Below are 44,739 nucleotides of genomic sequence, written 5' to 3' on the forward strand. Positions count from 1 at the left end.
AAATCGACGGTTTGCTGGGCAACCTGGCCAGCCGCACTGCCGAAGTGGCCGAACAGATGCATGCCAGCCTGGAAGTTTCGCAGCAGTCGGTGAGCCGTATCGGCCTGGCCCGCGACAGCTTCGGGCAGATCCGTGAGTCGGTGGACGTGATCCGCGACATGAACACGCAGATCGCCACGGCGGCCGAAGAACAGCACCAGGTGGCCGAGGACATCAACCGCCACATCAGCCAGATTCACGGCGATGCGCAACTGGTGGCCGAACTGGCCCAGGCGGCGCGTCAGGACTCCGAGAGCCTGGCCGGGCTGTCCAATGAACTGGACACGCTGGTGCGCAGGTTCCGCACCTGATGCATTGCCTGTGCCGGCCTCTTCGCAGCTAATGCCGCGAAGAGACCGGCACCGGCAACCGAGCACTAAAGTTTCAGCTCCCCCGGGGTCGCCCCAAACAACTGCTTGAACGCCGCAATGTAGGCCGATGTGGAGTCATACCCACACCCCAGCGCCGCCTCGGTCACATTCTCCCCCGCCTCCAGTAGCGCCAGCGAAGACAGCAACCGCATGCGCTGCCGCCAATTGCGAAAGCTCAACCCGGTCTCCCGCTGGAACAGCCGCATCAGCGTCTTCTCCGAACACCCCAGCTCGCGCGCCCATTGCTGCAAGGTCTGCGGCTGGTCCGGCGCGGCGATCAAGCCATTGCACAGCGCCAGCAAGCCAGGGTGGCGTGGCAAGGGCAGTGAAAAACCGACTTCCGGCAACGTGCGCAACTGGTCGAGCAGCACCGCCACCAAGCGCGCCTCGGCACTGTCACCCTCCGGGTAATCCGCCGGCAACAGGCAAAACTGCTTGATCAGTTCGCGTGCCAGTGGTGTCACCTCAAGCACCCGGCATTGCTCAGGCGCCCATGGGCAGGCATCGCGGCGCACATACAGGCTGCGCATCTCGGCTTGCATCGAAGTGACCACTTCATGCTCGGCATCGGCAGGGATCCACACCCCCCACTGTGGCGGGGCAAAGTAGCTGCCGTCACGCGTGTACACGCCGAGTACGCCGCTGATCGCGTAGGAAAACTGCACCCAGTCGTGCTGGTGGCGGGTGGTCCAGGAACCGGCACCAAGGCTTTCGGCACGGGCGTAGAGGGGCCTGGGCAGGTGGTCCAGCGCCGGAATAGCGCGGGGATGTCCGATAATCGGCATGGCGGTTTCTTGTAGTTCTGACCAGACAAGCCTAACAGCTGGCATCGTCTCGATGTTCAACCTGTGTCATCGCTCGACGATTACCGTCACCCCCTGCCCACCTGCCGCACAGATCGAAATCAGCCCACGCCCCTTCCCCGCCGTCGCCAGCAGCTTGGCCAGGTTGGCCAATATCCGCCCCCCGGTCGCCGCAAATGGATGCCCGGCCGCCAGCGAACTGCCCTTGACGTTGAGCTTGCTGCGGTCGATCGCCCCAAGCGGCGCCTCCAGCCCCAACCGCTCGCAGCAAAAATCGACATCCTCCCAGGCCTTCAGCGTGCACAGCACCTGGGCAGCAAAGGCTTCGTGGATTTCGTAGTAATCGAAGTCCTGCAGTGCCAGGCCATTGCGCGCCAGCAAGCGTGGCACCGCGTACACCGGCGCCATCAATAACCCTTCGCGGCCCGTGACGAAATCTACCGCTGCGGTTTCCCCATCGACCAAATAGGCGAGCACCGGCAACCCCTGCTGCTGCGCCCACGCCTCGCTGCCTAACAGCACCAGCGAAGCACCATCGGTCAACGGCGTGGAGTTACCCGCCGTCAGGGTGCCTTGCCCACTGCGGTCAAAGGCAGGTTTAAGCCTGGCCAACTGCTCAAGGCCAAGGTCCGGGCGCAGGTTGTTGTCCCGAGTCAGCGAGAGAAACGGCGTTAGCAGGTCGTCCTGCCAACCCTCGGCATAGGCCGCAGCCAGCTTCTGATGACTGAGCAGCGCCAGCTCGTCCTGCTCGGCGCGACCAATGCGCCAGGCTTGGGCCATGCGCTCGCAATGCTCGCCCATCGACAACCCCGTGCGCGGTTCGCCATTGCGCGGTAACTCGGGCTTCAGGTGATGAGGCCGCAGTTTCAAGAAGGGCTTGAGCCGCTCGCCCAGGCTCTTGCCACGGTTGGCCTGCAGCAGGATATGGCGCAGGCCTTCGTTGACGGCAATCGGTGCATCGGAGGTGGTATCCACACCGCCGGCAATACCGCAGTCGATCTGCCCCAGGGCAATCTTGTTGGCCACCAGCAGCGCCGCCTCCAGCCCGGTGCCGCAGGCTTGCTGGATGTCATAGGCTGGTGTCTGCGGGGACAGGCGCGCCCCCAGCACACATTCGCGGGTCAGGTTCATGTCGCGTGAGTGCTTCAGCACTGCGCCAGCCACCACCTCACCCAGGCGCTGCCCATGCAGGCGATAGCGCTCGACCAACCCTTCGAGCGCGACGGTGAGCATCGCCTGGTTGCTGGCCGTGGCGTAGGCGCCATTGGCGCGGGCGAAGGGGATTCGGTTGCCGCCCAGGATCGCGACCCGGCGAGATGAATGCATGCGCTAGCTCCTCCTGAAACAATTTGATCCGTACAGCCTAGGTGTTTTTACCGTATTCGAACGACCCTGCCACAAAGTTGGTCCACACTTTCAAGCTTGCCTTTCAGGAGACCACCCATGAGCGATCGCTACCTCGGTTTTGCCAACTCCAATCTCGGCCGTCGCCTCGTGGATGCCCTTGGCCTGCCACGCCCGGCGCCGCTGGAGCGCTGGCAAGCTGGCCGCCTGCGCCCGGTGGAAGGCGCCCTGGTATTGGGTGGCGGGCCTCTGGCGAGCCAGGTCGAAGCCATCGCCCCGTGCCTGACCGACGAGGTCTACAGCTTCAATGCCGACAACCTGCAGGCTGAAGCCTGGGTGGCCGGCCTGGGGCCGAAAATCAAGGCTGTGGTGTTCGATGCCAGTCATTTGTCCGACAGCGATGCACTGAAGCAGTTGCGCGAATTTTTCCAGCCGCTGTTGCGCAGCCTGGCACCGTGTGCCCATGTACTGGTGCTTGGCCGTGCACCAGAAGGCCTCGACAACCCGTTGGCCAGCGTTGCTCAACGCGCCCTCGAAGGCTTCAGCCGCTCGCTGGCCAAGGAGCTGCGCAACGGCGCGACCGCCCAATTGTTGTATGTCGCCCCCGATGCCGAGAACCAGCTGGAAGGCGCCCTGCGCTTCTTTCTCTCGCCCAAGAGTGCCTTCATCTCGGGCCAGGTATTGCGCATGGGGGCTTGTGCCAGTCAGGTCGAGGACTGGACCCGCCCATTGGGGGGCCGCCGCGCTCTGATCACCGGCGCCGCACGCGGTATCGGCGCTGCCATAGCTGAAACCCTGGCCCGCGATGGCGCCGAGGTGCTACTGCTCGATGTGCCCCAAGCCAGCCAAGACCTCGACGCCCTCGCGGCACGCCTAGGCGGCAAGGCACTGCCACTGGATATCTGCGCCAGCGACGCAGCAGCGCAACTGCTTGCGGCCCTGCCCGACGGCATCGACATCGTAGTGCACAACGCAGGTATCACCCGCGACAAGACGCTGGCCAACATGACGCCGGAATACTGGGACGCAGTGCTGGCCGTCAACCTCAAGGCCCCGCAGTTGCTGACCCAGGCGCTGTATGACAACGGCGCGCTGGGGGAAAACGCACGCATCACCCTGCTGGCATCGGTCAGCGGTATTGCCGGGAACCGTGGGCAGGCCAACTATGCCGCCAGCAAGGCAGGGCTGATTGGCCTGGCCCAGGCCTGGGCGCCGCGGCTCGCCGAGCGCGGTGGCAGCATCAACGCAGTGGCCCCCGGCTTTATCGAAACCCATATGACTGCAGCCATGCCCATGGGCCTGCGCGAGGCCGGGCGACGCTTGAGTTCACTGGGCCAGGGCGGGCGCCCGCAAGATGTCGCCGAAGCCATTGCCTGGCTCAGCCAGCCGGGCTCAGGGGCTGTCAACGGCCAGGTGCTGCGCGTTTGCGGCCAGGCATTGATGGGGGCTTGAGCATGAGCCGACAGTGGCACGACCTGCACAGCCCAACGGCCCGCGCCAGCCTTTATCTGCGTGCAGCCAGCAAGCGCACAATCAGCGGCGAGCAGTTGCCGGAGGATGGCCTGCGCTGTTTCATCCGGGTTCAGCCGGGCAATCTGAACGCCTATCGGAGGCTGTGCCACTTTCCCGATGATGGCCGCCTGCCGGCGGCTTATCCCCATGTCATGGCGTTTACCCTGCAATTGCAGTTGATGACCGCAAATGACTTCCCCTTCCCGCTACTCGGCCTGGTGCACCTGCACAACCGCATTGAGGTACTGCGCCCGCTTGGCGCTATCGAAGGGCTGCGCTTTGCGGTGTATGCGCACAACCTGCAGCCCCATGCCAAAGGTGGCACCTTCGACCTGGTCACCGAGGCTGAAGACGGCATCGGTCTGCTGTGGCGTGAAACCAGCCGTATGCTGGTGCGTGGGTTGAAGCTGGAAGGCGAAGTGGATGAGCCCGCTGACGCCGAACCTGGTTCTTTGCCCGAGGCCACCCGCTGGTACGCCGACAGTGATATCGGCCGGCGTTATGCCAAGGTTTGCGGGGATTACAACCCTATTCACCTCAGTGCACTCAGTGCGCGGTTGTTCGGCTTTCCCACGTCCATTGCCCATGGCATGTGGACCAAGGCCATGGCCTTGGCCGCATTACGCGGGCACCTGCCGCACAGTGGCTATGCCTTCGAGGTGGGTTTTCGCAAGCCGGTAAGGTTGCCTTCGGAGGTGGTGCTCAGTGCCAGTGAGGCGGGCCCTTCGGGGACGTTGCGGCTGGATGGCCATGGAGGGGTGCTGCATATGGTCGGGCGCTGGGCTCTGCTGTAGGCGCCGCTTGCTTTGCATCGGGCCTGGGCAGAAGCTATGCAGCATTAGGAGACCCCCGATGAACCTGCAAGAACTCACCCAACGCCTGCATCAGATCCGCGACAACAACGACTGGCGCGGCTTCCACAGCCCAAAGAACCTGGCCATGGCCGCCAGCGTCGAAATGGCCGAACTGGTGGAAATTTTCCAGTGGCTGAGCGAGGACGAATCGCGCCAGTTGCCTGCCGACAAACTGGCCCACGCCGGCCAGGAAGTCGGCGATGTGGTGCTCTACCTGTTGCTGCTCTGCAGCGAACTGGGCCTGGACATGGATCAGGTGGTGCGGGCCAAGCTGGCCGATAGCGAGAGGCGCTTCGCCCTATGAACGACCGTCACTTCGATGAGCTGGCCACGCGCTTTGCCGAGAAGATCTACGGCGGCGCCAAAGGTGCGATCCGCCTGGCCGTGCTGCAGGCTGACCTGGCCGAGGCGCTGCCCGACCGCCCGCTACGTATCCTCGACATTGGCGCCGGGTTGGGCCACATGGCCTTGTGGCTGGCCGAGCGCGGCCATCAGCTGACCTTGGCCGAGCCCGCAGCCCCCATGCTCGACGGCGCCCGTGCGCGCTTTGCCGAAGCGGGCCAACCGGCCACCTTCATTCATGCGCCCTGGCAAGAACTGCTTGGCCAACTGACCGAGCCCTACGACCTGGTGCTCTGCCACGCCGTGCTCGAATGGCTGGCCGAACCCGAGAGCATCCTGCCTGTGCTGCACCAGCTCACCGCCCCCGACGGCTGGTTATCGCTGGCCTTCTACAACCGCGATGCACTGGTCTATCGCAACCTGCTCAAGGGCCATTTCCGCAAGTTGCGCAGCAACCGTCTGGAAGGTGAAAAGCAGAGCCTGACCCCACAGAAACCGCTTGATCCACGCGAACTCAAGGCGCAACTTGAACCTATGTGGCAGGTTGAAAGCGAAAGCGGCGTGCGGGTGTTCCACGACTACATGCCCAAGGAGTTCCAGGGTAAGGCCGAGCTGCTCGACCTGCTGGAAATGGAGCTGGCCTACCGCCGCCACCCCGGTTTCGCTGGCCTTGGCCGTTACCTGCACTGGGTCTGCCGCCCTCGCTAACCCGCCCCGCCGGGAGGAATACATGCCGTACCGTCTGTTGTGCCTGGCCCTGCTGCCCATTGCCCTGGCTGGCTGCCAGGGCAGCAACCCGTATGTGGCCAGCAGCCGCCCGTTACCACCGGCCCCTGCACAGGCCGCTACCACCTTCGACGCCAGTGCCTACCCGGCGCCCGCCCGTGATTACGGGCACTACCGCAGCTGGAGCTGGCGCAACGGCCAGTTACCCAGCGGCTCGGCCAATGCTGACCCGGCGCAGTTGGCCGATGCCGTCAGCGGCGCACTCGATCAGCATGGCCTGCGCCCCGCCCGAGGGGCCTCCGGCGACTTGTTGGTCAGCGCCGACATGCGCCTGGAAAAACGCTTGCGCCAGGTGCGTGACTACGACACCTACGACCCCTACTACGGGCCGTACCCCTACGGTGGTGTCGGCTATGGTGGCTACCGCCATGGTTACGGGGGCTATGCCAGTGTGCCCATCGTGCGCACCTACGAGGTCGAAGTCATGGTGGTGCGTATCGACCTGTACGACGCCCGCAGCGGCCAGCCGGTATGGAGCGCCAGCGCCGAAAGCGGCAGCGACAAGGACTCGCCGCGCGAACGCGAAAGTGCCTTGCGCGATTCTGTGCACAAGGCGCTCAGCGGCTATCCTCCCAGTTAATCGCTAACGGAGAACCATCATGTTGCGCCGTCTCGTTCTACTGTCATTCGCGTTATTGCTCGCCGCCTGCTCCAGCAATAACGTCCAGCAGGATTTCGATGCCAGCCGCGATTTCGCCGCCTACCGCAGCTGGGCTTGGCAGGAGCCGGGGCTGCAGTACCGCCCGGACGACCCACGGATCAAGAGCGACCTCACCGAACAGCGCATTCGCCAAGCGGTCGCCGATCAGCTCGACCAGCGCGGCCTGCGCCCGGTGCAAGGCGGCGCTCGGCCTGATCTGAGCGTACGTACTTACCTGATCGTCGAGCAGCGCCAGCAGCAGATCACCACCAACTATGGCGGTGGCTGGGGTGGCTACTGGGGCGGCTACTGGGGGGGGCCGATGTACAACGAAACCCGCAGCGTCGACTACAAGGTCGCCACGATTCAGGTCGACATGTTCGATGGGCGTGACGGCAAGCTGGTGTGGCGCGGCAGTGCCGAGCAGATCATGAACAACTACCCGCCAAGTCCTGAAGAACGCAATACCGCCATTCACGACACCGTGGCCAAGGTGTTGGCCAACTATCCGCCAGGCAGCAAGAAATAGCGGCTTGATGCAGGTCTTTGCAGGAGCGGCCTTGCGCCCAGGTCGCGCCTGCAAAAGACCGCGCAGGCCTGTGTCAGCTACGACAAAATCCATTCCAGCCACGCCTTTTTACCCATCCCGCCCCACTCCCCCGCACGTTCCCGTCTATCTTCACTTAAGGAAACCTGACTGACCGGGTAGAAGTGTTCAACATTTGGGAAGGGCGACCTGCCAATGCAAAGCATTGTTCTCCTGCTGTGGCTTGCCTTGTGCTCCGAACAGGATGTGCGTCAACGCCAGATCTCCAACCTGCTGACCCTGGGCGTGGCTACCTGCGCCCTGATCTGGCTGTTCGCCACCGGCCACAGCTGGATCGGCGCCGACGCCAGCGATGCCGGCTGGGCGCTTGCCATCGTCATGCTGCTGACCCTGCCAGGCTATATGCTCGGCCGCTTCGGCGCCGACGACGTCAAGCTGATGGGCGCCCTGGCCCTGGCCACCAGCCCGCAATATGTGCTCGGCACCTTTATCGGCGCCGGCGTCAGTGTGCTGGTATGGCTGCTTACCCGCCGGCGCCTGTGGACCTTGCTCAACCCCAAGGTAAAGAAGCGTTTGCAGGCCCTGACCGAGGAAATGGGCGACAAACAGGCGTTCGTCCCCTATGTGCTGGCAGGGTTTCTTCTGACGGCCGTATGGATCCAATAAGGCTTCCAGTGGTCCGAAGACTTGTACACGCCTTGTACATATTCGCTTAGAGCGACTACTTTTAAGCTGCCAGAGCGTCTGGCACGGGAGCAGGGCGGTATACGAACAGGGAGTTGATCGTGTCCAGACCAGTGAGTGAAGTGAAGGTGTTGGTGGTTGATGACCAACCGGTCATTGTCGAACAACTGTGTGAATTCCTCGAAACCAAGGGCTATGTCTGCATACCAGCCCACTCAACTGACGAAGCTATCGAGCGATATGTGGCAGACCCGGCCATCGGTCTGCTCATCTGTGACCTGCACATGCCGGAGCGAGATGGCATTGAGCTGGTACGCGCCTTGAAGGGGCTCGACGGCAGCCCGCGCATGTTCGAAGCCATCATGTTGACTGGGCGTGCCGAGAAACAGGACGTGATCCGCGCGCTACGCGAAGGCTTTGCCGACTACTACCAGAAGCCGATGGACCTTGACGAGCTGCTGGCGGGCGTACGCCGGCAGGAAGAAGCCTTGCTGGAGCGCCAGCGAAACTTCCGTGATCTGGGTGGGTTGAACCAGCGCCTGCAAGAGCTGGCCGACTCAGTGGACGAACTGTATCAGGACCTGGAAAAAGCCCGTGGCCAAGGCACCCACCGGCGTGCCAGTGACGTGGAGGAAAGCGAAAGCGAACTGCCAGCGGCGTTCGAGAAGCTGTCGCCACGCCAATTGGAAGTGGCGCGCCTGGTCAGCAAAGGCAAGACCAATTACCAGATCGCCTGTGAGCTGGGCATTACCGAGAATACCGTGAAGCTTTACGTGTCACAGGTGTTGCGCCTGACCCACATGCACAACCGCACCCAGCTGGCACTGGCGCTTACCCCTAGCTCATCGCCGGTGCATCAGCGGTTTACCACCCATTGAGGGGGCAGCGTGTAAATTACCGGGGCTGCTTCGCGGCCCCTACAGTTGAACGTCAACGCTCAAGGTCAGCCGAGGCCCACGGTCCAGGCTATCGAGCGCCACATCCGCCAACGGCTTGGCCACTTCCAGCGCCACATTGAACACGCGCCCATCTCCTAACCGCACACCAAACGCCAGCGACGCCAGGTGGGCATCCTCCACCGGCCCTCGGTTATGCCAGGCCTGCGCCGTGTCCACTGCCGCATATGGCTGAACCAGCGCCAGCCCGCTCCCCTGCATGCTGTAGCTCAGCTCGTAAGCCACACCCCAGCCCTTGTCCCCGTCCGCCTGGTCACGCGGGTATCCACGGCCAAAACTCTGCCCGCCAAAACCCGCGCGCTCGCTGTCGGGCAACTTGTCATCACTCCAGTACAAGGCCCCGGACACCACGCCCTGCCAGTTATCCAGCAGTGCGTCGCTCTGCAAGCCGGAAAGCCGCAGCCGCAGAAAGTCCAGGTCGTAGTCGGCATCGCTTCGAGCCCCAAGGTAATCCAGGCCCTGATAGACCCCAGCACTGACGATACGCATACGCCTCTGCTCCATCTCGCGCCAATCGCCCTCGAACGACAGCGCACGCACGTAGGTGTCGTAGTCCCGAGACGATGGCTGCTCATCCGTGTGGTCTTCATCGCGCTCACGAACTGCGTACAAGTGCCCCTGAACCACCAGCCACTCATCCGGCCTGACGATCACCGGCTGACGAAGCCCTATCGCATAGCGCTCGCTGTCGTGCTCGCGGGTGATATCGCGACCATGTTCAAGGCGTATGCGCGTGCCGGGCTCGCTGCGGTAGCGCGAAGCCGACAGCAGCAGTTGACTGCCGGCGGCGTCCAGGTACTGGCTGTAGTCCAGACGCTGGTAATGGACCTGGTCGTCCCCTGGAGGCAGCAGCCAACTGGCCGTGAGTTGTTCACCATGGCGGGTCTGGGCATTGCTGGTTGCTGTGAACAACGCCTGTGCAGTGTCGCGGCTGGAGTCGGTCACCGTCACAGCGGCGCCGAATGGCTTGCGCCGCGCATGCAGGGTCAGCCGGGCGGCGCCATCAGCGGCCTGCGCCATTGTCAGCTCGGCCTCTACCGACACACCAGGCATGCGCGCGGCCAGGCCCAGAAAACGCTCCAGCGTTTCCCGCGTCAGCGGCCGCTCAGCCTCAAGGCGCGCCAGCAACTGTTGCAAATACTCGCTGGCCGGGCCGATATCGCCGTCCACGCGGTAATCACGGAGGTAACCTTCGACCAGCACCACGCTGACCCTACCCTCTGCCACATCCTGCGGTGGCAGATAGGCATACGACAACAAGTAGCCCTGCTGCCGATAACGCTGGGTCAGCCGCTCGGTATATTGCTGCAATTCACCCAACGTGGTCTGTCGCCCTATCAGCGCTTGGTAGTGCTCACGCAGGTCGCTCAGGGGGAACACCGTGCCGCCCTCGAAGCGTACTTTTTGCAGTATCAGCGGGGTATTGGCCGAAGCCCAGTCAGGCTTGTGGATAGCCGCCTCGGCCAGCCGTATGTTGGGGCTGACGAGGCGGTAGGCCGCAATCGGCAGGTTGGCGCTGGGCAAGCGCCGCTCGTATTCATGGCTGTCGAGAAAACCCGGCAACGGCTCGCCCTGGGCCGCAAGCGCCCAGGGCAGCAACAGCAGGGGCACGGCCAGAGGACGCATAGGGCGCTCCATGTTCCCTTGGGTTGTGGGGCACCCGCCGCTCACCCCCCTCACCTGCAAGCGTAGGTGCTGGCCCGGCTGCCGTCGAACACCTACTCGCTGACCTGGAACGCCACCCGCGCCGTCTCGCCACTTTCGTCCAGCGCGCTGAGTTCGGCCTGCCCGACCTGGGGCAAGCGCAGCAGCAAGCTGTCCTGCCCTTGGGTTTCACCCAGCGGCTGGCCGTTGAGGAACCACCAGCGCCGTCCACCACCACCCAACGCCGATACATGCAATTGCAGCGGCTCACTGCTGGTGGCTGGGCGACGCAGATTATCGCCGGGGCGCACGCCCACGATCGACAGCGGTGGCGCGCTGGCCGGTAGTTGCGGCGGGCAGGCCGGGTCGAGGGCGGGCAGACGCGCCGCGCGCCGTTCGAGGCGGGGCAGCCAGGGCTCCAACGGCGCCGGCCACAAGGCGATTTCACGGGGCTTGGCGCCCGGGCAACTGCCATCGACACGCAGGCCCTGGTCGTTGACCCACACGTTTTCGCGCAAACCCAGGCCCAGCGGTTGGTCAGCGGCCTGCAAGGTTGGCGGCGTAGTGCCATCCAGGGTCCAGGCGAAGCGCTGGCGTCGGCAGTTGGGGTCCTGCTTGCTCATCGGCTGGCCCAGCGGCCAGCAGATCGCCGCCACACCGACGTTTGCCGGTACACGCGCCACTGGCACGCTGATGCCACGCTGACTGTCACGGTTGCTCAGCAGGTCATGCACCTGCAGCATCAGCGGCGCCGCCGAAGCCAAGCCAAATTGCCCGGGAACCGGCGTGCCATCGGGGCGACCGATCCACACGCCGATCAGGTAGCGCGGCCCGACGCCGATCGACCAGGCATCGCGAAAGCCATAGCTGGTGCCGGTTTTCCAGGCCAGTTGCGGGCGCTGCACCAGTTCGGCATGCGGGTCGCGGTCGGGGCGAGCCTGGCCACTGAGGATGCGTCGGATGATCCACGCCGCGCCTGGCGACAACAGGCGTCGCTCTACCAGCGGGTCCTGCGGCTGCAAACGCACCTTCGCACTGTTACCGTCCCGTGCCAGCGCCGCGTAGCCACCCACCAAATCTTCCAGCCGGCTGCCGGCGCCCCCCAGTATCAACGACAGGTTGGGCTCGGCCAGCGGCGGCAATATCAGCGGCACGCCCGCCATGCGCAGCTGCGCGGCAAAGCGTTTCGGGCCATAGGCCTCCAGCAATTGCACGGCCGGCAGGTTGAGCGACAGGGCCAGCGCCGAGCTGGCCGACACCGGGCCGCTGAAGCCCATGGAGAAGTTGCCGGGGCGATAATCGCCATAACGTCGTGGCACATCCTGCAGCAGCGATTCGGAATGGATCAGGCCATCGTCCAGCGCCATGCCGTAGAGAAACGGCTTGAGGGTGGAACCGGGCGAACGCAGCGAGCGCACCATATCGACATGGCCAAAACGGCGCTCGTCCGCCAAATCTATCGAGCCCAGGTAAGCGCGCACCGCCATGGTCTGCGCATCGACCACCAGGACGGCGGCCGAGGTGCGCTCCGGTAGCCGGGCGCGCCAACCCAGCAGCAGGTCTTCGAGGCGCCGCTGAAGTGCGGCATCGAGCGTGGTGCGAATCAGTGGCGGGCTGTCGGCGCTGTTCAGGCGCCGGGCCAGCAAGGGTGCCAGGGCCGGCTCCTGGCGTGGCGCCAACACCAACGGTTCCTCGGCCGCCTCGCGGATTTGCCGCTCAGGCCACACTTGGTATTCGGCCAGGCGCTGCAACACCTTGTCGCGCGCGCGCTGAGCACGCTCGTGGTGGCGGTCTGGGCGCAGCCGGCTGGGTGCCTGGGGCAGCACCGCCAGCAGCGCCGCTTCAGCGGGTGTCAGGTGCAAGGGCGACTTGCCCAGGTACGCCCAGCTGGCAGCGGCCACGCCCTGCAAGGTGCCGCCGAACGGCGCGCGGTCCAGGTAGATCTGCAGAATTTCGCGCTTGGACAAGTGCCATTCCAGCTGCGCCGTACGCCACAACTGGCGCAGTTTGCCAGCCAGGGTGCGGTCGTGCGGGTCGAGCAGGCGCGCCACCTGCATCGACAACGTACTGCCGCCCGACACCACGCGCCCACCGCGCAGGTTCAACCAGGCAGCGCGGGCCAAGGCCAGTGGATTGATCCCAGGGTGGCTGTAGAACCAGCGGTCCTCGTAAGTCAGCAAGGCCTGCAGGTACAGCGGCGACACCTGTTCGGGGCTGACCGGGTAGCGCCACACGCCATCAGCATCGGCAAAGCGCCACAACGGCGTCCCGTCCTCGGCCAGCACCACCCGGGCCAGGTCGTCGCCCGGCATGGGCAGCGGCCAGATACGATCAGCCAGCCACAACAGGCCGCACAGCACCAGCACGCCGATCAGCGTGGCACGCAACATCCTGCCCGCATGGCGATGTGGCCGCGCTAAGCTTGGCATCGGGAACCGACCTGGCCAGGTAATGGCCAAAGGCTTGGGGACGGCAACCTCGCCGATTCGTTCATCAGGAAGCAACTATGCATGTAGAAGGTTTTTTCGAGTGGTTGGGCCAGGCACTGGGGTCGTTGATCCGCTTCATCGTCGACGCATTGAGCGGGCTGTTCAACCTGCTGGCCAATGCCGGTGGCAATTTCATCGACGGCCTGGCGCGCACCTTGGGCATGGACACCTCGCTACTCAGCATCCTGGCCCTGATCATCGGCCTTATGCTGCTGTACTCGGCAATCCGTGCGTTCATGCGCGCCTCGATCATCCTCGGGATCATCTGGCTGGTGCTGGGGTTGTGGGTGATGAGTTGGGTGATTCACTAGAAACTGCGCCATTCCTGTAGGAGCGGCCTTGCGTCGCGATCGGGCGCGCAGCGGCCGCAAAACCTGGCGACGCGGTACCACAGTTGCTCCGCGCGCTCAGGTTTTGGGGCCGCTTTGCGGCCCGATCGCGACACAAGGCCGCTCCTACAACAGACCGCGTAGCCTCAGCGGGCTTTTACGGTCATCTCCCCTTGCCCATCGCCCACAGCCTGCAGGTTCGGCCGGTACATCGACTCAACCTGCGGCGGCGGTACGCGGTAGGTGCCCGGGGTCACTGCCCGCGCCAGGTACAGCAGGTGGGTGGTGCCGTAGCTGTCGAGCTTGAGCGCGGCAACATAACGGTCATCACGGTACTCCTGGTGCACTACGCTGGCGTTCTGCATAGACTCGCGCCACTCCTTCACCGCGCTGCTGGCGTTGTCCAGGCTGGCGGCGCTTTGCGCCAGGTTCTGGTTTTCCAGCTCCAGGCCTGCTGGCAGCAAATCCACCACCAGCGCATCCGGTACACGGTCTTCAGCCTTGAGCGCCAGGTGCACCAGCACCAAGTCACCACTGCGCAGGTTGTGCAGGTCCAGCGGCTGGCCATTCATGCCCAAGTACTCTCGGCGAATCTGCAGGCCATTGCCGCCAGCAGCAGGCGCCTGGCGTGGGTAGCCCGACAAGGTCAACTGCTGGTACAGCGTCTCGCTGCCTTCGTTCTGCACACTCAGCGGCGATGCCAGTAGCGGGCCTTCCAGCTTCATGCCGGCCTCGGCATTGTTGAACTCGCGCACCTCGCCAGCACTGTCCAGGCGTGCCTGCCACTTGCCTTCCGGCTTGCCCAGCAGGCTACGGCCGGCAAGGAACAGTGCATTGCGCTCCTGGGTAGACAGCCAGCGGTTGGCCGCCAGCTCATCCGACAAGGCGAACAGGCGCTGATCGACCTGGCTGCTGGCCAGGTTGCTTTCCTGCAGCAGTGCCAGGATCAGCGCCTGGTCACGCAGGGCGCTGCCGTAATCGGCCATCCAGCCTTTGCCACGGCTGATGCCCAGGCCCGCCTGCAAGGCTTGCTCGGCACGCGGTTTGTCACCCATCTTGTCCAGTGCCACCGCCAATTGCACCAGCGGTAGGCCAGAACGGGCATCGGCGCGGCGCTCGAACAGGCCTCGCAGGGCACCCAATGGCGCCTGCTGGCTGCGCGACAGCACCAGCGCCGCGTAGGCTTGCACGGCAAAGCGAGTGTGGTCGGCATTTTCGCTGTAGTCGACTTCGATCAGGTTGCGTTCCTGCAGGTAGCGCAGCAGGCGCTCGCTGGCCTTCTTCAGCGCTTCGGCCGGCACGCCGTAACCTTGGTCACGGGCACGCAGCAGGAAGTCGGTGACGTAGGCGGTGAGCCAGTACTCTTCTTCGCTGTCCGAACTCCACAGGCCAAAGCTGCCGTTGTAGCGCTGCATGCCCAGCAGGTGCTCGATGCCCATTTCGATCTTGCGCTTGCGCACCTGCGCCGGCTCGCCCTTGATGCCCAGGCGTTTGAGGCTATCGGCATCAGCGTACAACGACGGGTACAGGCCGCTGGTGGTCTGTTCCAGGCAACCGTAGGGGTAGGCTTCCAACGCGCGAATCTGCTCGGCCAGGTTCAGCGGCGGCCGGCTCGACAAGGCCAGGCTGGCTTCCAGGCCGGCAGGCTCGAAAGCTGCCAGGTCCGCTTCAGGCAAGGTCCATGGCTGGTCTTTCAACGCCACGCGGTAGTGCTTGAGCATCGCCGGATAAGCTGGGCGCACGCCCAATGTCCACTCACGCTCGAACGCGGTGGCGGGCTCGTTTGGCAACTGCAGGCCAGTGACCCGCACATGCACTTTACCCTGCCCCAGGCCCCCTTGGGCCTGTACCGGGATCATCAGCGTCGAGCGCTGGCCTTCGGTCAGGTTAACGCTCTGCACGGCGTTGGCCGCCAGGCTCAGTTGCCCATCGGTGGTGATTTCAACGTTCAACTGTTGAGCACGGCCCGACAGGTTGGCCAGGTCCAGTGCCAGGCTGGTGCGGTCGCCACCGGCCAGGAAGCGCGGCGCCGACAGCTCGCCAATCAACGGTGCAGCGACCACGGTTTTGCCTTCTGCCATGCCGAAGTGTTCTTCGGTCCAGGCCTGGGCCATCAGCCGCAGTTCGCCGTTGAAGTCGGGGATATCGACCGTGGCCTGGCCCTCACCCTTGTCGTCCAGGGTCACCGGCAGGCTCTGCTGGGCGACGATGGTGACCGTGGTGTTAGGGCGCTTGCCACCCTTGGCCATTGCCGCGTCACCGCCAAACGCCAGGCTCGCCAAGCGGCCCTGGCCGGCTTCGATCAACTGGCCGTAGATGTCCAGTTGGTCGGCACCATAGGCCTTGCGCCCGAACAGGCTGGCAAACGGATCCGGGGTTTTGAAATCAGTGATGTTGAGGATGCCCACGTCCACCGCAGACAACAGCACATGCACCTGCTTGGGCACGCTGCCATCGGCATTGGCGGCTTTCACCTTTACGGTCAGCGGCTGTTTCGGGCGCATTTTTTCGGGTGCCTGCAGGCTCACCGCCAGCTTGCGTTCGGCGCGGTCCAACGGCAGGTGCAGCACACCCACGGCGCGTTTTGGTGTGGCGTTGGCCTTGCGCTCTCCAGGGCGAATCACCAGCGCGCTGATGTAAAGGTCGTGGCGCGCCCAGGCGTTGTCCAGTTGCACATCAAAGGTCTTGCCCTCGGCGGGCACGTCGATCTCCTGCCACCACAGCGGGCCATCGCTGGACTCGATCATCAGGTAGCCGCTGCCAGCAGCAGGTGGCGTGACGGTGACCTTGGCAGTAGCGCCATCGGCGTAGGACGGTTTATCCAGCGCCAGCTTGACCTGGTCCGGGCGCACCGCGCCGCCTTCGGCGTTGTCCTGGGCGCGATAACCGGCCCAGAAGCGCTCGCTGGACACCAGGCCGGTCTGCGGGTCTTCGACCTCCACGCGGTACGGGCCCCATTCAACCTGGAAGCTCAGTTTGGCCGTGGAGCCGGCCTTGACGCTAACGGTCTCCTCACGCTGGGTGAGGAACTTCTCGTTGTAGGCGTAGCTCCAGCCATCGCTCTGCGAGTAGTTCCAGTAGTAATCGCGACGCTCGCGAATCAGACGTACCTTGAGGTCGTTGGCCGCCAGCTTGTTGCCGTCGCGGTCGGCCACCAGGAATTCGAACTCCACCGGCCCGTCGCTATCGGTTTCCTCACCCTCGAACAGGCCACGCAGGCCCGGCAGGCGCTCGGCAGGCCAGATCGGTTGCTCCAGACGACGGGTGATCGGCCGGCCACCGGACTCCTGCAGGCTGGCCTGCACGGTCAGTTGCAGCGGTGAGCGGGCTTCGGCCCAACGGCTTTCGATATCGACCACGGCCTTGCCAGCCTGATCGAGCGTGACTTCGTCCAGCTCCAGGTCCTGGTTCAGCTCGGTTTCGGTGACCGAGCCGAACTGGTAGCCCGGCAGCGCAGGCACCGCTTCGCGAAGGGGACGCACATAGGCCTGGCCACTCAGGCGATTACCGGCAGCCGGGGCGCCATAGAGGTAACGGCCATTGACCTGGATGCGCGCATCCTCCTCCGGCGACAGCGGCGTGCTGCTGCCCTTCAGCTCCAGCGCCAGGCGTTCAGGCAGGAAGTCCTCGACGAGAAATTCATACACCTGCTTGCGCCCGCCGCCCAGGTCGAGCAGCAGTTGCCAACGGCCAGTCGGGGCCTCGGTGGCGAGCTGCAACTGGTATTGGTACAAGCCATTGCTGTCGGCCTCCCAGACGAACTTGCGGCTCACCTGCTCATCCGGGCGACGCACTTCCACACTCACCGGCTGGGCCTTGACCGGCTTGCCGTCCTGGTCGCGCAGAAGGCCGTTGAGCAGCACCGTTTCGCCTGGGCGATACAGGTCACGCGGGCCGAAGATGAAGAACTGCAACGGGTTGGCTTGCGGGCCGGTAATGTCGAACTCGGCCAGGTCCAGGGCGGCGGTGTTCAGGCGCAGCAGGGTGGTGTGCACACCTTGGGTAGCAATCAGGGTATCGGCCTTGGACGTGATCGGCAGTTGGGCGTGGCCCTTGCCATCGGTGCTGGCCTGGGCCAGCAACTTGCCCTTCTCGTCATGGATTTCGAGATTGACGCCGCTCATCGCCTTGCCGCCTTCCAGCGCCTGCGCGAACACGTCCAGGCGGTCGCGGTATCGGTGCGCCGACACGCCGATGTCGCTGAGGGTGAACAGGGTCGCCGGCTGCGAGTAGTCGTAAGTGCCCGAAGCACGCATCACTGCCAGGTACACGCCCGGGTCCTGCAGCGGCTTGATGCCGGCGATGGGCAGCAGCACGGTTTCGCGGGTGTTGCGGGCGGGGTTGAGGTCGAAGCGGCCGCTGTAGACCAGCTCGGCCATGTCCAGGGTTTCCTTGGACTGGTAGTAGTACAGGCTGCTGTTGCGCCCCCAGCTGGCCAGGAAAGACGAGAGCATTTCCGGCTTCACCCGGAAAAACTCGACATCGACCTTGTCGACGTTCAGGGCAATCACCGGCAGCCCCTCGGCCAGGCGCGTGGGCAGCAGCGAGCCGCGGCTGGCAAAGCCGATGGTCGGCTGCATGTCGCGGGTTTCCAGCTGGGTGATCGATTCACTGTCCAGTTGCTTGCCGTTGACCGCCAGCAGGCCCTTGTCGACGGTCAGCACCAGCTTGCGCTGCGGTTCCAGGTGACGCAGGCGCAGTTCCATCTGGTTGTCGGAGAGCTCCCAGGCGCCGTCGAGCTTGCCTTTGACGGTGTCGACCAGGTGCACCTTGGTGGCGAAGTCCTGCTTGGCATCCAGCGGCGCGGAGAAGCTGATCGACAGCGTCGCAGCGCCATCGAGCTGCACTTCGGATACATCCAGCACCGTGAGTTCGCGGCCCTCGTAGCGCTTGGCGAGCACGGCCGGGTCTTCGCGTTTGGGGGCGGGGGCTTCGGCGGGCGCGGTGGCCGCCGGTTTCTCGACCGGCGCCGGTTTGTCCGGCGCGGATGAGTCACAGGCACTGAGCAACGCCAGCGCGCAGGCCAGCAACAATCCTTTGTTGAACATGGAGTAGGAACTCTTGGGCAGCGTGTACGTGAGGGCAGCAACTATAGCGCAACGTCAGGTGCGGCACCCGGCGTTGCGCGCCCAGTAAGACCACGGTCGCGCGAAATGGTTGCCTGGTGGTTACACTGTGGCCTTCGTTAAAGGGGCGTACAGCGGCCCCAAGCCCCTTGGTAAGCAAATGTCCCAACTCTCCGCCGACTGGCGCCACCGCCCTACCCACCACAAGGTCTGGGCGCTGGCCGCACCGATGATCTTGTCCAACATCTCCGTACCGCTGGTGGCGCTGGTCGACAGCACCGTCATCGGCCACCTCCCCCACGCCCACCAGCTAGGCGCCGTGGCCGTGGGCGCCACTTTGTTCACCTTCATGGTTGGCCTGATGGGCTTCCTGCGCATGGGCTCCACTGGCTTCGCCGCACAGGCCGCTGGCCGTGGCGACGGCGCCGCGTTGCGCCAGGTGCTGGTACAAGGGCTGCTTTTGGCGGTCGGTTTCGCCCTGATGATCGGCCTGCTGGCTCTGCCGTTCAGCCAGCTGGCACTGCATGCGATGCAACCCAGTGCAGCCCTGCAGCAATCCACCGAAGACTTCTTCCATACCCGCCTGCTTGGCCTGCCTGCGGCGCTTGCCAGCTATGCGCTGGTTGGCTGGTTTCTGGGCACCCAGAACGCCCGGGCGCCACTGGCCATCCTGCTGACCACCAACCTGCTGAACATCGTCCTGAACCTGTGGTTCGTGCTGGGCCTGGATTGGGGCGTACTGGGGTCGGCACGGGCTTCGGTCATTGCCGAATGGAGCGCCGCGCTGCTCGGCCTGGCCCTGACCCGCCCGGCACTGCGTGCCTACCCGGGGCAGATCGCCTGGGCAGCGCTCAAACGCTGGCAGGCCTGGCGCCCGCTGCTGGCGGTCAACCGCGATATTTTCCTGCGCAGCCTGGCGCTGCAACTGGTGTTCCTGCTGATTACTGTGCAGGGGGCGCGCCTGGGTGAGGCCACGGTGGCGGCCAACGCCCTGCTGCTCAATGGCCTGCTGCTGACGGCCTACGCCCTCGACGGGCTGGCGCATGCGGTCGAGGCCCTGTGCGGCCATGCCATTGGTGCCCGCGACCGCGACACCTTGCGCCGTTCGTTGGTGGTGGCCTGTGGCTGGTCGCTGATCACCAGTTTGGGGTTTGCCGGGTTGTTCCTGTTGGGCGGGCACTTGTTCATCGACCTGCAGACCGACATCGAAAGCGTGCGCAATGCGGCCTATCCGTATTTGCCCTACCTGGCGGTACTGCCGTTGATTGCAGTGTGGAGTTACTTGCTGGATGGGTTGTTCATCGGTGCGACGCGGGCGCGGGAGATGCGCAATGCGATGGTGGTGTCGGTACTGATTGCACTGCCGGTGGCGGTGGCCATGAGCGGGTTCGGCAACCATGGGCTATGGTTGGCGTTTCTCGGGTTCATGGGGTTGCGGGCGGTGACGCTGGGGTGGGTGGGGTGGCGGTTGCAGCAGAAAGGTGAGTGGGTTCGGTAATGCCGGGATCGCGGAACGGCTCGGTATCGCGATCCCTGTAGGAGCGGCCTTGTGTCGCGAAATGAGGGCGAAGCCCTCACCTGCCGGCTCACAGCCACACACAATTCCAATGTGGGTACTCGCCCGCTCGTCGAACCAGACCCGCCCGAATCGGGTTGGCGATGATGTAGCGGGCAGCAGCCCTTACATCCTCATCCTTGCGCAATGCCCGGTCATAAAAGCCAGGCTGCCAGATGTGCTTTCGCTCGGCACCTATACGGTAAAGCGCACAACTGCTGCGTGACTTGAAAGCACACATGAGTTTGTCCAGGCTGGTAGGCCCAAGCTCGATCAACCAATGCAGATGGTCTGGCATCAGAACCCAAGCCAACGTACGGCAACTACCTTCATGATCACTCAGGCGCAATTGATTAATGGCCGCTCGTGCAAACCAGAGGTTCTGGAAGAGCGGGCGCCGTTGGCGGGTAACGGTAGTTAGCAGATAAAGCCTGCCTGACTCTGAAAAGCGCCCTTGGCGCAAGCGATGATTGCCGTGACGGTCCATGTCGAATTCCTTTGAACATTGCATTCGCAGGATAGGTGTCGCAATAAGGGATGGCGTAGGCGGATCATTACCGGGTATGACGCCGTGAGGGCTGCGCCCTCAGTTCGCGACGCAAGGCCGCTCCTACAGGGAAATCGCGTATGGTAATTACTGCGCGATCGCCTGTAGGAACGGCCTTGTGTCGCGATGGGCCGCAAAGCGGCCCCGGCGGTTACGACGACAAGTACGAAGACCGGGTCAACCCAAGACGCAAGGCATCCAGGAACTGGGTCCGCTCCCGCGCGGTGATCTTAGCGCTGGCCACCTTGTCGCGGTAATGCGTCATCAACTCCTCCGGCGACAGGTGCACGTAGCGCAGCATGTCCTCGATGGTGTCGTGGGTCTCGATACCGGCGTGGTACACGCTGCCGTCGGCATTCTGGTAGATGTTCACCGAGTCGGTGTCACCGAACAGGTTGTGCATATCGCCCAGGATTTCCTGGTAGGCACCGACCAGGAACACGCCCAGCAGGTAGTCCTCGCCCTCCTTCAGCGCATGCACCGGCATGCTGGTCTCGATGCTCTGCTCATCAACGTACTGGTTGATCTTGCCGTCGGAGTCGCAGGTCAGGTCCTGCAATACCGCACGTCGCATCGGCTCTTCGTCCAGGCGGTGCAGCGGGATGATCGGCAGTACCTGGCCGATGGCCCAGGTGTCCGGCAGGCTCTGGAACACCGAGAAGTTGCAGATGTACTTGTCGGCCAGCTTGTCGTTCAGCTCGTCCAGCACCTGACGGTGCGAGCGCTGGCGGGCCTTGAGCGAGTTGTGCAGGCGGCGGCAGACGGCAAAATAGCACTGTTCGGCCAGTGCCTTCTCGCCCAGGCTGATCTTGCCATCGGCATACTGCGCGGCCACGTCACCCATATAGTGGGTGGCGCGCCAGTAAGTCTCGGTGACCATCTCGATATCGGTCGGGCCAAGCAGGTCGACCAGCCACTGCACGGTCTCGGGCAGGGCTTCCTTGTTCTCGATGGTGGGCACGTCGTCGTTGTGTTTCTCGACGTCGGTCACCTGGATCACCAGCATGGCGTGGTGCGCTGTCAACGAGCGGCCACTCTCGGAGAAGATGTGCGGGTGCGGCAGGCCCTGCGCGTCGCAGAACTCCTTGAGCATGCCCACCACCACGCCGGCGTAGTCGTCCATGTCGTAGTTGATCGAGCTGGCATTGCGCGAGTGGGTGCCGTCGTAGTCCACGCCCAGGCCACCGCCAACGTCGATGTGGTCGACCGGCAGGCCCAGCGCACGCAGTTCGCCGTAGTAACGGATGGCTTCCTTGAAACCGTGCTGATAGTCAGCCAGGTTGGCGATCTGCGACCCCATGTGGAAGTGCAGCAGGCGAATGCCCTGGTCCAGGCCTGCATCGCGGAAGCGCTGTACTACAGAGAGCAGCTGGGCGGCAGACAAACCGAACTTGGACTTTTCGCCACCGGTATCGGCCCACTTGCTCGAAGCCAGCGACGACAGGCGCACGCGCAGGCCGACCTGCGGTTTCACCTTCAGCTCGGCGGCCTCTTCGATCACCAGCGCCACTTCCGACTCTTTCTCGATGACGATGAACACGTTGTGGCCGAGCTTCTGGCCCATCAACGCCAGGCGAATGAACTCACGGTCCTTGTAGCCGTTGCAGACGATGGTGCCGCCCTTCGGCGCCAGCGCCAGTACGGCCAGCAGCTCGGGTTTGGAGCCGGCTTCCAGGCCAATGGAAACGTTTTGCGTGGCGATGATGTTTTCCACCACCGCTTCCTGCTGGTTGACCTTGATCGGGTACAGCGCGGTGTACTGGCTCTGGTACTCCAGGCGCGCGATGTTGGCATCGAACGCACCAGTCAGCTGGCGTACGCGGTCCTGCAGAATGTCGGGGAAGCGCACCAGCAAGGGCAGCGACAGGCCGCTCTGGCGCAGTTCGTCAACCTGTTCGTACAGGTCGATCGGCGCGCTGTTGGGGCCGTTGGGGCGCACTTCGACGCGCCCGGCTTCATTGATGGCGAAATAACCAGCGCCCCAATGGCGGATGCCATAAACACTGCGGCTGTCGGCCACGGTCCATTGGCTACCATCGTCTTTGCGTGTGCGTCGTACGGACATTCAAGTCCCCTATAGATAAGTCGAAGACACTGCCCCGCAGGCAGCGGAGCGAGTGTAAAAGCTGAAAATGACGATTCATCCGTGTTCAGGCATAGACCCTGGCCACGGGAACGAGTTTAGAAAGCGCTGGGCAAAAAATCGCGCGATGGCCTCAGCCGCCGGACTTTTTCGCCTTGAAACCCTGTTTGGTCAGCTCGCCGATCAACAGCTCGACATGGTCGCCCTGGATCTCGATAACCCCGTCCTTCAGAGCGCCGCCGGTACCGCAGCGGCGCTTGAGCGTGGTCGCCAGCTCTTTGAGCTGGTCGGGCGGCAGCGGCACGCCGGTGACGGTGGTCACGGTCTTGCCGCCACGGCCTTTGCTCTCACGGCGCACACGGGCAATGCCGTCGCCTTCGGGGATAATTTGCTGCTTGCAGATGCAGGCATCCACTGGCTGGCCACAGTCAGGGCAGTGCCGACCAGCGTCGGTGGAATACACGAGACCGCCAAGGGCGGAAAAGGAAGAAGCTTTCTTGGCCACTTTTGTTCCTCTGTGCTGAGGACAAAAACTGGTCGTGCCTTGGGGTTGAGGCCGACCGCGAAGCCCCACTCTGGCAGGGGCGGCGCTACTGCCGCAAGACTTGCGACAGCCCGAAAAGGGCGCGCAGTGTAACGATAAATGCAGCCGTTGCTAAGTACAGGATTGCGGCATTTTGCGAATGTTTTGCGACCCTTCGCGTATTGGGGCTGCTTTGCAGCCCGATCGCGACACAAGGCCGCTCCTACAGGAGACCGCGCAAGGCCGGGGGACGCGACCTCTTGTAGGAGCGGCCTTGTGTCGCGATCGGGCCGCAAAGCGGCCCCTGCTTTATTTCAAGCTAAGCTTGTAGCGCTGCAACGCCGCCAACGAGTCCGGGCAATATGGCTTGCTGAGGCTTTCCTGCTCAGCCTGCTCCAGGCCAATGAACCGCGCCTCGATCACCTCTTCCGGCTGCAGTCGCAATGGCGCATCGGACACCGCCGAATACACCGCACACCACAGACGGTTGTCCGGCTGGTCAAAGTAGAACCGCTCGTGGAAACGCAGCTGCGCACCTTCAATCCCCAGCTCTTCGGCCAGCTCACGTGCGGCCGACTCGGCATACGCCTCCCCGGCCGCGACCATGCCGCCTGCCGCCACATCCCAATACCCTGGGTACAGCGCCTTGCTCAGGGTGCGACGATGCACACACAGCTCACCGGCACTGTTGAACAGCAGGATGAACGTGCAACGCCCGATCAACCCGCGCTCACGCAACTCGGCACGGGGCAACGCGCCCAGCACCTGGTCGGCTTCGTCCACCCAGGTGACCAGTTCGCGGTCGGAAGCCGCACGGTGGGCGGCCTCGGTTGGGCTGATAGCCATCATCAACCCTGCGACAGCAACTGACGCAGGTCGATAACCGCGGCGTTGGCCCGGGAAATGTAGTTGGCCATGACCAGCGAGTGGTTGGCCCACATGCCGAAGCCACTGCCGTTCAGCACCATTGGGCTCCACAGCGGCTCTTGCGAGGCTTCCAGCTCGCGGATGATCTGGCGCACGCTGACCGTGGCGTTCTTCTTGGCCAGCACATCGGCAAAGTCCACCTCGATAGCACGCAGCAGGTGCGACAGTGCCCACGCCTGGCCACGGGCTTCATAGAACACGTTGTCAATCTGCAGCCACGGGGTTTCCACCAACTCCTCGTCCACCTGCGGCGCCTGGCCGGCGACGACTGACTCGGTCTTCAGCGTGCTGTTGAGCTTGACCCGGCCAACGCTGGCCGACAGCCGCTGCGACAGCGAGCCCAGGCGAGTGGCCACGTCACCCAGCCAGTTGTTCAGGTTGTCGGCACGGGTGTAGAAGATCGCGCCCTTGTCGCCAGCAGCCAGGCGAGTCTGGTAGCGGGACAGCGACTTGATGCCCTCTTCGAACTCCGACTCGCTCGATGGCAAGATCCAGCTCTTGTTGTCGAAGTTGAATCGCGGCTCGGCCTTGGCCAGGTCGGCGTCTTCGGTGGACTGCGACTGCGACCGGGCGAAGTCCTTGCGCAGCGCGCGCGACAGGTCGCGTACCTGGACCAGCACGCCATATTCCCAACTCGGCATGTTGTCCATCCACAGCCCTGGCGGGAAGCGGTCGTTGGAAATGTAGCCGCCCGGCTTGTTCAGCAAGGTGCCGGCAACGGTCTTGAGGGTTTCGAGGGTGGTGTAGCCCACCACCATTTGCTGGCCATTGCGCTCGGCAGCGGCCTGGGCATTCTGCTGCACCGGGAACAGCGCGGGCTCCTGGCTCCAGTACCAGCCAAGGCCGATACACACCAGCAGGTACAACCCGATCAGGGTCCCCAGGGCGCGGCTCCACAGGCCGCCAAGGTAGCTACGGGCGGCAGCGCCGCGGCCATCGACACGCTCACGGGGCTCGGCTTTGGCCTCGCGGTTTTTCCAGTCCAGCATGGCTTTGTCCTTAATCAGTCACGACGGTTCAGGGGCTTGGACCACAGGCCTGCGCCAGGGTGCCACGGCAAGCCCGCGTGGCAGCACTATAAAGCAGACACCACCGTACGCATAAGCGACCATTCAGTCAGTAACTGAATATTCGTTCTGGCCGCTTTGTTGATGCAGGGCAGTCACGCGCTTGAAAAGAGCTGCTAGCATAGAGCCATCATTGCCCCTGCACATCCCAACCTATAAGTAGCCAGGACATGAGCAAAGCAGTCGAGCCGAGCCCGCAATGCCCCGTGCAACAGCTGACGCGTAACGGCCTGCGCAAGGACGACCCGCTCGACCCACTGCTGCTGCCGCCCCCACGCAAACCGGTGTACATCCTGCTGCAGGATCATGAGCGTGCCCAGCGCTTGGCCCAGCAACTGGAGTTCTTCGGCCTGGTGGTGCAAGCACTGCCCAATGCTACGGCGTTTCTCGCCTCGATCTGCGAGTACCCGCCTTCGGCCATCATCATGGATGTCGACTTCACCGGTACGGGCCAAGGCCTGCAGCTGGCCGCCCAGGTGCAGCAAGGGTTGGCGCGACATATTCCGCTGCTGTTCTTCAGCCACCACGAAGCCGACACCCCAACCCGCCTTGCCGCCGTACGCGCCGGTGGCCAGGACTTTCTCACCGGCAGCCTGGAGGCTTCCAGCCTGCTGGAAAAGGTCGAACTGCTGACCAATGCCACCCCGCACGACCCGCTGCGCGTGCTGATCATCGACGACTCGCGCACCCAGGCCCTGTACACCGAGCGGGTGCTGGCCGGCGCCGGCATGGTCACCCGCAGCCTGACCGACCCGATCCGTACCATGGCCGAGCTTGCCGACTTCCAGCCCGACCTGATCATCCTCGACCTGTACATGCCAGCCTGCACCGGCCCGGAACTGGCCAAGGTGATTCGCCACAGTGACCGTTATGTGAGCGTGCCGATCATCTACCTGTCAGCCGAGGACGACCTGGACAAGCAGCTGGATGCCATGAGCGAAGGCGGTGATGACTTTTTGACCAAACCCTTTCGCTCACGTCACCTGATCACCACCGTGCGCAACCGCGCCGCCCGCGCCCGGCACTTGAAGGCGCGCATGGTGCGCGACAGCCTGACCGGGCTGTACAACCACACCCACATCCTGCAACTGCTGGAAGACTGCAGCTTCCGCGCCCGCCGCGAACAGCAGCCGTTGAGCTTTGCCATGCTCGATATCGACCACTTCAAAAAGATCAACGACCGCCACGGCCACCCCATGGGCGATCGGGTGATCAAGAGCCTGGCGTTGTTCCTCAAGCAGCGCTTGCGCAAGACCGACTTCATTGGCCGCTATGGTGGCGAAGAGTTCGCCATCGTCATGCCCAATACCGCGCTGGACGCGGCACACAGGGTACTGGACGAAATTCGCCGGCGCTTTGCCGAGATTCTCTACCCGGCGCAGCCACGGGATTTGCAGTGCACCTTCAGTGCCGGAGTCGTACAGCTGGACGAGGGGCTGGATGCACTGACCATGGCCAGTGCGGCGGACGAAGCGCTGTACCGGGCCAAGCACGCGGGGCGCAATTGCGTAGTGCGTGTAGAGCCCTAAGTCACTTAAAACCGTACCGGCACTGTGCCACTTTTTTCTGGCGCCAAGCCCTTGCCGTCATCACCACGTCACAAAATCGCAATAACTTCAGCCGCCACTCCCCCTCACCAGGAAGCTCGCGGCTATGCGCCTGAAGTGGCTGACCAATTTCAACACCCTGTTGCTGGTGACCGTGTGCCTCGCCTTGGGCGCAACCCTGTGGTGGTCGCAGCGGGCCCTGGAGCGCCCCTACCAGATGATGGAGCGCTACCTGGGCCTGTCCCAACAGTTCCAGAACCAGGCGGCACGCAACATCCAGGCGTACCTGGGCAGCGGCGATGCCCTGCGCCATGCCGCCGCCATGGAAGCCAACCAGCAGCTGCAGGCCGCCCTGGCCGACTGGCCCGTTGAGCTGGCCGAGCAATTGCGCCCTAGCCTGGACAGCCTGCAGGCCTTCACTGCCAATGAACTGCTGGCCGCTGGCAAGCTGGCCGGCGACCCACAAGCCTTGCTGCTGCAAGCCGAGCGGGAGCTGGGGGCGAACCTTGAACAAATGGCCGGCTACGCCCGCGACAGCGGCAATGCCGAGGCCAACCGTTACCTGCTGCCACTGCTCGACGCCACCGTGCACCTGGGCCGGCTGTCACTGGCCCGCGACAAGCTGGTCAGCAGCGGCCGCCCGGAGCTGGCCGACGAAGTCGAGCGCGAGCTGCAACTGATCCGCGTCCAGGCCCAGGTGGTCGACGGTCTGCCCCTGCTCGGCGTAACCCGTGCGGCCGAATCCGGCGCCGACGACTTCGCCGCGATGATGGGCCTGGCGTCCCAGGCCAGCGCCCAGCAGGAAGACATTGCCGTAGGCCTGAAGCGCGAACTGCAAAGCCTGCTCAGCCGCTACCCGGCCGAGCTGCAACGCACCCGCGAACAAATCGAGCGCCGCGTCGCCCTGGCGGCCAGCACCCGCCAGCGCCTGGAGGCGGTGCAGCAGGCCATCGCCGCGCTGGAGCCCGAGGTACGCGGCCAGCATGCAAAAATCGCTGCCGAAGTGCGCATCATCCAGGGCCTGATGATCGGCCTGATCCTGCTGATTGCCCTGCTGATCGACACACTGCAGAGGCGCTTGGCCCGCACCCTTACAGGCCTGGCGCCCGCCCTGTCGCGTTGGGCAGAGGGTGACTTTGCCCAGGCTATCACCCTGGGCAAGACCAACCGCGAACTGCACGATATCCAGGAATCGCTCAACCGCCTGCGCCAGTACCTGGTCGAGCTGGTCGGCACCATCCGCCACAACGCCGAACAAGTGGCCGGCAGCAGCCACGCCCTGGCCGGCATGAGCGCCGCGCTGCACGATGGCGCCGAGCGCCAAGCCGGCGATACCGGGCAGATCCGCGATGCCCTCGGTGAACTGGAGGCGACCATTCAGCAAGTGGCGGGGGATGCGAGCGCCGCCGCCGATGCCAGCCGCGATGCCGGGCGCGCCGTGGAGCAAGGCCAGGCCGTAATTGGCCAGAGCCTGTCGGGCTTGCGTGACCTGGTCGATGAAGTGCAAGGCAACGCCCGCATGATCGAGCAGTTGGCGGAAGAGTCGGCAACCATCGGCGGCGTACTGACGGTAATCCGCTCGATTGCCGAGCAGACCAACCTGCTGGCACTGAACGCCGCGATCGAAGCGGCCCGCGCCGGTGAGATGGGCCGTGGCTTTGCCGTGGTGGCCGATGAGGTGCGCTCGTTGGCACAGCGCACCACAGGCGCTACCGGCGAGATTCAGGCCCTGATCGACCGCTTGCAGCAGGCGGCCAGAGGCTCGGTGGCCGGCATGCGCGCGCAGCTTGAGCATGCCGAGGCCACGGCCAATCAGGCCCAGGCGGCAGACGGAGCACTGGATGAGATTGTCTGTGCCATTCGTACCATCTCGGACACGGCAGTGCGGATTGCCGATGTCACGGCGCAGCAGAGCGGCGCGGTGAGCGAAATTCGTGACCACAGCGAGCGGATTCATGAGCTGGGTGAGGACAACTTGCAGCGTATTGGTGAGGGGCGTGAGCAAGGCGAGCATTTGCTGAGCCTGGGCGGCGAGCTGAACCGGGCGGTGCGGGCGTTCAGGGTCTGATCGGGCAACGCGGGATCTGTGGGGGCGGTGCATGCCCTGAGTAAATCGCCGGCCATGTGTCGCCCCCACCGCCTGCATGACCCCAACCCACACCAACTCCGCTATCATGCCCAGCACGTTCCACCTCGCGAGTCCGCCATGCGCCGCCTGTTTTTCCTGCTGTTCCTGCTGCTGGCCAGCCCTGCCTTCGCCACGGGCCTGCTCGACAACCGCCCCAGCGCCACACTCGGCGCCGCTTCGCTGGCCAACAACGCCGACTTCCTGCCGGTGCACGAAGCCTTCAAGCTCAACCTGGTCCAGGCCGACGCGCAAACCATCAAGCTGCGTTTCGTAGCCACGGATGGCTATTACCTCTACCGCCACCGTTTCCAGTTCCGCACGGAACCGGCCGATATCGCCCTTGGCACGCCGAACATCCCCAAGGGCGAAGCCAAGCACGATGAGTTTTTCGGCGACGTCGAGGTGTACCACGGTGTGCTCGACATCGAGCTGCCACGCAACGACCCGCGCGCCTTCACCTTGCTGGTGGGCTACCAGGGCTGCGCCGACAAAGGCCTGTGCTACCCACCGGAAACCGCACGCCTGACCATCGATGGCGAAGGCCTTGGCAACACGCCGACCACCACCACCCCTGCCTGGAACTGGAAGTCGCTGCTGCTGTTCTTCCTCGCCGGGGTCGGCCTGACCTTCACGCCCTGCGTCCTGCCGATGCTGCCGATCCTGTCTGGCGTGGTGCTGCGCGGCCAGGTTGGCGGGCTACGCGGGCTGTCGCTGTCGCTGGCCTACGTGCTGCCTATGGCTGCCAGCTTTGCGGCACTCGGCGCCCTGATGGGCCTGTTCGGTGCGGGCCTGAACCTGCAGGCACGCCTGCAGTCGGCCTGGGTGCTGGTGCCTTTCGCGCTGTTCTTCGTGGTATTCGCCCTGGCCATGTTCGGCCTGTTCGAACTGAAGCTGCCCCAGGCCCTGAGCAACCGCCTGAACAACGTCGCCAACCATACCCGCGGCGGCTCTCTGCTAGGCGCGGCAATACTTGGTGTGCTCTCCAGCCTGCTGGTTTCGCCGTGCGTCTCGGCGCCCCTGGCCGGTGCCCTGCTGTATATCAGCGCCAGCGGCGATGCCCTGGGCGGCGCGCTCAAGCTGTTCGCCCTGGGTTTGGGCATGGGCGCACCGTTGCTACTGGTGGCCACCGGTGGCGCAGCCTGGCTGCCGAAAAGCGGCCCTTGGATGAACACGGTGAAAAACGCCATCGGCGTGCTGCTGCTGGGGCTGGCCATCGGCTTGCTCAGCCGTGTACTGCCAGGCCCTGTGACCTTGCTGCTGGTCGGCTTCCTCGCTGCTGGCGTGGCCCTGTTCCTCGGAGCCCTGGAGCTCGTCGTCAAAACCGCGCCCCAGCGCCTGGCGCAACTGCTCGGCCTGGCCTTGCTGGTGTACGCGCTGGCCTGTTGGTACGGCGCCCTCAGTGGCCAGGGCGACCCACTGCGACCGCTGCCAGTTGCAACACTGGGCGCCAGCGGCGCCAGCCCGACGGCAAAGGCCGATGCCTGGCAGACCATCACCACGCCTGACGCATTGGACGCGGCCTTGGCGCAAGCCAAGGCGGCCGGGCAGCCAGTGCTGCTGGACTGGTACGCCGACTGGTGCATCAGTTGCAAGGTGATCGAGCATGAGGTGCTCAATGCGCCCCAGGTGCAGACACAGTTGACCGGCTTCAAACTGCTGCGTTTCGACATCACCGAAAGCAATGCCGAGCAACGCAAACTGCTCGACCGCTACCAGCTGTTCGGCCCGCCTGCCCTGCTGTTCTTTGCAGCGAACGGCAGCGAAATTACCGCTGATCGGGTGATAGGCGAAATAAACGCCGCTGAATTTGCACAAATTCTGGCACGCGTACGCGGCAAAGCCGGTCTATAACTTCCCGCGAGGCGGGGAAAATCCTGAAATCAGTGACCAGATTTAATTATTTGGTCACATACTTCGCGCGAATCTCGGACATCGTGCTGGCTATTGCCGGGAACTGGACACTTGCGGTCGCTTTACGGCACACTCGCCGCGCTGTGTCGAATTGCCCTACAAATCCAAGGAATCCGCAGATGGCAACGCTACTGGTGCTCCACGGCCCCAACCTCAACCTGCTCGGTACTCGCGAGCCAGGCCATTACGGCGCCGTGACCCTGGCCCAGATCAACCAGGACCTGGAGCAACGTGCCCGCGCCGCAGGCCACCATCTGCAGTACCTGCAGAGCAATGCCGAATACGAATTGATCGACCGCATTCACGCCGCACGCAACGAGGGTGTGGACTTCATCCTGATCAATCCGGCTGCTTTCACCCACACAAGCGTCGCATTACGTGACGCATTGCTTGCGGTGAGCATCCCATTCATCGAAGTGCACCTGTCCAACGTGCACAAACGCGAACCGTTCCGTCACCACTCCTACTTTTCCGATGTTGCCGTAGGGGTGATCTGCGGTCTGGGCGCCAGCGGTTATCGCCTGGCCCTGGAGTCCGCGCTGGAACAACTGGCTGCCAACGCACAGCCCAAATGATGAAAACCCTGGCCTAAGTGGGCCGGGGTTCGAGAGAAACGTTCCGATACGTTTTTTTGTATTTCGCCCCCTGACCGAACCTTTGGGAGTTGATGATTAATGGATATCCGTAAAGTCAAGAAACTGATCGAGCTGCTGGAAGAGTCTGGCATCGACGAACTGGAGATCAAGGAAGGCGAAGAGTCGGTCCGTATCAGCCGTCACAGCAAAACCCCAGCTGCCCAGCAGTTCTACGCACCAGCACCGATGGCTGCCGCCCCGGTTGCTGCGCCAGTTGCCGCCGCCGCCCCTGTCGCCGAAGCCGCTGCTGCTGCCCCAGCCCTGAAAGGCACCGTGATCCGTTCGCCAATGGTCGGCACCTTCTACCGCAAGCCTTCGCCGACCTCGCCTAACTTCGCTGAAGTTGGCCAGACGGTGAAAAAGGGCGACACCCTGTGCATCGTTGAAGCCATGAAGATGATGAACCACATCGAAGCCGATGTTGGCGGTGTCATCGACGCCATCCTGGTAGAAGACGGCCAGCCGGTTGAGTTCGACCAGCCGCTGTTCACCGTCGTTTGAATCGCGGAGAGCCAACGATGTCTGGGAAGCTCGAAAAAGTCCTGATCGCCAACCGTGGGGAAATTGCCCTGCGGATCCTGCGTGCCTGCAAAGAGCTGGGCATCAAAACCGTCGCTGTGCACTCCACCGCCGACCGTGAGCTGATGCACCTGGGCCTGGCAGACGAGTCGGTCTGCATCGGTCCTGCATCGTCCAAGGATTCCTACCTGCATATCCCGGCAATCATCGCTGCCGCCGAAGTCACCGGCGCCACCGCGATTCACCCGGGCTACGGCTTCCTGGCAGAAAACGCCGACTTCGCCGAACAGGTAGAAAAATCCGGCTTCGCCTTCATCGGCCCGAAAGCCGACACCATTCGCCTGATGGGTGACAAGGTTTCGGCCAAGGACGCGATGATCAAGTCGGGCGTGCCGACCGTACCAGGCTCCGATGGCCCGCTGCCGGAAGACGAAGAAGTCGCCCTGGCGATTGCCCGTGACGTCGGCTACCCGGTGATCATCAAAGCCGCCGGTGGTGGTGGTGGTCGCGGCATGCGCGTGGTGCACAAGGAAGAGGACCTGATTTCCTCGGCCAAGCTCACCCGTACCGAAGCCGGTGCTGCCTTCGGCAACCCGATGGTCTACCTGGAGAAGTTCCTGACCAACCCACGTCACGTGGAAGTGCAGGTGCTGTCCGACGGCCAGGGCAACGCCATCCACCTGGGCGACCGCGACTGCTCGTTGCAGCGCCGTCACCAGAAGGTACTGGAAGAAGCACCAGCCCCGGGCATCGACGAAAAGGCCCGTCAGGAAGTGTTCAAGCGCTGCGTCGATGCGTGCATCGAGATCGGCTACCGTGGTGCCGGTACTTTCGAGTTCCTGTACGAAAACGGCCGCTTCTACTTCATCGAGATGAACACCCGCGTGCAGGTTGAGCACCCGGTGTCGGAGATGGTTACCGGTATCGACATCGTCAAGGAGATGCTGAGCATCGCCGCTGGCAACAAGCTGTCGTTCCGCCAGGAAGACGTGGTGATCCGTGGCCACTCGCTGGAGTGCCGGATCAACGCAGAAGACCCGAAGAAGTTCATCCCAAGCCCAGGCAAGGTGAAGCACTTCCACGCACCAGGCGGCAATGGCGTACGTGTCGATTCGCACCTGTACAGCGGTTATTCGGTTCCGCCGAACTACGACTCGCTGATCGGCAAGCTGATCACCTACGGCAAGGACCGCGACGAAGCCATGGCGCGCATGCGCAATGCCCTGGACGAGATCGTCGTCGACGGCATCAAGACCAACATCCCGCTGCACCGCGACCTGGTGCGTGATGAAGGTTTCTGCAAAGGCGGCGTCAACATTCACTACCTCGAACACAAGCTGGCCAACGAGCATTGATCGAGTAGTGTGATGTACCAGAACCCCGGACCTGTTCCGGGGTTTTTTATGCCTGCAACAATCTGGGGCCGCTATGCGGCCCCAATGGCCCTACCCCTTCATCCGCGGCATCTCGATACGATGCTCATGCACCCGTCGATACAGGGTCGCCCGCGAGATCCCCAAAGCCCGCGCCGCATCCGCTGGCTTCCAGCGATGACGGATCAATGCATCCAGCAGCAACTGCCGGGCCGGGCACGATACGCCGCTTTCAGCCGAAACAACCGCGTCACCGCGAACCTCATGCGGCAGGTCCTGCAAGTGCAACTGCCCGCCCTCGCTCACCGCACAGGCATAGCGCAACACCTGCCGCAGCTGGCGCAAATTGCCCGGCCAGCGATAAACCAGCAACGCCTGCAGCGCAGCATCGGCCAGTACCACCTCCACTCCACAGGCCAGGGCTTCTTCGGCCAGCAGCTGGTGAATCAACCCCAAGCGGTCCTCGCGCTCACGCAGCGGCGGCAGCTCGAACCGGGCATTGGCCAGGCGGAAATACAGATCCTCACGAAAACGCCCGTCCGCCACCATGGTTGCCAGGTCGCGGTGAGTGGCACAGATCACCTGAATGTCCACCCGCTCGCGCCGTGCAGCACCCAGCGGCGCCACTTCGCCCTCGGCCAGCACCCGCAACAAGCGGGTTTGCAGGTGCAACGGCATATCGCCGATTTCGTCCAGGAACAGCGTACCGCCATCGGCCTGCTGCAACAGCCCCTGCATGCCTTTGCTGGAAGCCCCGGTAAAGGCTCCTGCGACATAGCCGAACAACTCGCTCTCGATCAGGCTTTCCGGGATGGCCGCGCAGTTCAGTGTGACGAACGGGCCGTCGCGGCGCAGGCTTTGCTGGTGCAACTGGCGGGCAAAGACCTCTTTGCCAGCACCGGTTTCGCCTAGCACCAGCACCGCCAGGTTGCAGTCCTTGACCCGCGTGGCCAACCGCAGGTGCTGCTCGATCCGCGCGTCCTGGGCCTGATGCAACGGCTGCGCGCGCTCGCGTCGTTGCGGCGCGCTGACCCGGCCATACAAACCACCCAAGCCGGGCAGGCGCTGGGCTGAAGTCGCGCTCACCCGGCGCAACTGGTCTAGGTCGAACAGTTCGCCAATATGCTCGGGCAAACGCCCCAAGCGCTCCACCAAGCGTTGCCGCGCCAGGCTGTTGATGGCCTGCAAGCGGCCATCGGCATCCCAGGCCAGCAGGTAATCGGGCTGGCTTTCCACATAACCTGGCGTGCCATGGGCACGCATCACCCAATGGCCCTGGGCACTGTGCATGAAGAAGGCGTTTTCGATCTCGCGGGCCGTCTGCTCGACCAGTTGCCGGATCAGGTGCTGGCTGCGCCGATCGTCTGGCGACTGCAAGGCTGATACATCCACCACACCCAAAAGCTCGCCCAACGGGTCGAATACCGGTGCGGCAGTGCAGGTAAGGCCGATGAAGGCAGCGCGAAAGTGATCGCGCTTGTGCACCGTGACCGGGGCCTTGCTGGTCAGCACCGCCGCCACGCCGCAGGTGCCCTCCTCGCCCTCTGACCAGCAGGTGCCCAAGTACAGCCCGGCTTTGCGGCAGTCGTTGCGGATGGCCGACTCGACCCGATAATCGATGGTGCGCCCCTGGGCGTCGGTCAGCAGCACGCAGTAGTCGGCGCCGCGCACCCGCTCATGCAGGCGTGCCACGGCATCGCTGGCGATACGCAGGAACAGCTCGGCGCGTTCGCGGCATTCGTTGAGCAGGCTTTGGGAAAGGATACGCGGCCCCTGCTGGGACCCAGGGTCGAGGCGGTACAGCTCCATGGAGCGGCGCCATGAGTCGAGGATCAGCGCAGGAACCGGCGCCTGTGGCAGGCGATCGGCATTCTTCAGCACCCTGCTGACGCAGTCGACGTGGGCTCGGGAGTTCGCGGCAAGCATTCAGGCCCTCCGGTTCTCGTTGCTGTTTTTATCGTTGTCCGGCCATTAAGCGCCTCTGTGCATGCCCCGACAAGCACTGTGTGATTACTGCCGAGCTTGAGACGCAGCGTCTCAGCGTCTCGGCATGGCCAGCCCCGCGCTGGCACCCGGCGTCTCGTCGGCGCCGCCGTGCAGGCCTGCCATAACTCGACCAAAGCCCTCTAGCGCGGCCACTTCAGCCAAGGCGAAGAAAGCTGGCACCGCGCTTGCTCAAGCCCTTGCAAACAAAAATACGAGGTGCGCCATGCCGCTACCCGCCCCGATTGTCGGGATCATTGCCAACCCTGCCTCTGGCCGCGACCTACGCCGCCTGACCGCCAATGCCGGGCTCTATTCGAGCACCGACAAAGCCTCGGCGATTCAACGCCTGCTCGCAGCCTTCGGCGCCACCGGCATCGGCCAGGTGCTGCTGCCCAGCGACATGACCGGCATCGCCGCCGCTGTACTCAAGGCCAGCCAGGGCCCAGGGGCCCACGATCAGCACTGGCCGGCCATCGAGATCCTCGACCTGCCACTGACCCAGACCGTGGCCGATACCCACCTGGCTACCCGGCGCATGGTCGAGCGTGGCGTGTCGATGATCGCTGTGCTGGGTGGCGACGGCACCCACAAGGCGGTCGCCGCCCAAGCCGGTGACGTACCGCTGCTGACCCTGTCCACCGGTACCAACAACGCCTTCCCCGAACTGCGCGAAGCCACCAGCGCGGGCCTGGCCGGCGGCCTGCTCGCCAGTGGCCGGGTGCCGGCCAGCATCGGCTTGCGCCGCAACAAGCGCCTGCTGGTGAACGTGCCAGAGCAACAGCTGGCGGAATGGGCCTTGGTCGAAGTGGCCGTGTCACCGCAACGCTTCATCGGTGCCCGCGCGCTCAGCCGCAGCGAGGACCTCTGCGAGGTCTTCGCCTGCTTCGCCGAGCCCCATGCCATCGGCCTGTCGGCCTTGTGCGGCCTGTGGTGCCCAGTATCGCGCCAGGACCCGCACGGCGCCTGGGTACGCCTGAACCCCGCTGCCGAGCAAGCGCTGCTCGTCCCCCTGGCCCCCGGCCTGCTGCAAGCCTGCGGCATTACCGCCAGCGGCCCACTGACGCCCGGCGTCGCCCATCGCCTGAGCCTGGCCAGCGGCACCCTGGCCCTGGATGGCGAACGTGAAATCGAATTTGCCGAACACGACACGCCCACCATCACCCTCGACCACCAAGGCCCGCTCAGCGTGGACGTCGAGGCCGTACTGGCGCATGCCGCTCGCCATCACCTGCTGGCCGTCCCGCGCGGCCACCGGCTGCACCCTGCAAACCCGTGTTGAGACAACCCTGGAGAACAACAAGATGTCCAATCAACTCAGTACCGAACAACTGCTGCATGCCTATGAAGTGATGCGCACCATCCGCGCCTTCGAAGAACGCCTGCACGTGGAATTCGCCACGGGCGAGATCCCCGGCTTCGTCCACCTGTATGCCGGCGAAGAAGCCTCCGCCGCCGGGGTCATGGCCCACCTGCGCGACAGCGACTGCATCGCCTCGACCCACCGCGGCCATGGCCACTGTATCGCCAAGGGCGTGGACGTGTACGGCATGATGGCCGAGATCTACGGCAAGAAAACCGGGGTATGCGGCGGCAAGGGCGGCTCGATGCACATTGCCGACCTGGAAAAGGGAATGCTCGGTGCCAACGGCATCGTCGGTGCTGGCGCTCCGCTGGTGGCCGGGGCCGCGCTGGCGGCCAAACTCAAGGGCCGTGACGACGTGTCGGTGGCGTTCTTCGGCGATGGCGCCTCCAACGAGGGAGCCGTGTTCGAAGCCATGAACATGGCGTCGATCATGAACTTGCCGTGCATCTTCGTGGCCGAAAACAACGGCTACGCCGAGGCCACCGCCTCCAACTGGTCGGTCGCCTGCGACCACATCGCCGACCGCGCTGCTGGCTTTGGCATGCCAGGCGTCACCATCGACGGCTTCGACTTCTTTGCCGTGTACGAGGCCGCAGGCGCGGCCATCGAGCGCGCACGTTCCGGGCAAGGCCCGTCGCTGATCGAGGTCAAGCTCAGCCGCTACTACGGCCACTTCGAGGGCGATGCGCAAACCTACCGCGCCCCCGATGAAGTGAAAAACCTGCGCGAATCCCGCGACTGCCTGATGCAGTTCCGTAACAAGACCACCCGCGCCGGCCTGCTCACTGCCGAGCAACTGGACGCCATCGACGCGCGCATCGAGGACCTGATCGAAGACGCCGTGCGCCGCGCCAAATCCGATCCCAAGCCACAGCCCGCCGACCTGCTCACCGACGTCTACGTCGCCTACCCCTGAGCCGCGGATTACAAGAACAACAGGAGAACCACCATGGCAAGAAAGATCAGCTACCAGCAGGCCATCAACGAAGCCCTGGCCCAGGAAATGCGCCGTGACAATACCGTGTTCATCATCGGCGAAGACGTCGCCGGTGGTGCCGGTGCACCCGGCGAGGATGACGCCTGGGGTGGCGTGCTGGGGGTGACCAAAGGCCTGTACCACCAATTCCCCGGCCGCGTGCTCGACGCGCCGCTGTCGGAAATCGGCTATGTCGGCGCCGCGGTCGGTGCCGCCACCCAGGGCCTGCGCCCGGTGTGCGAACTGATGTTCGTCGACTTCGCCGGCTGCTGCCTGGACCAGATCCTCAACCAGGCCGCCAAGTTCCGCTACATGTTCGGCGGCAAGGCGGTCACCCCGCTGGTGATGCGCACGATGTACGGCGCCGGCCTGCGCGCGGCAGCCCAGCATTCGCAGATGCTCACCTCGCTATGGACGCACATCCCCGGCCTGAAGGTGGTGTGTCCGTCCTCGCCCTACGATGCCAAGGGCCTGTTGATCCAGGCGATCCGTGACAACGACCCGGTAATTTTCTGCGAACACAAGCTGCTGTACAGCATGCAAGGCGAAGTGCCAGAAGAGGTGTACACCGTGCCGTTCGGCGAAGCCAACTTCCTGCGCGATGGCGACGACGTGACCCTGGTGACCTATGGACGCATGGTCCACGTGGCACTTGAAGCGGCCAACAATCTGGCCCGCCAGGGCATCGACTGCGAGGTGCTGGACTTGCGCACCACCAGCCCGCTGGACGAAGACAGCATTCTGGAAAGCGTGGAGAAGACCGGCCGGCTGGTGGTGATCGATGAAGCCAACCCGCGCTGTTCGATGGCCACCGACATCAGCGCGCTGGTGGCGCAGAAGGCCTTCGGCGCACTCAAGGGCCCGATCGAAATGGTCACCGCGCCGCACACCCCGGTGCCGTTCTCCGACGCACTGGAAGACCTGTACATCCCTGACGCGGCGAAGATCGAAACTGCCGTGCGCAAGGTGATCGAAGCTGCAAGGAGTGCCGCATGAGCCAGATCCATACCCTGACCATGCCCAAGTGGGGCTTGTCGATGACCGAGGGCCGGGTGGACGCCTGGCTCAAGCAGGAAGGTGACGAAATCAACAAGGGCGACGAGGTGCTGGACGTCGAGACCGACAAGATCAGCAGCAGCGTCGAAGCCCCGTTCAGTGGTGTACTGCGCCGCCAGGTGGCCAGGCCGGATGAAACCCTGCCGGTCGGCGCGCTACTGGCAGTGGTGGTGGAAGGCGAAGCCGAAGAAGCAGAAATCGATGCGCTGGTGCAACGCTTCCAGGCCGAGTTCGTCGCCGAAGGGGGCGCCGATCAGGCACAAGGGCCGGCCCCGCAGAAGGCGGAAGTCGGTGGCCGCCTGCTGCGCTGGTTCGAGCTGGGCGAAGGCGGCACGCCGCTGGTGCTGGTGCACGGTTTTGGCGGCGACCTCAACAACTGGCTGTTCAACCACCCGGCGCTGGCCGCCGAACGCCGCGTAATCGCCCTGGACCTGCCGGGGCACGGCGAGTCGGCCAAGGCCCTGCAACGGGGTGACCTGGACGAGCTGAGCGAAACCGTGCTGGCCTTGCTCGACCACCTGGACATCGCCAAGGCCCACCTGGCGGGCCATTCCATGGGCGGTGCGGTAAGCCTCAACGTGGCGCGCCTGGCGCCGCAGCGGGTGGCCAGCCTGAGCCTGGTGGCCAGTGCCGGGCTGGGTGACGCAATCAACGGGCAGTACCTGCAAGGTTTTGTCAGCGCCGCCAACCGCAATGCGCTTAAACCACAAATGGTGCAGCTGTTTGCCGACCCGGCGCTGGTCACCCGGCAAATGCTTGAGGACATGCTCAAGTTCAAGCGCCTGGAAGGTGTTGATGATGCCTTGCGCCAGCTGGCATCGGCCCTCGCCGACGGCGACCGGCAGCGCCACGACCTGCGCGGGGTGTTGGGACAGCACCCGGCACTGGTGGTGTGGGGCGGCAAGGACGCGATCATCCCGGCCAGCCATGCCGAAGGCCTGGAGGCAGAAGTACTGGTGCTGCCGGAGGCTGGGCATATGGTGCAGATGGAAGCGGCTGAACAGGTCAACCAGCAACTGCTCGCGTTCCTGCGCAAGCACTAAGCCCTTTCCGTGAGCCTGGAGAACAACAATGAACGACCTGAGCCACACCCATATGCGCGCCGCCGTCTGGCATGGCCGCAACGATATTCGCGTCGAACAGGTACCCCTGCCAGCCGACCCTGCGCCGGGCTGGGTACAGATCAAGGTGGACTGGTGCGGCATCTGCGGCTCCGACCTGCACGAATACGTCGCCGGCCCGGTATTCATCCCGGTGGAGGCCCCGCACCCACTGACTGGCATTCAGGGCCAGTGCATCCTCGGCCACGAATTTTGCGGCCAGATCGCCAAGCTGGGTGAAGGCGTGGAAGGCTTTGCGGTCGGCGACCCGGTGGCCGCAGACGCCTGCCAGCATTGCGGCAACTGCTACTACTGCACCCACGGCCTGTACAACATCTGCGAGCGCCTGGCCTTCACCGGCCTGATGAACAACGGCGCCTTCGCCGAGTTGGTCAACGTGCCTGCCAACCTGCTCTACCGGCTGCCGCAGGGCTTCCCTGCTGAAGCCGGGGCACTGATCGAGCCGCTGGCAGTGGGCATGCATGCAGTGAAAAAGGCGGGCAGCCTGCTCGGCCAAACCGTGGTGGTGGTGGGTGCTGGTACCATTGGCCTGTGTACCATCATGTGCGCCAAGGCTGCGGGAGCAGCGCAGGTCATTGCCCTTGAGATGTCCTCGGCGCGCAAGGCCAAAGCCAAGGAAGTCGGTGCCAGCGTGGTGCTGGACCCCAGCCAGTGCGATGCCCTGGCGCAAATCCGCGCACTCACTGCCGGGTTGGGGGCGGATGTGAGCTTTGAGTGCATCGGCAACAAGCACACGGCCAAGTTGGCCATCGACACCATCCGCAAGGCGGGCAAGTGTGTGCTGGTGGGCATTTTCGAAGAGCCTAGCGAGTTCAACTTTTTCGAGCTGGTGTCCACCGAGAAGCAGGTGCTGGGGGCGTTGGCGTACAACGGTGAATTTGCCGATGTGATTGCCTTTATCGCTGATGGACGACTGGATATTCGCCCCTTGGTGACCGGGCGGATCGGGCTGGAGCAGATTGTCGAGCTGGGCTTCGAGGAACTGGTGAACAACAAGGAAGAGAACGTGAAGATCATCGTTTCACCGGGCGTGCGCTGAAGCCATTGGTTGGGGCAAACACTTGCATATGGCACCAATCCCTGTGAGAGCGGGTTTACCCGCGAAGAATGCGACGCGGTGCATGGCACCGGCTTCGCCGGTGTTCGCGGCCAAAGCCGCTCCCACAGGTACCGCGTGAGCTTTAGGGGCCGTACAAGCCTTGCGCTCCCTGTCTCAGGATCCCATTCTGCGTCATACTCGGCAGACCTATTGCCCGGTCCTCGCCATGCGTCCACTGCTCCCCATTACCCTGGTCCTGCTGCTCGCCGCCTGTGGCGATGGCGAATCGCTGCTTCCGCCAGACGCGCGCCTGCCTGACGGCGGGCGTTACCGGGGGCAGGTGGTCGATGGCCTGCTGCAGGGTGAGGGCCGGATCGACTACCCCAACGGCAGCTGGTACGCCGGCAGCTTCAAGGATGGCCAGTGGCACGGCCAGGGCGAATGGCATGGCCAGAACGGCGAGGTGTACCGTGGCCAGTTCGCCGAGGGGCTGTTCCAGGGCCTGGGCGATTTGACCACCCCGGGCAGCCACTATGGCGGCACGTTCAAGCATGGCCGTCGCGACGGCGAAGGCACCCTCAAGCAGGCCGACCAGACCTACCGCGGCCAGTTCAAGGACGACCTCTACGACGGCGCGGGCGAGCTGGAACTGGCCGATGGCAGCCGCTACCAGGGGCTGTTCGCCAAAGGCAAGCCCAACGGTGCCGGCGTGCGCAGCGACGCCAGCGGCAACCAGTTCAGCGGCCACTTCATCAACGGCCAGTTACAAGGCAGCGGCACCTTCGACAGCGTTGACGGCGAGCAGTACATCGGTGAGTTCAAGGACAACCGCCTGGAGGGCCGTGGCCGCTACGAAAATGCCGATGGCGATGTATGGATCGGTGAATTCAAGGATGGCTCGCTGGTGGGTGAAGGCGAACTGCTGGGCAGCGATGGCAGCCACTACAAAGGCGAGTTCGCCGATTGGCGCCTATCGGGCCAAGGCAGCCTGCAACTGGCCGACGGCAGCCAGTACATCGGCGGCTTCCTCAATGATGCCTACCATGGCCATGGCCGATTGATCCTGCCCAGCGGCAAGGTTGAAAGCGGCGTGTGGGCAAATGGCGTGCGCGTGCGTGACCAGAAAGGCAAGCTGCTGCCCGACCCACTGGACCTGGCACTGCTCAACCAGGGCCGGCTGCTGGAAGAAGCGCTGGCCAGGGTGCCGCGCTCGGCGCCCCCGATCCAGCTGTACAGCCTGGTGGTGGCCGGCGATGGCCAGCAGAGCGTGTTCCTGCGTGAAGCCGATTATGTCAGCAACATGCTCAAGGTGCGCTTTGGTGCCCGTGGCCAGGTGACCCTGGTCAACCACCGCGACCATATGGCCACCCGCCCCATGGCCACCCGCGAGAACCTCACCCGTGCCGCCAGCACGCTGGCCGAACGCAGCGGCCCCGAAGACCTGGTGTTCATCTACCTCACCAGCCATGGCAGCCAGGACCACCAGTTGGTGCTCGACCAGCCGCGCCTGCAGCTGGCCGACCTGTCCGCCGACGAGCTGGCCACCGCCCTGGCGCCGTTGAAGGACCGCGACAAGGTAATCGTCATATCCGCCTGCTATTCAGGGGGCTATATCGCCCCTCTCAAAGATGAGCGCACGCTGATCATGACCGCCGCCCGGGCCGACCGCGTCTCCTTCGGCTGCTCGGAAGAGGCCGACTTCACCTACTTTGGCGATGCCTTGTTCGCCGAAGCGCTGAACCAGACCGACGACCTGAAACAGGCGTTTGAACTGGCGCGCGCCAGCGTTGCCGAACGAGAACAAAGGGAAGGCTTCGAGGCCTCTGAACCGCAGCTATGGGCGCCGCCAGCCGTGCTTGAACACTGGCAGCACCTGCGCCGCCAACAGGCCGAAGAAGCTTTGCGTAACGCCGCACAAGCCGCCGTGGGGGAACAGGCAAAAACGCCCCGCAGCCACTAAGCTTGTGTGTAACAAGGGAGAGACATCATGTATTTGACGCCTCAGCATGTCCTGCTTGCCGGTGCCACGGGCCTGACGGGTGAACACCTGCTGGACCGCCTGCTCAACGAGCCCACCATTACCCGCGTATTGGCGCCCACCCGCCGGCCACTGGCCGAGCACCCACACCTGGAAAACCCGGTGGGCGACCCGGCGGTGTTCCTCCCGCAGCTGGCCGGGCGCGTCGATATTGCCTATTGCTGCCTGGGCACCACGTTGAAACAGGCCGGCTCCGAGTCGGCCTTCCGCGCGGTGGACCTGGACATGGTGGTGGCGTTCAGCAAACGCGCAAGGGAAATGGGCGCACGGCATCTGCTGGTGGTCAGTGCAGTAGGCGCCGACCCCAAGTCGTCAATTTTCTATAACCGGGTCAAGGGCGAGATGGAAGAAGCGCTCAAGGCTCAGGACTGGCCACAGCTGACCATCGTGCGGCCCTCCTTCCTGCTGGGCGAGCGGATAGAGCCACGGCTCACTGAGCAGCTGGTTGCGCCACTTTCCAGGTTGATTCCTGGCAAGTACCGGGGGATCGAGGCGTGTACCCTGGCGCGGGCGTTGTGGCGACTGGCGCTTGAGGAAGAAGACGGGATACGGATTGTGGAGTCCGATGAATTGCGCAAGCTGGGCAAAAAATAGGGGGTTACCTGCCAGGGCCTCTTCGCGGGCAACCCAGCGAAAGGGCCCTTAAAGGCCGCCTGTGGCCTGGAAGCCTACACCTGCCGCTGTCAGTAAGGATAACGGCAACAACAGGGTATCGAGCAGCATGCTCCCCGGCAGGTCCAACCCCGGATAGGCCGGCGCATCAGCCCCATAATGATCACGCGGGCAGCACCCGCCGTTGATCACATACAAATCCAGCCGGGTGCCGGCATATACCACCGGTGCCCCAGGCTTGGCGGCATCCAGCGTGCGCACCGTGGCACAACCACTCAACAGCCCCAGCGCCAGCAAACTGGCCAGCGCTCGCTTCAATCATCCACCCCAAAATGATGCTCGCCCCAACGCGGCAGCATGTCCTGGGGGATGTTCAGCAGGTTGAGAATGCGCGCCACGACAAAGTCGACCAGGTCGTCGATGGTCTGTGGCTGGTGATAGAAGCCCGGCGCCGCCGGCAGGATCACCGCGCCCATTTGCGACAGCTTGAGCATGTTTTCCAGGTGGATGGTGGAGAACGGTGCTTCGCGTGGTACCAGGATCAGCTGGCGACGCTCCTTGAGGGTAACGTCGGCAGCCCGCTCGATCAGGTTGTTGCACGCACCGGTGGCAATCGCCGACAACGTGCCGGTAGAACACGGCACCACCACCATCGCTGCTGGGGCGCCAGAGCCCGAGGCCACGGGCGACATCCAGTCCTCCTTGCCGTACACACGGATCTGCCCATCGGCGGCGCCGGTGTACTCCGTCAGAAAGGCCTGCATTGCCTGGGGCTTGGCCGGCAGCAACACATCCGTCTCGGTGGCCATTACCAACTGCGCGGCCTTTGAGATGAGGAAATGTACCTCGCGGTCCTCACGCACCAGGCAATCGAGCAAGCGCAGGCCATATTGGGCGCCAGAGGCGCCCGTCATGGCCAGGGTGATGCGTTGCGGCCCGTTCACTTCAGCGCCTCGGCCAACTTGCCGTGCAGGCCACCGAAACCGCCGTTGCTCATGATCACCACATGGGTGCCTGGGCGAGCCTGGCCTTTGACCCGTTCGATGATCGCTTCGAGGCTGTCGGCCACCACGCTCGGCACCTTGCATTGGGCGGCGGTGGCGGCCAGGTCCCAGCCGAGGTTGGCCGGTGCATACCAGATCACCTGGTCCGCATCGTTGACGCTTTCTGGCAGGCCGTCACGGTGAGCACCAAGCTTCATTGAGTTGGAGCGTGGCTCGATCACCGCGATCACCGGTGCCTCGCCAACACGCTTGCGCAGGCCGTCGAGGGTGGTGGCAATGGCGGTCGGGTGGTGGGCGAAGTCATCGTAGATGGTCACGCCCTG

The 44,739-nt window shown here is 64.1% G+C and carries 38 protein-coding genes and 2 pseudogenes; 24 read left to right on the plus strand and 16 right to left on the minus strand.

What is annotated here, in order from left to right; translation table 11 throughout:
* Positions 1–350: pseudogene (locus tag APH42_RS30500) on the plus strand (chemotaxis protein); the annotation flags it as partial.
* On the opposite strand, the pseudogene APH42_RS30840 reads toward APH42_RS30500, so the two are convergent.
* From APH42_RS30840 to APH42_RS16510, 3 genes and pseudogenes are all read right to left on the minus strand, one after another.
* Positions 331–378: pseudogene (locus tag APH42_RS30840) on the minus strand (hypothetical protein); the annotation flags it as partial. The pseudogenes APH42_RS30500 and APH42_RS30840 overlap by 20 nt on opposite strands.
* Before the next feature lie 37 nt (positions 379–415).
* Positions 416–1,195 carry a helix-turn-helix transcriptional regulator gene (locus APH42_RS16505; RefSeq protein ID WP_060493796.1) on the minus strand — a complete coding sequence of 260 codons (780 nt, stop codon included), beginning with the start codon at positions 1,193–1,195 and terminating at the stop codon, positions 416–418.
* 66 nt (positions 1,196–1,261) lie between these two features.
* On the minus strand, positions 1,262–2,539 hold the full coding sequence (locus APH42_RS16510) for an acetyl-CoA C-acetyltransferase (RefSeq protein ID WP_060493797.1): 1,278 nt from the start codon (positions 2,537–2,539) through the stop codon (positions 1,262–1,264).
* A gap of 117 nt (positions 2,540–2,656) precedes the next feature.
* On the opposite strand from APH42_RS16510, the gene APH42_RS16515 reads away from it, so the two are divergent.
* The 8 genes from APH42_RS16515 (at position 2,657) to APH42_RS16550 (ending at position 8,800) form a co-directional block, all read left to right on the plus strand.
* Positions 2,657–4,009: a 3-oxoacyl-ACP reductase gene (locus tag APH42_RS16515; protein WP_012270347.1), complete on the plus strand. Its 1,353-nt coding sequence runs from the start codon at positions 2,657–2,659 to the stop codon at positions 4,007–4,009.
* A gap of 2 nt (positions 4,010–4,011) precedes the next feature.
* Positions 4,012–4,863, plus strand: coding sequence for a MaoC/PaaZ C-terminal domain-containing protein (locus APH42_RS16520; RefSeq protein ID WP_060493798.1), 852 nt, complete (start codon positions 4,012–4,014; stop codon positions 4,861–4,863).
* Between the two features lie 58 nt (positions 4,864–4,921).
* Positions 4,922–5,227 carry a MazG-like family protein gene (locus APH42_RS16525; protein WP_012270345.1) on the plus strand — a complete coding sequence of 102 codons (306 nt, stop codon included), beginning with the start codon at positions 4,922–4,924 and terminating at the stop codon, positions 5,225–5,227.
* On the plus strand, positions 5,224–5,973 hold the full coding sequence (locus APH42_RS16530) for a methyltransferase domain-containing protein (RefSeq protein WP_012270344.1): 750 nt from the start codon (positions 5,224–5,226) through the stop codon (positions 5,971–5,973). Before APH42_RS16525 ends, APH42_RS16530 begins: the two co-directional genes overlap by 4 nt.
* A gap of 22 nt (positions 5,974–5,995) precedes the next feature.
* On the plus strand, positions 5,996–6,631 hold the full coding sequence (locus APH42_RS16535) for a DUF4136 domain-containing protein (RefSeq protein ID WP_012270343.1): 636 nt from the start codon (positions 5,996–5,998) through the stop codon (positions 6,629–6,631).
* Positions 6,632–6,650: 19 nt separating this feature from the next.
* The gene (locus APH42_RS16540) at positions 6,651–7,220 is read left to right on the plus strand and encodes a DUF4136 domain-containing protein (protein ID WP_012270342.1); all 570 of its coding nucleotides are present in this window, start codon (positions 6,651–6,653) and stop codon (positions 7,218–7,220) included.
* A 213-nt stretch (positions 7,221–7,433) separates the two neighbouring features.
* Positions 7,434–7,904: a prepilin peptidase gene (locus APH42_RS16545; protein WP_012270341.1), complete on the plus strand. Its 471-nt coding sequence runs from the start codon at positions 7,434–7,436 to the stop codon at positions 7,902–7,904.
* A 119-nt stretch (positions 7,905–8,023) separates the two neighbouring features.
* Positions 8,024–8,800, plus strand: coding sequence for a response regulator transcription factor (locus APH42_RS16550; RefSeq protein ID WP_012270340.1), 777 nt, complete (start codon positions 8,024–8,026; stop codon positions 8,798–8,800).
* A 39-nt stretch (positions 8,801–8,839) separates the two neighbouring features.
* Here the strand turns inward: APH42_RS16550 and APH42_RS16555 are convergent, their stop codons facing one another.
* Positions 8,840–10,504, minus strand: coding sequence for a ShlB/FhaC/HecB family hemolysin secretion/activation protein (locus tag APH42_RS16555; RefSeq protein ID WP_060493799.1), 1,665 nt, complete (start codon positions 10,502–10,504; stop codon positions 8,840–8,842).
* A 92-nt stretch (positions 10,505–10,596) separates the two neighbouring features.
* Entirely contained in the window at positions 10,597–12,951 is a 2,355-nt protein-coding gene (gene pbpC, locus APH42_RS16560; RefSeq protein ID WP_060493800.1) for a peptidoglycan glycosyltransferase PbpC, read from the minus strand.
* A gap of 77 nt (positions 12,952–13,028) precedes the next feature.
* On the opposite strand from pbpC, the gene APH42_RS16565 reads away from it, so the two are divergent.
* Entirely contained in the window at positions 13,029–13,322 is a 294-nt protein-coding gene (locus tag APH42_RS16565; protein ID WP_012270337.1) for a hypothetical protein, read from the plus strand.
* 164 nt (positions 13,323–13,486) lie between these two features.
* Here APH42_RS16565 and APH42_RS16570 read toward each other — a convergent pair whose 3' ends face one another.
* A complete protein-coding gene (locus tag APH42_RS16570; RefSeq protein ID WP_060493801.1) occupies positions 13,487–18,388 on the minus strand; it encodes an alpha-2-macroglobulin in 4,902 nt (1,633 codons plus the stop codon).
* A 178-nt stretch (positions 18,389–18,566) separates the two neighbouring features.
* Here APH42_RS16570 and APH42_RS16575 point away from each other — a divergent pair, with 178 nt between their 5' ends.
* Positions 18,567–19,904, plus strand: coding sequence for an MATE family efflux transporter (locus APH42_RS16575; RefSeq protein ID WP_060493802.1), 1,338 nt, complete (start codon positions 18,567–18,569; stop codon positions 19,902–19,904).
* Positions 19,905–19,992: 88 nt separating this feature from the next.
* On the opposite strand, the gene APH42_RS16580 is transcribed toward APH42_RS16575, so the two are convergent.
* The 5 genes from APH42_RS16580 to APH42_RS16600 all read right to left on the minus strand — a co-directional run bounded on the left by APH42_RS16580 (position 19,993) and on the right by APH42_RS16600 (position 25,030).
* Positions 19,993–20,448, minus strand: a complete 456-nt coding sequence (locus tag APH42_RS16580) for a transposase (protein WP_060493803.1) — start codon at positions 20,446–20,448, stop codon at positions 19,993–19,995.
* Between the two features lie 211 nt (positions 20,449–20,659).
* On the minus strand, positions 20,660–22,573 hold the full coding sequence (speA, locus tag APH42_RS16585; protein ID WP_012270333.1) for an arginine decarboxylase: 1,914 nt from the start codon (positions 22,571–22,573) through the stop codon (positions 20,660–20,662).
* 151 nt (positions 22,574–22,724) lie between these two features.
* Entirely contained in the window at positions 22,725–23,096 is a 372-nt protein-coding gene (locus tag APH42_RS16590; protein ID WP_012270332.1) for a translation initiation factor Sui1, read from the minus strand.
* A 327-nt stretch (positions 23,097–23,423) separates the two neighbouring features.
* On the minus strand, positions 23,424–23,960 hold the full coding sequence (locus APH42_RS16595) for an NUDIX hydrolase (RefSeq protein WP_012270331.1): 537 nt from the start codon (positions 23,958–23,960) through the stop codon (positions 23,424–23,426).
* Positions 23,961–23,962: 2 nt separating this feature from the next.
* A complete protein-coding gene (locus tag APH42_RS16600) occupies positions 23,963–25,030 on the minus strand; it encodes a DUF2333 family protein (RefSeq protein ID WP_012270330.1) in 1,068 nt (355 codons plus the stop codon).
* A gap of 248 nt (positions 25,031–25,278) precedes the next feature.
* Between APH42_RS16600 and APH42_RS16605 the strand changes: the two genes are divergently transcribed.
* From APH42_RS16605 to accC, 6 genes are all read left to right on the plus strand, one after another.
* Positions 25,279–26,637 carry a diguanylate cyclase gene (locus tag APH42_RS16605; RefSeq protein WP_012270329.1) on the plus strand — a complete coding sequence of 453 codons (1,359 nt, stop codon included), beginning with the start codon at positions 25,279–25,281 and terminating at the stop codon, positions 26,635–26,637.
* A 532-nt stretch (positions 26,638–27,169) separates the two neighbouring features.
* A complete protein-coding gene (locus APH42_RS16610; RefSeq protein WP_374701057.1) occupies positions 27,170–28,723 on the plus strand; it encodes a methyl-accepting chemotaxis protein in 1,554 nt (517 codons plus the stop codon).
* 138 nt (positions 28,724–28,861) lie between these two features.
* Positions 28,862–30,634, plus strand: coding sequence for a protein-disulfide reductase DsbD (locus APH42_RS16615; protein WP_012270327.1), 1,773 nt, complete (start codon positions 28,862–28,864; stop codon positions 30,632–30,634).
* 179 nt (positions 30,635–30,813) lie between these two features.
* A complete protein-coding gene (gene aroQ, locus APH42_RS16620) occupies positions 30,814–31,269 on the plus strand; it encodes a type II 3-dehydroquinate dehydratase (RefSeq protein ID WP_003255330.1) in 456 nt (151 codons plus the stop codon).
* Between the two features lie 99 nt (positions 31,270–31,368).
* The gene (gene accB, locus APH42_RS16625) at positions 31,369–31,830 is read left to right on the plus strand and encodes an acetyl-CoA carboxylase biotin carboxyl carrier protein (RefSeq protein WP_012270326.1); all 462 of its coding nucleotides are present in this window, start codon (positions 31,369–31,371) and stop codon (positions 31,828–31,830) included.
* A 17-nt stretch (positions 31,831–31,847) separates the two neighbouring features.
* On the plus strand, positions 31,848–33,203 hold the full coding sequence (gene accC, locus APH42_RS16630; RefSeq protein WP_012270325.1) for an acetyl-CoA carboxylase biotin carboxylase subunit: 1,356 nt from the start codon (positions 31,848–31,850) through the stop codon (positions 33,201–33,203).
* 90 nt (positions 33,204–33,293) lie between these two features.
* Here the strand turns inward: accC and APH42_RS16635 are convergent, their stop codons facing one another.
* Both APH42_RS16635 and APH42_RS30295 read right to left on the minus strand, forming a co-directional pair.
* Positions 33,294–35,147 (minus strand): sigma-54-dependent Fis family transcriptional regulator, encoded by a 1,854-nt coding sequence (locus APH42_RS16635; RefSeq protein ID WP_060493805.1) that lies wholly within the window; start codon positions 35,145–35,147, stop codon positions 33,294–33,296.
* A 111-nt stretch (positions 35,148–35,258) separates the two neighbouring features.
* Positions 35,259–35,387, minus strand: a complete 129-nt coding sequence (locus tag APH42_RS30295) for a DUF2264 domain-containing protein (protein WP_218187659.1) — start codon at positions 35,385–35,387, stop codon at positions 35,259–35,261.
* 43 nt (positions 35,388–35,430) lie between these two features.
* Between APH42_RS30295 and APH42_RS16640 the strand changes: the two genes are divergently transcribed.
* The 7 genes from APH42_RS16640 (at position 35,431) to APH42_RS16670 (ending at position 43,394) form a co-directional block, all read left to right on the plus strand.
* Entirely contained in the window at positions 35,431–36,486 is a 1,056-nt protein-coding gene (locus tag APH42_RS16640) for an ATP-NAD kinase family protein (RefSeq protein ID WP_060493806.1), read from the plus strand.
* A gap of 22 nt (positions 36,487–36,508) precedes the next feature.
* Entirely contained in the window at positions 36,509–37,486 is a 978-nt protein-coding gene (locus APH42_RS16645) for a thiamine pyrophosphate-dependent dehydrogenase E1 component subunit alpha (RefSeq protein ID WP_012270322.1), read from the plus strand.
* Between the two features lie 33 nt (positions 37,487–37,519).
* On the plus strand, positions 37,520–38,542 hold the full coding sequence (locus APH42_RS16650; RefSeq protein WP_012270321.1) for an alpha-ketoacid dehydrogenase subunit beta: 1,023 nt from the start codon (positions 37,520–37,522) through the stop codon (positions 38,540–38,542).
* Positions 38,539–39,645 carry an acetoin dehydrogenase dihydrolipoyllysine-residue acetyltransferase subunit gene (locus APH42_RS16655; RefSeq protein ID WP_012270320.1) on the plus strand — a complete coding sequence of 369 codons (1,107 nt, stop codon included), beginning with the start codon at positions 38,539–38,541 and terminating at the stop codon, positions 39,643–39,645. Before APH42_RS16650 ends, APH42_RS16655 begins: the two co-directional genes overlap by 4 nt.
* A gap of 52 nt (positions 39,646–39,697) precedes the next feature.
* The gene (locus tag APH42_RS16660) at positions 39,698–40,762 is read left to right on the plus strand and encodes a 2,3-butanediol dehydrogenase (protein ID WP_256217834.1); all 1,065 of its coding nucleotides are present in this window, start codon (positions 39,698–39,700) and stop codon (positions 40,760–40,762) included.
* Between the two features lie 226 nt (positions 40,763–40,988).
* Positions 40,989–42,722, plus strand: coding sequence for a C13 family peptidase (locus tag APH42_RS16665; RefSeq protein ID WP_060493808.1), 1,734 nt, complete (start codon positions 40,989–40,991; stop codon positions 42,720–42,722).
* A gap of 27 nt (positions 42,723–42,749) precedes the next feature.
* Positions 42,750–43,394 (plus strand): oxidoreductase, encoded by a 645-nt coding sequence (locus APH42_RS16670; RefSeq protein WP_012270317.1) that lies wholly within the window; start codon positions 42,750–42,752, stop codon positions 43,392–43,394.
* A gap of 48 nt (positions 43,395–43,442) precedes the next feature.
* On the opposite strand, the gene APH42_RS16675 is transcribed toward APH42_RS16670, so the two are convergent.
* The 3 genes from APH42_RS16675 to APH42_RS16685 all read right to left on the minus strand — a co-directional run.
* Positions 43,443–43,730, minus strand: a complete 288-nt coding sequence (locus tag APH42_RS16675; protein WP_012270316.1) for a YceK/YidQ family lipoprotein — start codon at positions 43,728–43,730, stop codon at positions 43,443–43,445.
* Positions 43,727–44,356, minus strand: a complete 630-nt coding sequence (gene ubiX, locus APH42_RS16680; RefSeq protein ID WP_012270315.1) for a flavin prenyltransferase UbiX — start codon at positions 44,354–44,356, stop codon at positions 43,727–43,729. Before ubiX ends, APH42_RS16675 begins: the two co-directional genes overlap by 4 nt.
* On the minus strand, positions 44,353–44,739 hold a 387-nt coding region (locus tag APH42_RS16685; protein ID WP_305728946.1), incomplete at its 5' end, for a glutamate ligase domain-containing protein. The genes ubiX and APH42_RS16685, both read right to left, overlap by 4 nt.

Source organism: Pseudomonas sp. NBRC 111140 (assembly GCF_001320885.1).
Lineage (GTDB): Bacteria > Pseudomonadota > Gammaproteobacteria > Pseudomonadales > Pseudomonadaceae > Aquipseudomonas > Aquipseudomonas putida_P.

What these genes read in the sequence shown, in the direction of transcription:
- APH42_RS16545 (WP_012270341.1), top strand. Translation starts at nt 7,434, where the DNA reads ATGCAAAGCATTGTTCTCCTGCTGTGGCTTGCCTTGTGCTCCGAACAG.
- APH42_RS16515 (WP_012270347.1), top strand. Translation starts at nt 2,657, where the DNA reads ATGAGCGATCGCTACCTCGGTTTTGCCAACTCCAATCTCGGCCGTCGC.
- APH42_RS16595 (WP_012270331.1), bottom strand. Translation starts at nt 23,960, where the DNA reads ATGGCTATCAGCCCAACCGAGGCCGCCCACCGTGCGGCTTCCGACCGC.
- APH42_RS16670 (WP_012270317.1), top strand. Translation starts at nt 42,750, where the DNA reads ATGTATTTGACGCCTCAGCATGTCCTGCTTGCCGGTGCCACGGGCCTG.
- speA (WP_012270333.1), bottom strand. Translation starts at nt 22,573, where the DNA reads ATGTCCGTACGACGCACACGCAAAGACGATGGTAGCCAATGGACCGTG.
- APH42_RS16615 (WP_012270327.1), top strand. Translation starts at nt 28,862, where the DNA reads ATGCGCCGCCTGTTTTTCCTGCTGTTCCTGCTGCTGGCCAGCCCTGCC.
- APH42_RS16570 (WP_060493801.1), bottom strand. Translation starts at nt 18,388, where the DNA reads ATGTTCAACAAAGGATTGTTGCTGGCCTGCGCGCTGGCGTTGCTCAGT.
- APH42_RS16655 (WP_012270320.1), top strand. Translation starts at nt 38,539, where the DNA reads ATGAGCCAGATCCATACCCTGACCATGCCCAAGTGGGGCTTGTCGATG.
- APH42_RS16645 (WP_012270322.1), top strand. Translation starts at nt 36,509, where the DNA reads ATGTCCAATCAACTCAGTACCGAACAACTGCTGCATGCCTATGAAGTG.
- APH42_RS16525 (WP_012270345.1), top strand. Translation starts at nt 4,922, where the DNA reads ATGAACCTGCAAGAACTCACCCAACGCCTGCATCAGATCCGCGACAAC.
- APH42_RS16640 (WP_060493806.1), top strand. Translation starts at nt 35,431, where the DNA reads ATGCCGCTACCCGCCCCGATTGTCGGGATCATTGCCAACCCTGCCTCT.
- accB (WP_012270326.1), top strand. Translation starts at nt 31,369, where the DNA reads ATGGATATCCGTAAAGTCAAGAAACTGATCGAGCTGCTGGAAGAGTCT.
- APH42_RS16635 (WP_060493805.1), bottom strand. Translation starts at nt 35,147, where the DNA reads ATGCTTGCCGCGAACTCCCGAGCCCACGTCGACTGCGTCAGCAGGGTG.
- APH42_RS16650 (WP_012270321.1), top strand. Translation starts at nt 37,520, where the DNA reads ATGGCAAGAAAGATCAGCTACCAGCAGGCCATCAACGAAGCCCTGGCC.
- APH42_RS16510 (WP_060493797.1), bottom strand. Translation starts at nt 2,539, where the DNA reads ATGCATTCATCTCGCCGGGTCGCGATCCTGGGCGGCAACCGAATCCCC.
- aroQ (WP_003255330.1), top strand. Translation starts at nt 30,814, where the DNA reads ATGGCAACGCTACTGGTGCTCCACGGCCCCAACCTCAACCTGCTCGGT.
- accC (WP_012270325.1), top strand. Translation starts at nt 31,848, where the DNA reads ATGTCTGGGAAGCTCGAAAAAGTCCTGATCGCCAACCGTGGGGAAATT.
- APH42_RS16530 (WP_012270344.1), top strand. Translation starts at nt 5,224, where the DNA reads ATGAACGACCGTCACTTCGATGAGCTGGCCACGCGCTTTGCCGAGAAG.
- APH42_RS16540 (WP_012270342.1), top strand. Translation starts at nt 6,651, where the DNA reads ATGTTGCGCCGTCTCGTTCTACTGTCATTCGCGTTATTGCTCGCCGCC.
- APH42_RS16665 (WP_060493808.1), top strand. Translation starts at nt 40,989, where the DNA reads ATGCGTCCACTGCTCCCCATTACCCTGGTCCTGCTGCTCGCCGCCTGT.
- APH42_RS16535 (WP_012270343.1), top strand. Translation starts at nt 5,996, where the DNA reads ATGCCGTACCGTCTGTTGTGCCTGGCCCTGCTGCCCATTGCCCTGGCT.
- APH42_RS16660 (WP_256217834.1), top strand. Translation starts at nt 39,698, where the DNA reads ATGCGCGCCGCCGTCTGGCATGGCCGCAACGATATTCGCGTCGAACAG.
- APH42_RS16600 (WP_012270330.1), bottom strand. Translation starts at nt 25,030, where the DNA reads ATGCTGGACTGGAAAAACCGCGAGGCCAAAGCCGAGCCCCGTGAGCGT.
- APH42_RS16565 (WP_012270337.1), top strand. Translation starts at nt 13,029, where the DNA reads ATGCATGTAGAAGGTTTTTTCGAGTGGTTGGGCCAGGCACTGGGGTCG.
- APH42_RS16555 (WP_060493799.1), bottom strand. Translation starts at nt 10,504, where the DNA reads ATGCGTCCTCTGGCCGTGCCCCTGCTGTTGCTGCCCTGGGCGCTTGCG.
- APH42_RS16575 (WP_060493802.1), top strand. Translation starts at nt 18,567, where the DNA reads ATGTCCCAACTCTCCGCCGACTGGCGCCACCGCCCTACCCACCACAAG.
- APH42_RS16610 (WP_374701057.1), top strand. Translation starts at nt 27,170, where the DNA reads ATGGCCGGCTACGCCCGCGACAGCGGCAATGCCGAGGCCAACCGTTAC.
- APH42_RS16580 (WP_060493803.1), bottom strand. Translation starts at nt 20,448, where the DNA reads ATGGACCGTCACGGCAATCATCGCTTGCGCCAAGGGCGCTTTTCAGAG.
- APH42_RS16605 (WP_012270329.1), top strand. Translation starts at nt 25,279, where the DNA reads ATGAGCAAAGCAGTCGAGCCGAGCCCGCAATGCCCCGTGCAACAGCTG.
- APH42_RS16505 (WP_060493796.1), bottom strand. Translation starts at nt 1,195, where the DNA reads ATGCCGATTATCGGACATCCCCGCGCTATTCCGGCGCTGGACCACCTG.
- pbpC (WP_060493800.1), bottom strand. Translation starts at nt 12,951, where the DNA reads ATGCCAAGCTTAGCGCGGCCACATCGCCATGCGGGCAGGATGTTGCGT.
- APH42_RS16520 (WP_060493798.1), top strand. Translation starts at nt 4,012, where the DNA reads ATGAGCCGACAGTGGCACGACCTGCACAGCCCAACGGCCCGCGCCAGC.